This is a genomic window from Serratia sp. TSA_198.1, from assembly GCF_052686505.1.
The window spans coordinates 1317969-1372067 of record NZ_JBQZFP010000001.1 but is presented as its reverse complement, the minus strand read 5'-3'; the positions used below and the strand labels follow the sequence as shown (position 1 = coordinate 1372067).

At 54.1% G+C, this 54099-nt stretch carries 58 protein-coding genes, 2 tRNA genes, 1 other RNA gene and 5 pseudogenes (2 of these 66 running past the window's edge); 39 read left to right on the top strand and 27 right to left on the bottom strand.

Annotated features, from left to right (window positions below; genetic code table 11):
* The 12 genes from ACUTSW_RS06575 to ptsG all read left to right on the top strand — a co-directional run.
* Positions 1-744 carry the 3' portion of a beta-ketoacyl-ACP synthase III gene (locus ACUTSW_RS06575; RefSeq protein WP_004943045.1) on the top strand. 210 nt of this gene lie to the left of the window's left edge, so the window shows 744 of its 954 coding nt (coding positions 211-954); its start codon lies beyond the left edge, outside the window; the stop codon is at positions 742-744.
* 16 nt (positions 745-760) lie between these two features.
* Positions 761-1690: an ACP S-malonyltransferase gene (fabD, locus tag ACUTSW_RS06570; protein WP_073439742.1), complete on the top strand. Its 930-nt coding sequence runs from the start codon at positions 761-763 to the stop codon at positions 1688-1690.
* Positions 1691-1701: 11 nt separating this feature from the next.
* Entirely contained in the window at positions 1702-2436 is a 735-nt protein-coding gene (gene fabG, locus ACUTSW_RS06565) for a 3-oxoacyl-ACP reductase FabG (protein WP_004943047.1), read from the top strand.
* A 154-nt stretch (positions 2437-2590) separates the two neighbouring features.
* Positions 2591-2827, top strand: a complete 237-nt coding sequence (gene acpP / locus ACUTSW_RS06560; protein ID WP_004719003.1) for an acyl carrier protein — start codon at positions 2591-2593, stop codon at positions 2825-2827.
* 82 nt (positions 2828-2909) lie between these two features.
* Entirely contained in the window at positions 2910-4151 is a 1242-nt protein-coding gene (gene fabF / locus ACUTSW_RS06555) for a beta-ketoacyl-ACP synthase II (RefSeq protein WP_445583985.1), read from the top strand.
* Between the two features lie 181 nt (positions 4152-4332).
* Positions 4333-5049: an SDR family oxidoreductase gene (locus ACUTSW_RS06550; protein ID WP_445583984.1), complete on the top strand. Its 717-nt coding sequence runs from the start codon at positions 4333-4335 to the stop codon at positions 5047-5049.
* Between the two features lie 29 nt (positions 5050-5078).
* Positions 5079-5876, top strand: coding sequence for an aminodeoxychorismate lyase (gene pabC, locus ACUTSW_RS06545; protein ID WP_445583983.1), 798 nt, complete (start codon positions 5079-5081; stop codon positions 5874-5876).
* Between the two features lie 13 nt (positions 5877-5889).
* Entirely contained in the window at positions 5890-6915 is a 1026-nt protein-coding gene (gene mltG, locus ACUTSW_RS06540; protein WP_445583982.1) for an endolytic transglycosylase MltG, read from the top strand.
* Positions 6905-7540: a dTMP kinase gene (gene tmk / locus ACUTSW_RS06535; RefSeq protein WP_062870484.1), complete on the top strand. Its 636-nt coding sequence runs from the start codon at positions 6905-6907 to the stop codon at positions 7538-7540. The genes mltG and tmk overlap by 11 nt, the downstream gene beginning before the upstream one ends.
* The gene (gene holB / locus ACUTSW_RS06530; protein WP_006324673.1) at positions 7540-8547 is read left to right on the top strand and encodes a DNA polymerase III subunit delta'; all 1008 of its coding nucleotides are present in this window, start codon (positions 7540-7542) and stop codon (positions 8545-8547) included. Before tmk ends, holB begins: the two co-directional genes overlap by 1 nt.
* Before the next feature lie 14 nt (positions 8548-8561).
* Complete coding sequence (locus ACUTSW_RS06525) at positions 8562-9338, top strand: metal-dependent hydrolase (protein WP_004943056.1); 777 nt, start codon at positions 8562-8564, stop codon at positions 9336-9338.
* Between the two features lie 336 nt (positions 9339-9674).
* Positions 9675-11108 (top strand): PTS glucose transporter subunit IIBC, encoded by a 1434-nt coding sequence (gene ptsG, locus ACUTSW_RS06520; RefSeq protein WP_013812442.1) that lies wholly within the window; start codon positions 9675-9677, stop codon positions 11106-11108.
* A gap of 56 nt (positions 11109-11164) precedes the next feature.
* Here ptsG and mntR read toward each other — a convergent pair whose 3' ends face one another.
* Entirely contained in the window at positions 11165-11635 is a 471-nt protein-coding gene (gene mntR / locus ACUTSW_RS06515) for a manganese-binding transcriptional regulator MntR (protein WP_062870487.1), read from the bottom strand.
* A gap of 229 nt (positions 11636-11864) precedes the next feature.
* Here mntR and ACUTSW_RS06510 point away from each other — a divergent pair, with 229 nt between their 5' ends.
* Positions 11865-13169: an Nramp family divalent metal transporter gene (locus ACUTSW_RS06510; RefSeq protein WP_062870488.1), complete on the top strand. Its 1305-nt coding sequence runs from the start codon at positions 11865-11867 to the stop codon at positions 13167-13169.
* Positions 13170-13232: 63 nt separating this feature from the next.
* Here ACUTSW_RS06510 and ACUTSW_RS06505 read toward each other — a convergent pair whose 3' ends face one another.
* The 3 genes from ACUTSW_RS06505 to ACUTSW_RS06495 all read right to left on the bottom strand — a co-directional run bounded on the left by ACUTSW_RS06505 (position 13233) and on the right by ACUTSW_RS06495 (position 15453).
* Positions 13233-13508, bottom strand: a complete 276-nt coding sequence (locus tag ACUTSW_RS06505; protein ID WP_081372812.1) for a hypothetical protein — start codon at positions 13506-13508, stop codon at positions 13233-13235.
* A gap of 330 nt (positions 13509-13838) precedes the next feature.
* Complete coding sequence (locus ACUTSW_RS06500; RefSeq protein WP_445583981.1) at positions 13839-14411, bottom strand: SH3 domain-containing protein; 573 nt, start codon at positions 14409-14411, stop codon at positions 13839-13841.
* Between the two features lie 295 nt (positions 14412-14706).
* Positions 14707-15453: an SDR family oxidoreductase gene (locus ACUTSW_RS06495; protein ID WP_063203062.1), complete on the bottom strand. Its 747-nt coding sequence runs from the start codon at positions 15451-15453 to the stop codon at positions 14707-14709.
* A 100-nt stretch (positions 15454-15553) separates the two neighbouring features.
* Between ACUTSW_RS06495 and ACUTSW_RS06490 the strand changes: the two genes are divergently transcribed.
* Positions 15554-15931, top strand: coding sequence for a winged helix-turn-helix transcriptional regulator (locus ACUTSW_RS06490; RefSeq protein WP_445583980.1), 378 nt, complete (start codon positions 15554-15556; stop codon positions 15929-15931).
* Here ACUTSW_RS06490 and ACUTSW_RS06485 read toward each other — a convergent pair.
* Entirely contained in the window at positions 15928-16833 is a 906-nt protein-coding gene (locus ACUTSW_RS06485; protein ID WP_445583979.1) for a transporter substrate-binding domain-containing protein, read from the bottom strand. The two genes, ACUTSW_RS06490 and ACUTSW_RS06485, sit on opposite strands and share 4 nt — an antisense overlap.
* Positions 16834-17087: 254 nt before the next feature.
* Here ACUTSW_RS06485 and hinT point away from each other — a divergent pair, with 254 nt between their 5' ends.
* From hinT to ACUTSW_RS06440, 9 genes are all read left to right on the top strand, one after another.
* Positions 17088-17438, top strand: coding sequence for a purine nucleoside phosphoramidase (gene hinT, locus ACUTSW_RS06480; RefSeq protein ID WP_004943071.1), 351 nt, complete (start codon positions 17088-17090; stop codon positions 17436-17438).
* A gap of 12 nt (positions 17439-17450) precedes the next feature.
* Positions 17451-17840, top strand: coding sequence for a YcfL family protein (locus tag ACUTSW_RS06475; RefSeq protein WP_004943072.1), 390 nt, complete (start codon positions 17451-17453; stop codon positions 17838-17840).
* A 29-nt stretch (positions 17841-17869) separates the two neighbouring features.
* Positions 17870-18469, top strand: a complete 600-nt coding sequence (gene lpoB / locus ACUTSW_RS06470) for a penicillin-binding protein activator LpoB (protein ID WP_062870494.1) — start codon at positions 17870-17872, stop codon at positions 18467-18469.
* The gene (gene thiK / locus ACUTSW_RS06465; protein ID WP_445584452.1) at positions 18450-19319 is read left to right on the top strand and encodes a thiamine kinase; all 870 of its coding nucleotides are present in this window, start codon (positions 18450-18452) and stop codon (positions 19317-19319) included. Before lpoB ends, thiK begins: the two co-directional genes overlap by 20 nt.
* A gap of 31 nt (positions 19320-19350) precedes the next feature.
* Positions 19351-20370, top strand: a complete 1020-nt coding sequence (nagZ, locus tag ACUTSW_RS06460; RefSeq protein WP_445583978.1) for a beta-N-acetylhexosaminidase — start codon at positions 19351-19353, stop codon at positions 20368-20370.
* A 75-nt stretch (positions 20371-20445) separates the two neighbouring features.
* The gene (ycfP, locus tag ACUTSW_RS06455) at positions 20446-20988 is read left to right on the top strand and encodes an alpha/beta hydrolase YcfP (RefSeq protein ID WP_062870497.1); all 543 of its coding nucleotides are present in this window, start codon (positions 20446-20448) and stop codon (positions 20986-20988) included.
* 332 nt (positions 20989-21320) lie between these two features.
* Entirely contained in the window at positions 21321-22625 is a 1305-nt protein-coding gene (locus ACUTSW_RS06450) for an NAD(P)/FAD-dependent oxidoreductase (protein WP_062870498.1), read from the top strand.
* A gap of 361 nt (positions 22626-22986) precedes the next feature.
* Positions 22987-23523, top strand: a complete 537-nt coding sequence (locus ACUTSW_RS06445; protein ID WP_006324726.1) for a glycine zipper 2TM domain-containing protein — start codon at positions 22987-22989, stop codon at positions 23521-23523.
* A 289-nt stretch (positions 23524-23812) separates the two neighbouring features.
* Positions 23813-24298 (top strand): RrF2 family transcriptional regulator, encoded by a 486-nt coding sequence (locus ACUTSW_RS06440; RefSeq protein WP_062870499.1) that lies wholly within the window; start codon positions 23813-23815, stop codon positions 24296-24298.
* A 77-nt stretch (positions 24299-24375) separates the two neighbouring features.
* Here the strand turns inward: ACUTSW_RS06440 and sdeB are convergent, their stop codons facing one another.
* Both sdeB and ACUTSW_RS06430 read right to left on the bottom strand, forming a co-directional pair.
* Positions 24376-27519: a multidrug efflux RND transporter permease subunit SdeB gene (gene sdeB / locus ACUTSW_RS06435; protein WP_445583977.1), complete on the bottom strand. Its 3144-nt coding sequence runs from the start codon at positions 27517-27519 to the stop codon at positions 24376-24378.
* Between the two features lie 24 nt (positions 27520-27543).
* Positions 27544-28746 (bottom strand): efflux RND transporter periplasmic adaptor subunit, encoded by a 1203-nt coding sequence (locus tag ACUTSW_RS06430; RefSeq protein WP_445583976.1) that lies wholly within the window; start codon positions 28744-28746, stop codon positions 27544-27546.
* A 295-nt stretch (positions 28747-29041) separates the two neighbouring features.
* On the opposite strand from ACUTSW_RS06430, the gene ACUTSW_RS06425 reads away from it, so the two are divergent.
* A complete protein-coding gene (locus ACUTSW_RS06425; protein WP_006324729.1) occupies positions 29042-29398 on the top strand; it encodes a helix-turn-helix domain-containing protein in 357 nt (118 codons plus the stop codon).
* Between the two features lie 224 nt (positions 29399-29622).
* Here ACUTSW_RS06425 and ACUTSW_RS06420 read toward each other — a convergent pair.
* The 3 genes from ACUTSW_RS06420 to ACUTSW_RS06410 form a co-directional block, all read right to left on the bottom strand.
* A non-coding RNA gene (locus ACUTSW_RS06420) (RtT sRNA) lies at positions 29623-29743 on the bottom strand.
* A 46-nt stretch (positions 29744-29789) separates the two neighbouring features.
* Positions 29790-29879 (bottom strand) — tRNA-Ser (locus tag ACUTSW_RS06415).
* Positions 29880-30103: 224 nt separating this feature from the next.
* Positions 30104-30193, bottom strand: a tRNA-Ser gene (locus tag ACUTSW_RS06410).
* A gap of 509 nt (positions 30194-30702) precedes the next feature.
* On the opposite strand from ACUTSW_RS06410, the gene ACUTSW_RS06405 reads away from it, so the two are divergent.
* The 6 genes from ACUTSW_RS06405 to ACUTSW_RS06380 all read left to right on the top strand — a co-directional run bounded on the left by ACUTSW_RS06405 (position 30703) and on the right by ACUTSW_RS06380 (position 37604).
* Positions 30703-32169 (top strand): peptide MFS transporter, encoded by a 1467-nt coding sequence (locus tag ACUTSW_RS06405; RefSeq protein WP_445584451.1) that lies wholly within the window; start codon positions 30703-30705, stop codon positions 32167-32169.
* A 130-nt stretch (positions 32170-32299) separates the two neighbouring features.
* The gene (gene ghrA / locus ACUTSW_RS06400) at positions 32300-33241 is read left to right on the top strand and encodes a glyoxylate/hydroxypyruvate reductase GhrA (RefSeq protein ID WP_445583975.1); all 942 of its coding nucleotides are present in this window, start codon (positions 32300-32302) and stop codon (positions 33239-33241) included.
* A gap of 81 nt (positions 33242-33322) precedes the next feature.
* Complete coding sequence (locus ACUTSW_RS06395) at positions 33323-34060, top strand: phosphatase (protein WP_445583974.1); 738 nt, start codon at positions 33323-33325, stop codon at positions 34058-34060.
* Between the two features lie 41 nt (positions 34061-34101).
* Positions 34102-34680 (top strand): TorD/DmsD family molecular chaperone, encoded by a 579-nt coding sequence (locus ACUTSW_RS06390; protein WP_062792782.1) that lies wholly within the window; start codon positions 34102-34104, stop codon positions 34678-34680.
* A 168-nt stretch (positions 34681-34848) separates the two neighbouring features.
* Positions 34849-35502, top strand: coding sequence for a tellurite resistance TerB family protein (locus ACUTSW_RS06385; protein ID WP_445583973.1), 654 nt, complete (start codon positions 34849-34851; stop codon positions 35500-35502).
* A 68-nt stretch (positions 35503-35570) separates the two neighbouring features.
* On the top strand, positions 35571-37604 hold the full coding sequence (locus tag ACUTSW_RS06380; protein ID WP_062870505.1) for a S9 family peptidase: 2034 nt from the start codon (positions 35571-35573) through the stop codon (positions 37602-37604).
* A 33-nt stretch (positions 37605-37637) separates the two neighbouring features.
* Here ACUTSW_RS06380 and exoX read toward each other — a convergent pair whose 3' ends face one another.
* Positions 37638-38306 (bottom strand): exodeoxyribonuclease X, encoded by a 669-nt coding sequence (gene exoX, locus ACUTSW_RS06375; protein ID WP_445583972.1) that lies wholly within the window; start codon positions 38304-38306, stop codon positions 37638-37640.
* A 27-nt stretch (positions 38307-38333) separates the two neighbouring features.
* Positions 38334-39080 (bottom strand): carbon-nitrogen hydrolase family protein, encoded by a 747-nt coding sequence (locus ACUTSW_RS06370; RefSeq protein ID WP_445583971.1) that lies wholly within the window; start codon positions 39078-39080, stop codon positions 38334-38336.
* Between the two features lie 376 nt (positions 39081-39456).
* Between ACUTSW_RS06370 and ACUTSW_RS06365 the strand changes: the two genes are divergently transcribed.
* Positions 39457-39882: a TraR/DksA C4-type zinc finger protein gene (locus ACUTSW_RS06365; protein ID WP_004943113.1), complete on the top strand. Its 426-nt coding sequence runs from the start codon at positions 39457-39459 to the stop codon at positions 39880-39882.
* Positions 39883-40050: 168 nt separating this feature from the next.
* Complete coding sequence (gene pip / locus ACUTSW_RS06360; RefSeq protein ID WP_445583970.1) at positions 40051-41004, top strand: prolyl aminopeptidase; 954 nt, start codon at positions 40051-40053, stop codon at positions 41002-41004.
* A gap of 30 nt (positions 41005-41034) precedes the next feature.
* Here pip and ACUTSW_RS06355 read toward each other — a convergent pair whose 3' ends face one another.
* Entirely contained in the window at positions 41035-41265 is a 231-nt protein-coding gene (locus tag ACUTSW_RS06355) for a DNA polymerase III subunit theta (protein WP_004943118.1), read from the bottom strand.
* A gap of 374 nt (positions 41266-41639) precedes the next feature.
* Between ACUTSW_RS06355 and ftnA the strand changes: the two genes are divergently transcribed.
* The 4 genes from ftnA to ACUTSW_RS06335 all read left to right on the top strand — a co-directional run bounded on the left by ftnA (position 41640) and on the right by ACUTSW_RS06335 (position 44142).
* Entirely contained in the window at positions 41640-42158 is a 519-nt protein-coding gene (gene ftnA / locus ACUTSW_RS06350; protein WP_445583969.1) for a non-heme ferritin, read from the top strand.
* 304 nt (positions 42159-42462) lie between these two features.
* On the top strand, positions 42463-42846 hold the full coding sequence (yobA, locus tag ACUTSW_RS06345; protein ID WP_013812465.1) for a CopC domain-containing protein YobA: 384 nt from the start codon (positions 42463-42465) through the stop codon (positions 42844-42846).
* Between the two features lie 3 nt (positions 42847-42849).
* Positions 42850-43731, top strand: a complete 882-nt coding sequence (gene copD, locus ACUTSW_RS06340) for a copper homeostasis membrane protein CopD (RefSeq protein WP_445583968.1) — start codon at positions 42850-42852, stop codon at positions 43729-43731.
* A 69-nt stretch (positions 43732-43800) separates the two neighbouring features.
* Positions 43801-44142, top strand: a complete 342-nt coding sequence (locus ACUTSW_RS06335; RefSeq protein ID WP_445583967.1) for a YebY family protein — start codon at positions 43801-43803, stop codon at positions 44140-44142.
* A 283-nt stretch (positions 44143-44425) separates the two neighbouring features.
* On the opposite strand, the pseudogene ACUTSW_RS06330 reads toward ACUTSW_RS06335, so the two are convergent.
* The 3 pseudogenes from ACUTSW_RS06330 to ACUTSW_RS06320 form a co-directional block, all read right to left on the bottom strand.
* Positions 44426-44923 (bottom strand): annotated as a pseudogene (locus ACUTSW_RS06330) (tyrosine-type recombinase/integrase); the annotation flags it as partial.
* A pseudogene (locus ACUTSW_RS06325) lies at positions 44914-45255 on the bottom strand (phage late control D family protein); the annotation flags it as partial. The pseudogenes ACUTSW_RS06325 and ACUTSW_RS06330, both read right to left, overlap by 10 nt.
* A gap of 34 nt (positions 45256-45289) precedes the next feature.
* Positions 45290-45388 (bottom strand): annotated as a pseudogene (locus tag ACUTSW_RS06320) (phage baseplate assembly protein V); the annotation flags it as partial.
* 101 nt (positions 45389-45489) lie between these two features.
* Between ACUTSW_RS06320 and ACUTSW_RS06315 the strand changes: the two are divergent.
* The gene (locus ACUTSW_RS06315) at positions 45490-46104 is read left to right on the top strand and encodes a hypothetical protein (protein ID WP_445583966.1); all 615 of its coding nucleotides are present in this window, start codon (positions 45490-45492) and stop codon (positions 46102-46104) included.
* A 14-nt stretch (positions 46105-46118) separates the two neighbouring features.
* On the opposite strand, the gene ACUTSW_RS06310 is transcribed toward ACUTSW_RS06315, so the two are convergent.
* Positions 46119-46568, bottom strand: coding sequence for a phage virion morphogenesis protein (locus ACUTSW_RS06310; protein ID WP_445583965.1), 450 nt, complete (start codon positions 46566-46568; stop codon positions 46119-46121).
* A 98-nt stretch (positions 46569-46666) separates the two neighbouring features.
* On the opposite strand from ACUTSW_RS06310, the pseudogene ACUTSW_RS06305 reads away from it, so the two are divergent.
* Positions 46667-46810, top strand: a pseudogene (locus ACUTSW_RS06305) (phage portal protein); the annotation flags it as partial.
* A 52-nt stretch (positions 46811-46862) separates the two neighbouring features.
* On the opposite strand, the gene ACUTSW_RS06300 reads toward ACUTSW_RS06305, so the two are convergent.
* The 8 genes and pseudogenes from ACUTSW_RS06300 to ACUTSW_RS06265 all read right to left on the bottom strand — a co-directional run bounded on the left by ACUTSW_RS06300 (position 46863) and on the right by ACUTSW_RS06265 (position 51098).
* Entirely contained in the window at positions 46863-47714 is an 852-nt protein-coding gene (locus ACUTSW_RS06300; protein ID WP_445583964.1) for a hypothetical protein, read from the bottom strand.
* Between the two features lie 14 nt (positions 47715-47728).
* Complete coding sequence (locus tag ACUTSW_RS06295) at positions 47729-48358, bottom strand: XRE family transcriptional regulator (RefSeq protein WP_445583963.1); 630 nt, start codon at positions 48356-48358, stop codon at positions 47729-47731.
* An 18-nt stretch (positions 48359-48376) separates the two neighbouring features.
* A complete protein-coding gene (locus ACUTSW_RS06290; protein ID WP_445583962.1) occupies positions 48377-49210 on the bottom strand; it encodes a TIGR04255 family protein in 834 nt (277 codons plus the stop codon).
* A gap of 165 nt (positions 49211-49375) precedes the next feature.
* Positions 49376-49711: a hypothetical protein gene (locus tag ACUTSW_RS06285; RefSeq protein WP_445583961.1), complete on the bottom strand. Its 336-nt coding sequence runs from the start codon at positions 49709-49711 to the stop codon at positions 49376-49378.
* Complete coding sequence (locus ACUTSW_RS06280; protein ID WP_445583960.1) at positions 49708-49866, bottom strand: DNA cytosine methyltransferase; 159 nt, start codon at positions 49864-49866, stop codon at positions 49708-49710. The genes ACUTSW_RS06285 and ACUTSW_RS06280 overlap by 4 nt, the downstream gene beginning before the upstream one ends.
* Before the next feature lie 98 nt (positions 49867-49964).
* A complete protein-coding gene (locus ACUTSW_RS06275) occupies positions 49965-50312 on the bottom strand; it encodes a DNA cytosine methyltransferase (protein WP_445583959.1) in 348 nt (115 codons plus the stop codon).
* 56 nt (positions 50313-50368) lie between these two features.
* A pseudogene (locus ACUTSW_RS06270) lies at positions 50369-50674 on the bottom strand (phage regulatory CII family protein); the annotation flags it as partial.
* Positions 50675-50705: 31 nt separating this feature from the next.
* A complete protein-coding gene (locus ACUTSW_RS06265; RefSeq protein WP_445583958.1) occupies positions 50706-51098 on the bottom strand; it encodes a hypothetical protein in 393 nt (130 codons plus the stop codon).
* 113 nt (positions 51099-51211) lie between these two features.
* On the opposite strand from ACUTSW_RS06265, the gene ACUTSW_RS06260 reads away from it, so the two are divergent.
* Positions 51212-52057, top strand: coding sequence for a phage repressor protein CI (locus ACUTSW_RS06260; RefSeq protein WP_445583957.1), 846 nt, complete (start codon positions 51212-51214; stop codon positions 52055-52057).
* A gap of 574 nt (positions 52058-52631) precedes the next feature.
* On the opposite strand, the gene ACUTSW_RS06255 is transcribed toward ACUTSW_RS06260, so the two are convergent.
* Positions 52632-53873 carry a hypothetical protein gene (locus tag ACUTSW_RS06255; RefSeq protein WP_445583956.1) on the bottom strand — a complete coding sequence of 414 codons (1242 nt, stop codon included), beginning with the start codon at positions 53871-53873 and terminating at the stop codon, positions 52632-52634.
* Positions 53874-53914: 41 nt separating this feature from the next.
* On the bottom strand, positions 53915-54099 hold the final stretch of the coding sequence (locus ACUTSW_RS06250) for a hypothetical protein (RefSeq protein ID WP_445583955.1). The gene runs 556 nt beyond the window's last position; 185 of the gene's 741 nt are visible here — the last part of the coding sequence; its start codon lies off the right edge, out of view; its stop codon occupies positions 53915-53917.

The following is a 54099-nucleotide window of genomic DNA, read 5'->3' as shown; positions in this document are numbered from 1 at the left end:
GAAGACATCGGGTTGATCGTAGTTGCGACCACCACCTCAAGCCATGCATTCCCTAGCTCCGCTTGCCAAGTGCAGCAGATGTTGGGCATTAAAGACTGCGCGGCCTTCGATCTGGCCGCAGCCTGCGCCGGTTTTACCTATGCGCTGAGCGTGGCCGATCAGTACGTCAAGAATGGCGCGGTGAAACATGCGCTGGTGATCGGCGCGGACGTGCTGTCACGCACGCTGGATCCTGAAGATCGCGGCACCATCATTCTGTTCGGTGATGGCGCGGGTGCGGTGCTGTTGGGCGCGTCCGAAGAGCCGGGCATCCTGTCTACCCATCTGCATGCCGATGGTACCTACGGCGGCCTTCTGACGCTGCCGTTCAAGGATCGTCAGGATCCGGAGCAGCCGGCCTACGTTACCATGGCCGGCAATGAAGTATTCAAAGTTGCGGTTACCGAACTGGCTCACATCGTGGAAGAAACGCTGCAAGCCAACAATCTGGACCGCGACCAGCTGGATTGGCTGGTGCCACACCAGGCCAACCTGCGCATCATCAGCGCGACGGCGAAAAAACTGGGTATGGGGATGGAGAAAGTGGTAGTGACGCTTGATCGTCACGGCAACACTTCTGCCGCCTCGGTCCCTGCAGCGTTCGACGAAGCCGTGCGTGACGGGCGGATCCAGCGCGGCCAACTGGTGCTGCTGGAAGCCTTTGGCGGCGGCTTTACCTGGGGCTCGGCGCTGGTCCGTTTCTGATTAACAGGAAGAAAAAATGACGCAATTTGCTTTTGTTTTCCCAGGTCAGGGGTCTCAGGCTCTTGGCATGTTGGCCGATTTGGCTGCGCAATTTCCGATCGTTGAAGAGACTTTCAGCGAAGCCTCGTCCGCTTTGGGCTATGACCTGTGGCAGTTGGTGCAGCAAGGCCCGGCGGAAGAGCTGAACAAAACCTGGCAGACGCAGCCGGCATTGCTGGCCGCTTCCGTAGCGATTTTCCGCGTCTGGCAGCAACAGGGCGGTAAAGCGCCTGCGATGATGGCCGGCCATAGCCTGGGTGAATACTCGGCGTTGGTGTGTGCGGGCGTGCTGGATTTCCAGGCGGCGATCCGCTTGGTTGAACTGCGCGGCAAACTGATGCAGGAAGCGGTGCCGGAAGGCACTGGCGCGATGTTCGCCATTATCGGCCTGGATAACGAGGCTATCGCCAAAGCCTGTGAAGAATCCGCTCAGGGTCAGGTTGTTTCACCGGTGAACTTCAACTCGCCGGGGCAGGTTGTCATCGCCGGTAACAAAGAAGCGGTCGAACGTGCAGGTGCGGCCTGTAAAGCCGCGGGTGCCAAGCGCGCGTTGCCGTTACCGGTGAGCGTGCCTTCGCATTGTGCGTTGATGAAGCCGGCGGCAGACAAACTGGCCGTTGCGTTGCAGGAGATTACCTTCGGCGCGCCGCAGGTCGCGGTAGTGAATAACGTCGACGTGCGAACTGAAACCGATCCAGAAGCCATCCGCAGTGCGCTGGTACGCCAGCTGTACAGCCCGGTGCGCTGGACCGAGAGCGTAGAGTTTATGGCAGCACAGGGCGTTACGTCGCTGCTAGAGGTTGGTCCGGGTAAAGTTCTGACCGGTCTGACTAAACGTATTGTTGACACCCTGACGGCGGCGGCGGTTAATGACGCAGCGAGCCTGTCAGCGGCGCTTGAACAATAAAGAGGAAAATAATGAGCTTCGAAGGTAAAGTTGTTCTGGTCACCGGCGCTAGCCGGGGTATTGGCCGGGCTATTGCAGAATCGTTTGTGGCACGTGGCGCCAAAGTGATCGGCACCGCCACCAGTGAAAGCGGCGCTGAGGCTATCAGCAGCTATCTGGGTGCAAGCGGCAAAGGGTTTGCGCTGAACGTTGTTGATGCTCAATCTATCGACAGCGTTCTGGCATCTATTCGTGCTGAATTTGGCGAAATCGACATTTTAGTGAATAATGCCGGCATTACGCGTGATAACCTGCTGATGCGCATGAAGGATGATGAGTGGCAGGATATCCTGGACACCAATCTGACTTCCGTATTCCGTCTGTCAAAAGCGGTAATGCGAGCTATGATGAAAAAGCGGTTTGGCCGGATCATCACCATCGGTTCCGTAGTTGGCACCATGGGCAACGCAGGGCAGGCTAATTACGCGGCGGCTAAAGCCGGTTTGATTGGTTTTAGTAAGTCTTTGGCACGTGAAGTTGCTTCGCGTGGCATTACGGTCAACGTCGTGGCACCTGGTTTTATTGAGACGGACATGACACGGGCGTTGACAGATGATCAACGTGCAGGCATTTTGTCATCAGTTCCAGCCAATCGGCTGGGGGATGCTAAAGAAATCGCCAGCGCTGTTGCTTTTTTAGCCTCTGATGAGGCTGGCTACATCACCGGTGAAACGTTACATGTCAATGGCGGCATGTACATGATTTAAAAAATGCGAAAACTATTTGCGTTATTTGGGGTAAAAACCGCAAAATAGCGTAAAATCGTGGTTTGACCAGCCGGGATTTAGTTGCATCTTTTTCAACATTTTATACACTACGAAAACCATCGCGAAAGCGAGTTTTGATAGGAAATTTAAGAGTATGAGCACTATCGAAGAACGCGTTAAGAAAATCATTGTTGAGCAACTGGGTGTTAAACAGGAAGAAGTTTTAAATAACGCTTCTTTCGTTGAAGATCTGGGCGCTGATTCTCTTGACACCGTTGAACTGGTAATGGCACTGGAAGAAGAATTCGATACCGAGATTCCAGACGAAGAAGCTGAGAAAATCACTACTGTTCAGGCAGCTATTGATTTCATCAACGCTAGCCAGCAGTAAGAGAACATATCTAGGCGGTCACTCGACCGCCTAAGTTTTTTCTATCCCTAGTGTCATATTTTTCCCTCCTTGGAGGACAAACGTGTCTAAGCGTCGAGTAGTTGTGACCGGACTGGGCATGTTGTCTCCTGTCGGCAATACTGTAGAGTCCACGTGGAACGCTCTTCTTGCCGGTCAGAGTGGCATCAGCCTGATCGACCATTTCGATACCACTGCCTATGCGACCAAGTTTGCTGGCCTGGTAAAGAATTTTAATTCAGAGGATTTCATCTCGCGCAAAGATGCGCGCAAGATGGATGCCTTCATCCAGTACGGAATCGCTGCCGGCATGCAAGCCATGCAGGATGCGGGGCTGGATATCACCGAGGCTAACGCCAGCCGCATTGGCGCCGCTATTGGCTCCGGTATCGGCGGCCTGGGTTTGATTGAAGAAAACCACAGTTCACTGGTTAACGGTGGCCCACGGAAAATCAGTCCGTTCTTTGTGCCGTCAACCATCGTGAACATGATTGCAGGCCACCTGACTATTATGTTCGGCATGCGTGGTCCGAGTATTTCCATCGCTACCGCCTGTACGTCAGGTGTGCACAACATTGGCCATGCCGCGCGTATCATTGCTTACAATGATGCCGACGTTATGCTGGCCGGTGGCGCAGAGAAAGCCAGTACTCCTTTGGGCGTTGGCGGTTTCGGCGCAGCGCGCGCGCTGTCGACCCGCAACGAAAACCCACAAGCGGCCAGCCGCCCATGGGATAAAGACCGTGACGGTTTCGTCCTGGGTGACGGTGCCGGCATGATGGTGCTGGAAGAGTACGAACACGCCAAGAAACGCGGCGCCAAGATTTACGCTGAAATTGTCGGCTTTGGGATGAGCAGCGATGCCTATCACATGACGTCGCCGCCGGAAAACGGTGCGGGCGCTGCGCTGGCAATGGAAAATGCTTTGCTTGACGCAGGTGTGACTACGTCACAAATCGGGTATATCAATGCGCACGGCACTTCCACGCCGGCCGGTGATACCGCCGAAACCCAGGCAGTGAAGTCGGTATTTGGCGGCGATGCGAAGCGCGTGATGGTCAGCTCGACCAAATCGATGACCGGCCACCTGTTAGGTGCGGCAGGCGCGATTGAATCAATCTTCACCGTGCTGGCATTGCGTGATCAAACGGTTCCACCAACCATCAACCTGGATAACCCGGATGAAGGTTGCGATCTGGACTTCGTTCCGCACGAAGCGCGCCAGGTAAGCGATTTGCAGTATACGCTGTGTAACTCCTTCGGTTTCGGCGGTACTAACGGTTCGCTGATCTTCCGCAAGGTGTGATGTGTCTGCTGGCAGACTGTAAAAACCCGCTTTCGAGCGGGTTTTTTTATGGGTTGTTTGCAAGTGAAAAGATGAGTACCGCACTTTTTTGGCTGAAAAATTAATGGAATAGGCTTTACTGGTGGCAGGTTGCCGGCAAAAGTCGGAGTAAATCCATGGTTAGACAAGCAGGAGAAAGTGTATGTTGAGCGGAAAACGTGCGTTGGTTACGGGGGGCGGGCGCGATTTTGGGCAAGCCGTGTCGGTCTGGCTGGCGCGTGAGGGCGTCGACGTGGATATCTGTGCCCGACAACTCAGCAGCGCAAAGGAAACTCAAAACATCATACGAGCCGAAGGTGGACGGGCGCAGGCTTACCAGTGCGATATTGCCGATCCGGCTTCACTTACGGCGTTTGTCGATCAACTGTTGCAGGACGACAGGCCGATCGACATTCTGGTTTTGAGCGCCGCCCAATGGCTGGAGGGGGGGCTGGAGAGCAAAGACGATGCTGATGTCATCAGTACCATCAATTCCGGGCTGACGGGGAATATTTTACTGACCCGCGCACTCTTGCCCAGCCTGCGGCTTTCGGCCGGGGCTGATATTATGGTGATGGTATCTGTGTGCGGCATACCTCAGTTCATCCAGTCGAGTGCCCACCCGGCATTTTTTGCCGCCAAGCAGGGGATCGGGGGTTTTTGCCACAACATCGCGCACCACCTGGCAGCGGAAAACATTCGGGTGACGGGTTTCTATCCGCCGGATTTTGAAATGAGCGGCCTGGATGCCGAGCCAACAGAACAATCGGAGCAACCCGTGCTGAACGCACGTTCGATCTGGGAAACGATGCGTTTTGTGTTGCAGCAGCCGCGCAGTTGCCACATTAACGCCATCCACTTCCAGGGGCCTTGCCGCTAGCGCCGGCATAACGAGGAGAGTGTGGAAATATGTACTGGATTAACGGACAACGGCACGATGCGTTAGCGCCAAGCGATCGCGGTTTGCAGTTCGGTGATGGCTGTTTCACCACTGCCCGGGTTATCGACGGCAGAATCGAGCTGTTTCCCTGGCATATCGAACGCCTGCAACAGGCAGCGCAACGGCTGATGATGCCGCTCACTGATTGGGGCGCTCTTGAAAGTGAAATGGCGCGTGCGGCAGAATCTATCCCGCTCGGCGTGGTCAAAGCGATACTGACGCGCGGCAGCGGCGGACGAGGTTACAGCCCGCAGGGGTGTGAAAATCCTACGCGCATTGTCTCTCGCAGCGCTTATCCCACGCACTACCTGTCGTGGCGTGAACAGGGCATCAGCCTGGCGCTCAGCCCGGTGGCTCTGGCGCGTAATCCGTTGCTTGCGGGGCTTAAGCATCTGAACCGTCTGGAGCAAGTGTTGATCCGCGCGCATCTTGACCAGACGGCCGCCGACGAGGCCCTGGTGCTTGACACTGCCGGTATGCTGGTGGAATGCTGTGCGGCTAATTTATTCTGGCGTAAAGGAAAAGCGGTATTTACGCCCGATCTGAGCCAGTCCGGCGTGGCTGGGTTGATGCGTCGAAGGGTGATTGAGCTGCTGGCGGGCAGTGAATATTCGCTGCATTGCGTCAGCGAGCCGTTGGCCACTCTTGCCGACGCCGAAGAAGTGCTGGTGAGTAACGCGCTGATGCCGTTGCTGCCGGTAAATACAGCGCAATCATGGCGTTATCACTCACGCCAACTCTATGATTTTTTGCGTCCACACTGTTAACGATGGCTGATTGATGAAGAAAAGAAAGCTGAAGGTCGTTTCTATTATCGTTGTTCTGGCGTTGGCCCTGCTGTGCTGGGGTTACCAGAAAGTTGAACGCTTTGCTGATACGCCATTGGCGATCCAGCAGGAAGCCATTTTTAAACTGCCGGCGGGTACCGGGCGGGTAGCGCTGGAAAGCTTGCTGGTACGCGACAAGCTGATCCGCAACGGTGCCTGGTTCCCGTGGTTGCTGCGCCTGGAGCCGCAACTGGCAGAGTTCAAGGCCGGCACTTACCGCTTTACGCCGGGAATGACGGTGCGCCAGATGCTTAAACTGTTGGCCAGCGGTAAAGAGGCACAGTTCAGCGCGCGTTTTATCGAAGGTTCGCGCCTGCGTGACTGGCTGTTGGTGCTGCAGCAATCGAAATACCTCAAACATACGCTGGCGGGCAAAAGCGAAGCGGAAATCGCCGTGGCGCTGGGCCTGCCGGAGGACACTCATCCGGAAGGGCGCCTGTACCCGGATACCTATCTGTATACTGCCGGCATGAGCGATATCGCGTTGCTTAAGCGTGCTCATCTGCGCATGATCAAGACGCTGGAAGCCGCCTGGCAAAGCCGCGACACCAGTTTGCCCTACAAGACGCCGGAAGATTTGCTGACTATGGCTTCAATAGTCGAGAAGGAAACAGCCGTGCCGGAAGAACGCACCAAGGTGGCTTCGGTATTTATTAACCGCCTGCGTATTGGCATGCGCCTGCAAACTGACCCAACGGTGATCTACGGCATGGGCGACGCCTATAATGGCAATATTACCCGTAAAGATCTGGAAACGCCGACGCCGTACAACACTTATGTGATCAGCGGTCTGCCGCCGACACCGATCGCCATGCCGGGCCAGGCTTCTTTGGAAGCCGCCGCCAATCCGGCGAAGACGCCTTATTTGTACTTTGTCGCCGACGGCAAGGGCGGCCACCAGTTTACCACTAACCTGGCAAGCCATAATCAGGCGGTGCGCGCCTATCGCCAGGTGCTTAAGGAAAAGAATGAAAAGTAAATTCGTGGTTATCGAAGGGCTTGAGGGCGCGGGGAAAACCACCGCGCGCGATACCGTGGTCAACGTACTGCGCGAGCACGGCATTAATGACATTGTCTTTACTCGCGAACCCGGCGGCACTCCGCTGGCGGAAAAGCTGCGGGATCTGTTCAAACGCGGCATAGACGGCGAACTGCCGACTATCAAAGCCGAAGTGCTGATGCTGTATGCAGCCCGCGTGCAACTGGTAGAAACCGTCATCAAACCGGCGCTGGCGCGTGGTGCCTGGGTGGTCGGCGATCGTCACGATTTGTCATCGCAGGCCTATCAGGGCGGCGGTCGTGGTGTAGATCAACAACTGATGGCTTCACTGCGTGACACTGTTTTGGGGGATTTCCGCCCGGACCTGACGGTTTATCTGGATCTGCCGCCGCTGGTTGGCCTGCAACGCGCCCGTGCACGCGGCGAGCTGGATCGTATTGAGCAGGAAGCGCTGCCGTTCTTTGAACGCACCCGCTCGCGCTATCTGGAGTTGGCGGCGCAGGATGCTTCCATCGTCACCGTCGACGCTTCCCAATCGCTGGAACAAGTGACGGCGGCTATCCGCCGTTGCCTCAGCCAATGGCTACAGCAGGAAGGCGTGTAATGAACTGGTACCCGTGGCTGAACACGCCTTACCGTCAGTTGGTCGGACAATATGCCGCAGGCCGTGGTCACCATGCGTTGCTGCTGCATGCTGCCGCCGGCAATGGCGACGAGGCGCTGGCCTATGGCCTGAGCCGCTGGTTGATTTGTCAACGGCATAACGGCGAGAAAAGCTGCGGCGAGTGCCACAGCTGCCGGCTTATGCTGGCGGGCAACCATCCGGACTATCACGTATTGACGCCGGAGAAGGGCAAAAGCAGCCTGGGGATTGAACCTATCCGCCAGGTGATCGAAACCCTTTATTCCCACGCCCAGCAGGGTGGCGCCAAGGTTATCTGGTTGCCGCAGGCGGAATTGCTGACTGAAGCGGCCGCCAATGCCCTGTTGAAAACGCTGGAAGAGCCGCCGGAAAAAACCTATTTCCTGTTGAGCTGCCGCGAGCCTTCACGGCTGCTGGCGACATTGCGCAGTCGCTGTTTCTATTGGCATCTCGCCAGTCCGGATGAGCAACTCAGTTTGCAGTGGTTAAACCGGCAAATGCCGGGCAATCCGGTGGATCTCCTCACTGCGCTGCGGCTGCATGACGGTGCGCCGCTGGCTGCCGAACAACTGCTGCAACCCGAGCGTTGGCAGCAGCGCGGTGCTTTGTGCGCAGCACTGAATGCCGCCTTGCCGCAGCATGACATGCTGTCGCTGTTGCCGGTGTTGAATCACGAAGACGTGGCGGAGCGGCTGCACTGGCTATGCGCATTGCTGGTGGATGCCATGAAGTGGCAGCAGGGCGCGGCGAGTTTTGCGCTTAATCAGGATCAGCAACCGCTGGTACAGCAATTGGCCAGCCAACTGAGCGGCACCTCGCTGCAGCAAGTAGTACAGCAATGGCTTAACTGTCGCCATCAGTTGCTTAACGTAACCGGCGTCAATCGCGAGCTGCTGCTGACCGAACGATTACTCAGTTGGGAGCAGATGCTCGGCGCTACCGGCTATTTTCATCCTCATTCGTTGTAAAAGAGTTAACTATTATGTTGTTAGTAGATTCGCATTGTCATCTTGATGGCCTGGATTACCAGACGCTGCACCAAAACGTGGATGACGCCCTGGCAAAAGCCAAGGCGCGCGATGTCGGTTACGTACTGGCAGTCGCCACCACTTTGCCGGGTTATCAGGCCATGACGCAGTTGATCGGCCCGCGCGATGACGTGGCGTTTTCCTGCGGCGTCCACCCGCTCAATCTTGAGGGCGGTTACGATTACGCAGAGCTGCGTCGTTTGGCGGCGGCAGATCAGGTGGTGGCGCTGGGAGAAACCGGGCTGGATTACTTCTATCAGAAAGACAATCTCGAGCTGCAGCAAGCGTCATTCCGTGAGCATATCCGCATTGGTCGTGCGCTGAACAAACCGGTGATCGTGCATACCCGCGACGCGCGTGAAGATACGCTGGCGATCCTGCGTGAGGAGAACTCGCAGGACTGCGGCGGCGTGCTGCACTGTTTTACCGAAGATATCGCCACCGCAGAAGCGCTGCTGGATCTGGGGTTCTATATTTCCTTCTCCGGCATTTTGACCTTCCGCAATGCGGAGCAACTGCGCGAGGTGGCGCGCTACGTGCCGCTTGATCGCATTCTGGTGGAGACCGATTCGCCGTACCTTGCCCCGGTGCCGCATCGCGGCAAAGAAAACCAACCTGCCTACGTGCGTGATGTGGCTGAATACATGGCGGTATTGAAGGGCGTGAGCCTGGAAACGCTGGCCGAAACCACTACCGCCAACTTTTCACGCTTATTTCACATCGAACTATAATCCTTGGCCTAGGCTTAGCTGTAGTCATTGATGTTGGGATTTTTTTTAAGCTCGTAATTAATCGCTGAAACGGGTAATGTTCCCACCCGTTTTATGGCGGTGGCTGGGCGTTTTTTTGTCTTTTTTGATAAAAAATGGCCGATTTAAGAAAAATACCCGGCTTTGTTCATCGAAACGTGACTGCCATCAAACATTGCGCAGGCTATTTATTTTACTCTGCGTAAAAATTCAAGGGGTGCTCAGACACCCTGAATTGCAGGGGTTTTTCTCCCCCCCTTGCAGCGCGAAGAATCGCGAGAAGTAGCAAAGCACTATTACTCAGGAGCACACTCAACTATGTTCAAGAACGCATTTGCAAACCTGCAAAAAGTAGGTAAGTCGCTAATGCTGCCGGTTTCCGTATTGCCTATCGCAGGTATTCTGCTGGGCGTCGGTTCCGCCAACTTTAGCTGGCTACCTACGGTAGTTTCTCACGTGATGGCGGAAGCCGGCGGTTCAGTTTTCGCCAACATGCCGCTGATTTTCGCTATCGGTGTTGCCCTGGGCTTCACCAATAACGATGGTGTATCTGCGTTGGCTGCGGTCGTGGCTTACGGCATCATGGTGAAAACCATGGCGGTGGTTGCACCTTTGGTTCTGCACCTGCCGGCTGAAGAAATTGCGGCTAAACACCTGGCGGATACCGGTGTGCTCGGGGGGATCATCTCCGGCTCCATCGCGGCCTATATGTTTAACCGCTTCTTCCGTATTCAGTTGCCTGAATACCTGGGCTTCTTTGCCGGTAAGCGGTTTGTGCCGATTATCTCCGGCCTGGCGGCGATCGTTCTGGGCGTAGTTCTGTCCTTCATCTGGCCGCCAATCGGTACGGCTATCCAGACCTTCTCCCAGTGGGCTGCTTATCAGAACCCGGTAGTGGCGTTTGGTATCTACGGCGTGGTTGAACGTGCGCTGGTGCCGTTTGGTCTGCACCATATCTGGAACGTACCTTTCCAAATGCAGATCGGTGAGTTCACCAACGCGGCCGGCCAGGTATTCCACGGCGATATCCCGCGTTATATGGCGGGTGACCCGACTGCGGGTAAACTGTCCGGTGGCTTCCTGTTCAAAATGTACGGTCTGCCTGCTGCCGCTATTGCCATCTGGCATTCAGCCAAGCCGGAAAACCGCGCAAAAGTCGGCGGTATCATGATCTCCGCTGCGTTGACCTCGTTCCTGACCGGTATCACCGAGCCAATCGAGTTCTCCTTCATGTTCGTTGCGCCGATCCTGTACGCAATCCACGCCATTCTGGCTGGTCTGGCGTTCCCGATCTGTATCCTGTTGGGTATGCGTGATGGCACCAGCTTCTCGCACGGTCTGATCGACTTTATCGTGTTGAGCGGTAACAGCAGCAAGATCTGGTTGTTCCCAATCGTGGGTATCATCTACGGTCTGGTGTACTACACCATCTTCCGCGTGCTGATTGCCAAACTGGATCTGAAGACGCCTGGCCGTGAAGACACCGTTTCCGAGCAGGTCGCTCAGGGCGGTTCTGAAATGTCCGCGGCTCTGGTTCAGGCCTTTGGCGGTAAAGATAACATCACCAATCTGGATGCCTGCATCACCCGTCTGCGCGTTAGCGTGGCGGACGTGAGCAAGGTTGACCAGCCTGGTCTGAAAAAACTGGGTGCTGCCGGCGTTGTTGTTGCAGGCTCAGGCGTTCAGGCTATCTTTGGTACCAAATCTGACAACCTGAAAACTGATATGGACGAATACATCCGTAATCACTAATTCAGGCTGGGGAGCTTTGAGGGAGGCGAAAGCCTCCCTTTTTTATTGGCGAGGATTTATTTCTCGGCGTGGCTTTGCAGAAAACGTTCAAACACCGCCAGGGTGTCGCTAGAAATGTGATGCTCAATCCCTTCGCTGTCCAGCTCCGCCGTTTCAGTCGGCACCCCGAGGCACACCAGCAGGTCGACCACAATACGATGGCGGCGGCGCACTTGCTGCGCCAGTTGTTCACCTTCTTCAGTCAGAAAGACCCCGCGATACGGGCGTGACTCTACCAATCCGGCGCTCTTCAGCCGTGCAATGTTCTTGATCGCAGTAGGGTGGGAAACGCCAAAGCGACGGGCGATGTCGGTGGTTCTGGCTTCGCGAGTGGTCAGCAGCAGATCGGCAATCAGTTCGACATAATCTTCGATCAACGCATTCGACTGCGCTTCACGGGCGCGGGTAAAGCGCAGGGCGTGCTCAGCCTCATCCGGCATTTCAGCCAAGGTGGGGCGTTCGGCGTTATCTGACGCGCTTGTTACCATATTCTGAGACGTCCTTTATAGGTTAAGCCAGTGAGTTCCAGACTAATGGAATCCTGCCCTACGTTAGTCTAATGGCGACGCATTATCAATTCGGCCGCCGCATTCAATGACAATAAGAAATATTTGTACACAAAGGTAAAGTATCTTCCATTTTGCATAAAGTGTAGCCGATGCTACATTGTTCTGAGTGTTGGGTGAAAAATAACCAGAATAATATTGAGGGTAAAACATGCGTGAGGCGGCAACCACTACATCGTTAACCGAACGGACCAATACGGCGATTGGTAACGCTTTAGCCGGGCGCAAGCGCGGCGCGTTTACGCCGCTATTGTTCGCCGGGCCGGCGGTGATTGCCTCCATTGCCTACATGGACCCCGGTAATTTCGCCACCAATATTCAGGCCGGTTCAAAGTATGGTTACAGCCTGCTGTGGGTAGTGGTGATGGCCAACCTGATTGCCATGCTGTTCCAGGCGCTGTCGGCCAAGTTGGGCATCGTCACCAACCGTAACCTGGCGGAAATGTGCCGCGATCAATTCTCGCGCCCGGTGGTGATCGGCATGTGGCTGCTCAGCGAGGTGGCGGCAATGGCCACGGATCTGGCGGAGTTTTTGGGTGGGGCTATCGCGCTCGCCTTGCTGTTCCATATGCCGCTGTTGGCGGGGATGGGCGTAACGGCGGTGATCACCTATGCATTATTAATGGTAGAAAAGAAAGGTTTCCGCCCGGTTGAGCTGATGATTGGCGGGCTGGTGGCGATCATTGCCCTGTGCTATCTCGCCGAGATGTTTATCGTGCCGGTCGACTGGCTGGCAGCGGGCTCCGGCATGATAACGCCGCAGTTGCCGGATGCGCAGGCGCTGACCATTGCCGTCGGCATTATCGGTGCCACCGTAATGCCGCACGCCATTTTCCTGCATTCGGGCCTGACCCAGCACCGTACGCCGGCCAGCAACAGCGGCGAACGGCGCAAGCTGCTGCGTTTTTCCAATATCGAGGTGGTGATCGCGCTGGCGATTGCCGGGCTGGTGAATATCGCCATGGTGATTATGGCTTCCAGCGCTTTTCATGCCGGTAACAGCGACGTGGCGGAGATCGGCACGGCGTACCATACGTTGACCCCGCTGTTTGGCGCCGCCGCCGCCGGGATCTTCCTGATGTCACTGATAGCATCCGGTATTTCAAGCTCGGTGGTGGGCACCATGGCGGGCCAGATGATTATGCAGGGGTTTGTCGGTTTCCGCATCCCTGTATGGGTGCGTCGGCTGGTGACCATGATCCCGGCGTTTATCGTGGTGGCGTTAGGGGTTAATGCGACGGACGCGTTGGTCTACAGTCAGGTTGTGCTGAGCCTGGCGCTGCCGGCGCCGATGATTGCTCTGGTCATGTTTACCCGCCGCCGCGACATCATGGGCGAGTTCGTGAACAGCCGCCTCACCAGCCTGGTATCGATCATCGGCACGGTGATTATCATCCTGCTCAACATGGTGCTGCTGCTGCAGACGTTCGGCGTCACCATTCCAGGTCTGGGCTGATTGATAAGCCGTGCGTTTGTTACGGTCACGGCTTGTCTCCTTTCTACAACGCGATCACTCGCATTAAGGCATCGTTTTCGGTGCCGAGTTTTGGCCACCGGTCAGGGCCTTCTCATCGCTGGAAATGCTGCCGGTATTAGCCGCCCATACGCCTTCCTGTGTTTTGGTCACCTGCTGGTGGCCGGCATTCAGGTTCTGGCCGACGGCGGCGATATGGTTGGACTCGACGTCGCCGGTATTTTTTGCCCAAGGGATGGTTTGATCGCCGGCTTGGGCGATGCCGCTAAATGCCATCGGTATCACCAGCAGCGCGGTATGAATGAAGGTTTTGATTTTCATGATCTCAATGTCCGTTGATGCATAGGGTACGGTAAATCCGTGCCATAGCGATTCAGGGAAAAGCAATTGAGGGTGGGGGATTACCTAAGGTCAGTCTGATTGCGGCTGGCGGTCTGGGATCCGCACTACGCCCTGTCTATTCAGTCTAGAACGGGTTATCAGTGACCATCAGCAGGCTGATGTAAATGAAGCCCATGATTTATATCAGCGCATGTAAAAATGTTACATTGGAAATAATTACCACGCTTACTATGTAGGCATTTTCAGGATACCTAAACCGACAGCCATCCTTCACTTCCCTGGCCGGTATGACTCAATAATAGGCGGTTATTACACGCCGTAGCGTTTGTTTCCTCCCGAAGTGATGCAGTAACGCCCGCCTCGTGGGCCTATACATATTCTTCCTGACGAACAGGGGCATCCGGCATCACTTTCCACGTTGCGCTTTGGCGTTGGTCGATATACTGGCTGCTTTGGCGCAGGTGCCTGGCGGCTTTTTTGATAGCACTTATCACCATGGCACAAGGACTTTATAGAAACCCATTGGCTCGATTGATTATCCGGTGTGATTTTTGCCCAATTATCGCTCTCTTGGTAAATGGTGATACTTTGCCCACGTTTTAGGGACGTAATGACTTTACCGTTCGGTGCGTTTCGGACGTTGAGCCGTTCGGCCGCTACATATTTAGTGGGTAAAGCGGCATCATTTTGCGGTTGAGGGGGGTGTTCGCCGATATCTAATGCCTGATTGGCCTGCGGCGTATAAACATGGGCCGTTGAGGTGCCGGATTGCGGCATCGATGTGTTTTTTTCTGATTTATTGTCAGATTTGAATACAAACCAAAGAACGATAGCGGCGATTACCAGTATTCCTACGCCTTGATTGTTCTTTTTGCTTGCCATCAGTCTTCACCATCCAAACTGGATAAATACTAAGGCTAGACGCAGTTTAAAAACGTATCAATAAAAGGATATTTTATTATTATCATCTAATAATATTATTATTTAACTCACTGTTTGTTCTGCAATTTAATTTCACCGTCGGGTTCTCCCAACGGTGAATGATACCCTATAGCTTTCAAATTGCAGCCAGGCGCCCAACTGGCTCATCCTCAGGCGCTGACTTGCGTAAGTCACTGGGGTGAGCGCATGCAGGTAACGACGCTGCAGCTTGCAAGATGACGGGTATATAACGATATTACAAATTGCCCACTCCGCCATCAATCTGCAGCTCGGCCCCGACCATAAACGCGGATTCGTCAGATGCGAGGAACACGGCCGCTTTCGCCAGTTCCAGCGGCGTGCCCATGCGGCCGATTGGCACCAGGGCACGGATGTCATCGCGCAGCGCCTGCTCATCCTCTTCTTTCAAGCCCAGCTTGCCCAATGCCGGTGTTTCGGTCGGGCCAGGGCTCAGGCCATTGACCCGAATACCCCGCGGATGCAATTCACCGGAAAGCGTTCTGGCCAGCGACAGCAGGCCGGCCTTGCTGGCGGCGTAAACGCTGCTTAGTGGCAGGCCGATATGCGCGCTGACCGAGCCGCACAGAATAATCGAGGCTGGATTCGCCAAGAGTGGCAGCAGCGCCTGAATTAAGAAAAATGGCCCTTTGAGGTTGATGTCCATCAGCCGTTGATAGCTCAGCTCATCCCATTGCTGCAGCGGAAGGTGGGTGACGTCACCGGCGTTGATATACAGCACGTCAAGGCGCGGCCAGTGGCTGGTCAACTGTTGCGCTAAAGCTTGCTGTTGGCGGATATCCCCGGCATCACTGCGCAACAGCAACACGTCGCCCAGCGCTTTCCCCGCTGCGTCGAGGCCGCTTTGGCTGCGGCCGGTGATCGCCACGGTGGCGCCTTCGGCAATAAACTGGCGCGCGGTTTCCAGACCAATCCCGCTGGTGCCGCCGGTGATCAACGCGTATTTACCTTTAAGTCGTGACATAACCTGCCCTCTGTTTCCCGTTGGTAGCGCCATTATTTGCGCTATAGTATCTTTTGCATAGTAGGCACCTTTTGGATACTAAGGTACGGAGTGGGATGAAATGACGACGGTGGCGCTTTCGGCAGCGGAAAAAAATTTAACGGCGTTGCCGGCAACAGACGAGCCTTGCCCCATGGTGGGGTTTGTGAATCTGGTGGCGGGGAAATGGGCGATCCCGATCCTCTACAGGCTGATCATGATCGACGGCCCGGTACGCTTCAGTGAGTTGCAGCGCGCGGTGGTGCCGATCGCCCAGAAAGAGCTGACGCGTCAACTGCGGCAGTTCGAACAGCGCGGCCTGGTTACGCGGCAGGTATTTCCGGAAGTCCCGCCGCGTGTTGAATACCGGATTACGGCGCTGGGCATATCCCTGCGCCCGACGCTGGACTCGCTGGCCGAGTGGATGCGTGCGCATGCACCGCAATTGAACGCTGACTAATCGCCGATCCCCGGCGGGTTGATGGTGGAACGCTCGACCTTTTCATCATGTTCGCCCCAACGGTCCAGCACCTGCGCGTATTCGCCGCTGACGATCACGCCATTAATGGCAGCGTTAATGGCGGCGACCAGGCCATTATCTTTTTTGGTGGTCACTGCGACATAAGCGACGTTAGGGCCGATGCCGACCATTTTGGTTTTGCCGGTTAGCGCCGCTTTATAGGCGCCGGTAGAGTGGGGGCCAAAGAAAGCGTCGGCGCGCCCGGACTGAATGCTCAGGTTGGCGGCGGCGTCATCGGTGACATAAATCGGCTGCACCGGCGCCAGACCGTTGGCGCGGTTCTGTTTATCCCAACCGAGCAGGATGTTTTCCTGATTCGTACCGGAACCGACAATAATCCGCAGCCCGGCAACGTCCGCCGGCCGGTTGATGGAGGCGATCTTGCTGGTGGATTTCACATAGAAACCCAGCGTATCTACGCGGTATGTGGCGAAATCAAATTTGGTTTTCCGCAGCTTGGTGACGGCAATATTAAAAATGGCGGCATCGTACTTACCGGAAGTAATGCCAAGTGGCCAGTCCTCCCAGGAGGTGGGCACAAGATTCAGTTCCAGCCCCAGGCTGTCCGCCACCAGTTGCGCGATATCCGGGTCGCTGCCGATCAAGGTTTTATTGTCTTCGGCAAACAGCGCCAGCGGCGGGGAGTTTTCAGACGCCACCGCTACGGTTAACTTGCCCGGTACGGCAAAATGGTAATTCGCCGGGATCAAAGCGACGGCAGCCGGGTTTTTGAGCGCGCGTATATGTTGCTGATTGGCCTGCAGATCGATAATGTTTTTGCTTTCCGCCTGGGCCGCACCGCACAGCAGCAGCACGCCCAGCGCCAGGGTTTTGAGTGACATGGTGTTTTCTATCCTTTGCTAATCATAGAGTTACTATTGGCGGCGGCCGCGGGCAAGTAAAGCAACAATAGTGAATAACCAAAGTGAAAAAAATCAGATGATTGCCGCAGTGATCTAATGGCAGAGGCATAGTTAGCCTGGCAGGTTGCCTGATTCTGCATCACTCGACGCGATAAGTGCGCAATCAGGTTGAAAGCAGTAGAATTTGTCACTCATACTGCGTACAGATTATTTTCCTCAACAAGGAATGCCAGATGGCCGAAGAAACGATTTTCAGTAAAATTATCCGCCGCGAAATCCCTGCTGATGTGGTCTACCAGGACGAACTGGTCACCGCGTTCCGTGATATCTCACCTCAGGCTCCGACCCATATTCTGATCATCCCCAATGTCTTGATCCCAACGGTAAACGACGTAACCGCAGAGCACGAAGCGGCGCTGGGTCGCATGATCACCGCCGCGGCGAAAATTGCCGAACAGGAAGGCATCGCCGAAGACGGCTATCGCCTGATTGTTAATTGCAATCGCCATGCCGGCCAGGAGGTCTATCATATTCATATGCACCTGGTCGGTGGCCGTTCGTTGGGGCCGCTGCTGTCACGCTAACCGAGGTCAATCATGCGCTATAGCAAAACCCTGCGTTGTCTGATGGCGCTGGCGTTACCCGCCGCAATGCTGATGGGCTGCAGCAATCGGCCCGGCATTGCGGTTAACGAGCGGCAGGCGGTGGTGATGGATTCGCCGGTGCTTACCGCAGGTATCGTGGCCGATAACCCATCGATTAAGGATGCCTCCGGGCGCGTGATGGCCACTTCGGTGCTCAGCAACAACCAACCGACACCGGTAACGGTGCATTACCGCTTTTACTGGTATGACAATCAGGGGCTGGATATTCGGCCCTTTGAAGAGCCGCGCACCGTTACCGTTGCGCCAAATTCAGACGCTGAAATTTACTCGATTAACGGCAACCTTGATGCCAAGCGCGTGCGTCTGTATCTATTCTTGTAAGCTCTTGCTTTAGTTGTTGGAGAGGGATAATGAAAAAGTATCTAGTTGTCGCACTGGCCGCGTTGACGTTAAGCGGCTGTTTGTCACGTCCCCCAGAGTCTGAACAGCCACCGGCCACCGTTGAGCCGGCCAAACCGCCGGTGGTGGTAGAGCCGCCGCAGCAGCCGCAACCCCAGCCGCCCATTGGCGAGCCGGTACCGCAACCGCCAAAAATCCAGCAACTTGACTGGCTGAGCAGCGTGCAACCGCTGGTGAACCAGATGCTGAAAGCCGATGGCGTCAACCCGGGCAGCGTGCTGTTGCTGGACAGCGTGAAGAACAACACCAACGGCTCATTGCAAACCGCTAAAGCCACCTCCGCGTTGCACAAGGCGCTGGCATCGAACCAAACCTTCTCCGTCGTGCCGGAAGCGCAACTGGCGACCGCCAGGCAGACGCTGGGTCTGTCGGCGGATGACAGCCTGGGGTCGCGCAGCAAGGCCATTGGCCTGGCGCGTATCGTCAGCGCACAGTACGTGTTGTACAGCGATGTTAGCGGCGACGTGAAGTCTCCAACGCTGGATATGCAGTTGATGCTGGTACAAACCGGTGAAATCGTCTGGTCAGGCAATGGCGCCGTTACCCGCTGAGGCCGCACTGCGAAGGCTGATTGAGAGCGAACTGCCGGCGGTGAAAACCGCCGGTTGTCGTTTCAGCCCGGTGCAGGGGCTGACCGGCGAAAGTTGGCGCATTGACGGTGAGGGCGTGCAATTGTTGGCGCGCCAGCAAAGCGCAGAGAAAACGGCGCTCGGCGTGAGCCGGCGGCGAGAGGCGCGTGTGTTGCGCCGTGCAGGCGAAGGCCTGGGCCCGCAGGTTTTAGCGCAGAATAATCAATGGATTATCCTGGAGTGGTTGGCTGGTGACGTTGTCACTGAGGCATATTTTACGCGCCTGAATCAGCACGGCGAGCTGGCGCGATGGGTTACCCGTTTGCACCGGCGGCCGCTCAGCGGTTATCCGTTGAACCTGCATCGGCAGTTTGCCCGTTACTGGCAGCAGTTGGATCGTCGGCGTTTGACGCCTGCCTGGCTGCGGCTGCATCAGCGCTTCTTGCAAGCCCGCCTACCGTCTCCGCTGAAAATAGCCCCGCTGCATATGGATATCCATCCGGGCAATTTGATTGCACAGGGTGAAGGAGTACGGCTGATTGACTGGGAGTACGCCGCCGACGGTGACATCGCACTGGAGATTGCTGCGTTGTTTCGCAGCAACGCGTGGTCTGCGGCCAATCAGCAGCATTTTTTGCAGCACTATTCCCAACAGGGCTACAACGACTTGCCGCTGCTGAGCACTCAGGTGCAGCGCTGGTTGCCGTGGGTGGATTACCTGATGCTGTTATGGTTTGAAGTGCGCTGGCAACAAACCGGCGATAGCGAATTTTTACGCTGGGGCGCAGTGCAGCGCCGGCGTTTTTGTTTATCATCCCCATGTTCTGAATGAATAATGAAGTGAGGTGGCCGTGGGCCCAGTAATGTTAGATGTCGCCAGCTATGAGCTGGATGCCGAAGAACGTGAGATTTTAAAACACCCGCTGGTCGGCGGACTTATCCTGTTCACCCGCAACTTCCATGATGCGCAGCAGTTGCGTGAACTGGTGCGCCAAATCCGCGAGGCTTCCCACGATCGGCTGGTGGTGGCGGTGGATCAGGAAGGTGGGCGCGTCCAGCGTTTCCGCGAAGGGTTCACCCGCCTGCCGGCGGCGCAGTCGTTCGCCGCATTGAACGAAGCCCATGAGGCTGGGCGTCTGGCGCAGGAGGCCGGCTGGCTGATGGCGGCGGAAATGATCGCGCAGGATATCGACATCAGCTTCGCGCCGGTGCTGGATATCGGTCACGTCAGCGCGGCGATTGGCGAACGCTCGTTCCACAGCGATCCGCAACAGGCGTTGGCGATGGCCGAACGTTTTATCCTGGGTATGCACAGCGCCGGGATGAAAACCACCGGCAAGCATTTCCCCGGCCATGGCGCCGTCAGTGCAGATTCACATAAAGAAACCCCGCGCGATCCACGCCCACTGGCGCAGATCCGTGAGCATGATATGGCGATCTTCCGTGAATTGATCAACCGTCAGTTGCTGGACGCCGTGATGCCGGCGCACGTCATCTATACTGAAGCGGACCCGCGTCCGGCCAGCGGTTCGCCGTACTGGCTGCAACAAATCCTGCGCCAGGAGCTGGGCTTTGACGGCGTTATTTTCTCCGACGATCTGTCGATGGAAGGGGCTGCCATCATGGGCAGTTACGCTGAGCGCGGCCAGGCGTCGCTGGATGCCGGCTGTGACATGATCCTGGTGTGCAATAACCGCCAGGGTGCGGTCAGCGTGCTGGATAACCTGTCCCCGGTCAAAGCAGACCGGGTGAAGCAGTTATATCATCGCGGTCAGTTCACCCGTCAGGAATTGCGTGATTCTGTGCGCTGGCAGCAGGCGCACAAAGAGCTGAGTGCGCTCAGCGAACGCTGGGAAGAGCATAAGCAGCAGAGTGCCGGGTGAACCCAGGGCGTCGTAATGCGGCGTAGTAAATGATGAGGGCTGCGGCGCGGCCCTCGGCTTGTTGCGAGGATCCACATGATTATCTATTTGCATGGCTTCGATTCCACCAGTCCCGGCAATCATGAAAAGGTTTTACAACTGCAGTTCATTGATCCGGACGTGCGTTTTATCAGCTACAGCACCTTGCACCCACGCCATGATATGCAGCATCTGTTGAAAGAGGTGGACAAGGCGGTTCAGCAGGAAGGGGATAAGCATCCGCTGATCTGCGGGGTGGGACTGGGCGGTTTCTGGGCCGAACGCATCGGTTTCCTGTGCGGCATCCGGCAGGCGATCTTTAACCCTAATCTGTATCCTGAAGAACATATGCACGGCAAAATCGACCGGCCGGAAGAGTACCGCGATATCGCCACCAAGTGCGTCGAGGATTTCCGCGAGAAAAACCGCGATCGCTGCCTGGTCGTGCTTTCCCGTCAGGATGAGGTGCTGGACAGCAAGCGCAGTGCAGAACTGTTGCACAAGTACTACGAAATCGTCTGGGATGAGCAACAGACCCACAAGTTCAAAAATATCTCGCCGCACCTGCAACGCATCAAGGCGTTCAAGAGCCTGCTTTAACAGTTTCATAACGCCTGACGCCGCCGCAACGATTGCTTTTTACCGGCAAGAGTTGCGGCATTTTTTGTCAAAAAAGCCCCGTTTTGCCCGCCCGGCGGCAAAATTTAAAACTGTGACGCAACGCTAACTATTTGAATCACAATCCTCAAAAATTCCCCTCGTCCAGCCTTTAACCAAAAAAGTTTGATGCACATCAATTTTGGTATGACCAAATAACCTCACATGCTATTCTGGCTTTAGATAGCAGGTTTATTTTACGCGAACCCTATGTATTCTAAGGATATTATTTATTTACCCTTGGATAACAATTGGTTCACATTTAGGGGGTTATTTTGACAACGCCAAAGAAAAAAATCGTTATTGTCGGCGGTGGCGCCGGTGGCCTGGAACTGGCGACCAGTCTGGGCCATAAACTCGGCCGCAAGCACAAAGCCGAGATCACGCTGGTGGACCGTAACCACAGCCATCTGTGGAAACCGTTGCTGCATGAAGTAGCAACCGGTTCCCTTGATGACGGCGTGGACGCGCTGAGCTACCTGGCGCATGCACGTAATCACAATTTCAGCTTCCAACTGGGATCGCTGACCAACATTAACCGTGAAACGCAAACGCTGCAGCTGGCGCAAATCTGCGACGAGCAGGGTGAAGAACTGGTGCCAGAGCGCGAGTTGCCTTATGACATTCTGGTCATGGCGCTGGGCAGTACCTCGAACGATTTCGGCACCGCAGGCGTAAAAGATCACTGCATCTTCCTGGATAACCCGCATCAGGCACGCCGTTTCCACAATGAAATGCTGAACCTGTTCCTGAAATTCTCGGCGCAACCGGGGCAGAAAGAGCGGGTGAACATCGCCATCGTCGGCGGCGGCGCCACCGGCGTGGAACTGTCCGCCGAGCTGCACAATGCGGTGAAACAGCTGCACAGCTATGGTTTCGAAGGCCTGGACAACAGCGCGTTGAACGTGACTCTGGTCGAAGCGGGTGAGCGCATTCTGCCTGCGTTGCCGCCGCGCATTTCCGCCGCTGCGCACCAGGAATTGAACAAACTGGGCGTGCGCGTACTGACCAACACCATGGTCACCAGTGCGGATGCCAATGGCCTGAATACCAAGGGCGGCGAATTTATCGATGCCGATCTGATGGTATGGGCGGCCGGCATCAAGGCGCCGGACTTTATGAAGGACATCGCCGGGCTGGAAACCAACCGCATTAATCAGCTGGTGGTGGAGCCGACGCTGCAGACCACTCGCGATCCGAACATTTTCGCCATCGGCGACTGCGCCTCCTGCCCGAAAGAAGGCGGCGGTTTTGTGCCGCCACGCGCCCAATCGGCGCACCAGATGGCGTCACGCTGCTTCACCAACATTCTGGCGTTGATGAGCGGCCAAGCGCTGAAGCCGTATGTGTATAAGGACCACGGTTCTCTGGTCTCTCTGTCCCGCTTCAGCACCGTAGGTAGCCTGATGGGTAACCTGATGCGCGGTTCGATGATGGTTGAAGGGCGTATCGCGCGCTTCGTCTATATCTCGCTGTACCGCATGCATCAGGTCGCACTGCATGGCTACATCAAAACCGGCCTGATGATGCTGGTTGGCGGCATCAACCGGGTGATCCGCCCGCGTTTGAAAATGCACTGACAGCCGCAGTTATCGACTCGCCCACGCCGGTTCGCCCGCGTGGGTTTTTTTATGCCGGCGCGCAGGCAGCATCGGTGGTTGCGGGGTTAATGGCCAGCACGAAATTTCGTCGGCATGGGTAAAATTCTTAAGATTCCTCCTAAACACCGGTGAGAAGCGGGGTTTCCAGCATCTTTGGTCACATTGTCTTATTGCGGGGATCTGGAACATTGTGCAGACTTTACCTCGTTTACAGACGGCGCGTCGCGCACGCCGTAAACCGGGATACCACGTGCCGCCCATGCGCAAAATAATAAGCGCGGCGCAATGTCGGTAGCGTTCCCGGTACAAATGCGTGGTAACACTTTCAGGAGGATTTCCTGTGAACAAGTCAATGTTAGCCGGTGTTGGGATTGGCGTTGCAGCCGCTCTGGGTATTGCCGCGGTGGCAAGCATGGATGTGTTTTCTTCCGGTCCGCAATTTGCGCAGGTGCTCGCCGCAACGCCGATCAAAGAAACCATCAAAACCCCGCGTCAGGAATGTCGCAATGTGACCGTCACTCACCGTGCGCCCGTGCAGGATGAAAACCGCATTGCCGGTTCCGTGTTGGGTGCGGTAGCCGGTGGCGTGATTGGCCATCAGTTCGGCGGCGGTCGCGGTCGTGACGTTGCGACAGTGGTTGGCGCGCTGGGTGGCGGTTATGCCGGTAACCAGGTGCAGGGGGCAATGCAAAGTAACGATACCACCACCAGCACACAACAGCGTTGCAAAACGGTTTACGACAAATCACAGAAAATGCTGGGTTACGATGTGACCTACAAGATTGGCAATCAGCAGGGCAAGATCCGTATGGATCACGATCCCGGCACCCAGATCCCGCTGGATAAAAGCGGCCAACTGGTGCTGAACAAAGCCTGATCACAGTTTAAGAATTAAACCCGCGGACAGTGTTAGTTCTGATCGTTTAACGCAGTTAAGCGAGCGGCATTAATATTGACGCGGGTTTCTGCTTTATTCCGCCGCCGCTTTACGTCGAGCCGGCATCAACGGCATCTTTTACGCTAATGTATCCGTGCGATTTCCCAGGGCATAACTTCAATAATGCGGCAATATTTGTTATATTATTGTGCAATTGAGCGGGTGTTATGGCGCGATGCCGCACCGGCCAAGCCTGAGATTTTGGTCTCCTGGAGACAGAGATAAAGACATGCTAGATTTCCGCTTTCCGACAGCATTGCAAATGGTACTTAGCGTAGCCTTGGCTGAAAAGCAGGGCTTGCGTTCGACCAGCGCGATCCTTGCCGCCGGTTTGGAAGCCAACCCCAGTTTCATCCGCAAGCTGATGGTGCCCTTGACCAAAAATGGCATTATCGTTTCCACTTTGGGCCGTAACGGCTCGATTCACCTTGGCCGCCCTGTGGAAGAGATCACCCTGCGGGAGATCTATTTGTCCGTCATTGACGATAAACGCATCTGGGCTGCGCGGCCGGAAGGGCCTGCACGTTGTCTGGTCAGCGCCAATGCCTGCTGGTATTTCAAGTCGGTAGTGAATGAGGCGGAAGAGGCATCGCTGGCGGTGCTGGAGCGCCATACGGTTGCGGATGCGTTGGCCGAGCTGGAGCGTGGCGATAAGCGTAGCTGCGCGGAATACGTGGCGGAAACGGCGAAACTCGCGGAGGCTGCGGATAAATAATCTGCGGTGTTGATGCAAAGAAAAAGGTCGGGCTGAGCCCGACCTTTTTTATGCCTGCCGTTGCGGCAGGCGAACTTTTATGCTGCTTGCTGCTGTGTTTTACGCGTCACCATACGGCGCAGGGTAACGTAGAACACCGGCGTCAGGAATAACCCGAACAACGTCACGCCCAGCATGCCGGCAAACACCGTGATACCGGTCACTCCACGCACTTCGGCACCGGCGCCGTGGCCCAGAATCAACGGGATGGTACCGGCAATAAAGGCGATGGAGGTCATTACGATCGGTCGTAACCGCAGGCGGCAGGCTTCCAGCGCCGCTTCCATAATGCCTTTGCCCTGCAATTCAAGCTCGCGGGCGAACTCGACGATCAAAATGGCGTTCTTGCAGGCCAGCCCCATCAACACCACCAGCCCCACCTGCACGAACACATTGTTGTCACCGCCGGTCAGCCAGACGCCGAACAGCGCCGACAGCATGGTCATCGGCACAATAAGGATCACCGCCAGCGGCAGCGTCCAGCTTTCGTACAGCGCGGCCAACGCCAGGAACGCCAGCAGTACCGCCACCGGGAATACGATAATCGCCGCATTGCCTTGGGTCGACTGTTGGTAGCTCAGATCGGTCCACTGGATGTTCATGCCGTTCGGCAACAGTTTGGCGGCCATCGTCGTCAGTTCGCTCATGGCCTGCGTAGACGACAGGATGCGCGGATCGGCATCGCCAATCAGGTCCGCCGCCGGGAAGCCGTTATAACGGATCACCGGGTCTGGCCCGTAGGTGGTACTGATGTTGACCATGCTGCCAATCGGCACCATTTCACCCTTATCGTTGCGGGTGCGCAGGTTGGCGATATCCTCCACGCTGTCGCGGAATTGACCGTCGGCCTGCGCGATGACTTGCCAGGTGCGGCCATAGCGGTTGAAGTCATTGATGTAAGACGAACCCAAATAAGTCTGCAGCGTGCCGAATAGCGCGTTGAGCGGCACACCCTGCGCCTTGGCCTTGTCGCGGTCGATTTTCGCTTCCAACTGCGGCACGTTGGCCTGATAAGACGAGATCGGGAAACTCATGCCCGGCGTTTGCATGATGCTGCCCGACAGGGTATTGATCGCGGTTTGCAGCGCGCCATATCCGAGACCGGCGCGATCCTGGACATACAGCGAATAACCGGAACCCTGTCCGATACCGAGGATTGGCGGCGGCATGATCGAGAAGGCGAACCCTTCCTGAATCTGCGAGATGCGCGCATTGATCTCGGCGTTGATCTGCGCCGCGCTGCGAGTGCGGGTGCTTAAAGATTCAAGCGCGAAGAACACGGTGCCGGTATTGGGCGTATTGGTAAATTGCAATGCATTCAGCCCCGGGAAGGCTACCGCGTCCGTCACCCCGTCGACGCTCAGACCGATGGCGCTCATTTTACGGATCACCGCATCGGTACGCTCCAGTGACGCACCCTCCGGCATTTTCACCCCGCCAATCAGATAAAGCTTATCCTGCGTCGGGATAAATCCGCCAGGCACGGTTTTAAACATTACGCCCGCGGCGCACAACAACAGCACGTACACCACGAACACCGCGCCGCGTTTGCCGAGCGCACGGGAAACCCCGCGCTGATAGCGCTGTGAGCTGCTGGCAAAGAAGCGGTTGAACGGACGGAACAGCCAACCGAACAGCCGGTCGATCAGGCGCGATGGCATGTCCTTCGGTGCGCCGTGCGGTTTCAGCAGCAATGCCGCCAGCGCCGGCGACAGGGTCAGCGAGTTGATGGCCGAAATCACGGTCGAAATGGCGATGGTGACGGCGAACTGCTTATAAAACTGGCCGGTTACGCCGGACAAAAATGCCATCGGCACGAACACCGCGCACAGTACCACCGCGATGGCGATGATCGGCCCGGACACTTCGCGCATCGCCTGGTGCGCCGCCGCCAGCGGCGATAAACCTTCCTCGATATTACGTTCGACGTTTTCCACCACCACGATGGCGTCATCGACTACGATACCGATCGCCAGCACCAGCCCGAACAGGCTGAGCGTATTGAGCGAGAAGCCCAGCAGGTACAGCGCGGCGAAGGTACCGACGATGGAAATAGGCACCGCCAGCAGCGGGATGATCGAGGCGCGCCAGGTTTGCAGGAACAGGATCACCACCAGCACCACCAGCAGCACCGCTTCGAGCAGGGTATCTACCACCGCGCGGATCGAATCGCGGACGAACACCGTTGGGTCGTACGGCGATTTCCAGCTCATGCCATCCGGGAAGCGGGTCGACAGTTCGGCCATTTTGGCCCGTACCGCATCGGACAGCTCGATGGCGTTAGCGCCAGGCGCCTGGAAAATACCGATCCCGACGGCATCCTTATTATTGAGTTGGGCGCGCAACGCATAGCTGCCGGACCCCATTTCAATGCGCGCCACGTCGCGCAGGCGCACTATCTCGCCGTTGTCGCCGCTCTTGAGGATAATATTGCCGAACTCTTCCTCGGTTTGCAGGCGGCCCTGGGCGTTAATGGAAAGCAGATAATCGCTGCGGTTCGGCATCGGCTCTGCACCCAGTTGGCCGGCGGAAACCTGCACGTTCTGCTCCTGCATGGCGGTGACCACGTCAGAAGCGGTCAGCCCGCGCGAGGCGACCTTATTCGGATCCAGCCAGACGCGCATGGCGTATTCACCGGCGCCGAAAATCTGCACCTGGCCGACGCCCGGCAGACGGGCCAACTCATCTTTGACCTTCAGAGTGGCGTAGTTACGCAGATACAGTGAATCGTATTTACCGGAAGGGGAAACCAGATGCACCACCAGCGTCAGGGCCGGGGACTGCTTCTGCGTGGTTACCCCTTGGCGGCGCACGTCTTCAGGCAGGCGCGCCTCGGCTTGTGCCACGCGGTTTTGCACCTGCACCTGCGCCTGGTCGGGATCGGTTCCCGGGCGGAAGGTCACGGTGGTTACCAGCACGCCGTCAGAACCGGCCACCGATTTCATGTACATCATGTGTTCGACGCCGTTGATTGCCTCTTCCAGCGGCGTAGCCACCGTTTCGGCAATCTCTTTCGGGTTGGCGCCTGGGTATTGGGCGCGCACTTGCACGCTTGGGGGCACCACGTCGGGGTATTCGCTGATCGGCAATAGCGGGATCGCAATAACGCCACCGACGAAAATCAGGATCGACAGCACCGCGGCAAAAATCGGCCGGTCGATGAAAAAGCGGGAAAAATCCATGGGTCAGGGTTCTCTGCTGGTGGCTTAGTTGACTGCGGAAACGGGAGCGTTGGCTGCCATCACGACGGTTTTCGCATTGACCGGCATCCCTGACATAAACACTTTCTGCATGCCGTCGACGATCACCCGATCGCCCGCCGACAGGCCTTTCTGCACGATGCGCAATCCATCTGCCACGCGGCCCACTTCGATATCGCGCCGCTGCGCCTTGCCGTCCTTGTCGACGACATAAACGAATTTGCGGTCCTGATCGGTCATCACCGATTTATCGTCGATCAGCGTGGCGTTGAACTCGGCGCTGCCGGGCATCTGCACACGTGCAAACAGCCCAGGAGTGAAGCGGCGCTCGTGGTTTTCGAGCTGGGCGCGCATGCGAATGGTGCCGGTGCCGGCATTCAACTGGTTATCGGTGAAATCGACAACGCCCTGATGCGGGTAGCCGTCTTCACCCACCAGGCCGACCTTGACCGGTAACTTCGCCTGCGGATCCTGGCTGCGTTGGCCATCGCGTGCCATGTTCTGGTAACGCAGGAAAGTGGCTTCATCGACGTCGAAATAAACATAAACTTTATCGAGCGACACCAGCGTAGTGAGCACGCTGGCGCTGTCCCCGGTGGTGACCAGGTTACCTGCGGTGATCATGGCACGGCTGGCGCGCCCGTCGATCGGGGCGGTTACTCGGGTAAAATCGAGATTCAGCTGTGCGATATCGAGCTGGGCCTGAGCCGCCAGCACGTTGCTCTGCGCCTGTGCGGCGGAGGAGCGGCGCTGTTCCCATACCTCGGTCGAGATCGCCTGGGTGCCGATCAGTTTTTCGGTACGACTGGATTCACTGCGGGCCAATGCCGCCTGATTACGAGCCCGCACCAGCTCGGCTTGCGCCTGTTCGCGGGCGGCGCGGTAGGTGCGATCGTCGATGGTGAACAGCACCTGGCCTTTTTTCACCTCATCGCCTTCGGTGTAATTCACCTTATCGATATAGCCGGAAACCCGCGGGCGTAGCTGAACGCTTTGCACCGCTTCGATCCGGCCGTTAAAGGCATCCCACTGGCTGATGGGTTTTATCACCACGTTAGCAGCGCTGACGGCCGGTGGCGGGGGAGCCGCATTTTGAGCGACGCTGTTGTCGCACCCTGCCAGCAGGGCGACCAGCAGCGCTACCGCTGAAAGGCGCGCGCTGAAACCGATGCTGTGAGCGTTAAACAATGAGTTTGGCTGGCTTGGCATTATTTTTATTCCATGGGTGAGCGCGGTCAGGCCATACACCCGGCCCTGTTATCCGGGTAACGTCCCTGGCCTGTGACCGGCGGCAGAGCGGTTGCGTCGTTCATCGGCACAACGTTAGTTTTTTGAAACACATTGTTGTCACATTAATGTATTAATATCGGTTACATTAACCGGATGGATTATAGAAGCGCCTGTTGAATAAATGCAATAATAAAAATTGCATTTAATGCGAAACTGCTGCAACGTAGTGACATCGGGCAGCGGATTTACCTGCCAATGTCATGGGAGCGTCAGCATGAACAGCACGGGTTTTATTACCGATTTGATTGAGTGGATTGACAACAATCTGGAAGAGAAGCTGGATATCAACACCGTGGCGGACCGCGCGGGGTATTCCAAATGGCACCTGCAGCGCATGTTCAAACGCCAGACCGGCTACGCGTTGGGGGAGTATATCCGCATGCAGAAACTGAAAGTTTCCGCAGAGCGCCTGGCCAACAGCGGCGAGCCTATCGTCAGCGTGGCGATATCACTCGGCTTTGACTCGCAGCAATCCTTCAATCGCAGTTTTAAACGCCAATTCGGCCAGACTCCGGGCGACTGGCGCCGCGCCGTGATGCAGCCGCATATCGCCGCCAGTCGCGCACACTGAGGCGGATTGCAGACACAAAAAGCCTGAACTTGCGTTCAGGCTTTTTCTTTAAAAGATGGCGGTGAGGGAGGGCTTGATTCGCTGCGCTCACCCTGCGGGCCGCCTTTGTCGGTCCAAAACGCATGCGTTTTGTCAAACCCTGTCGAGGCTTTTCACCCCTCCTGGTGGGAGGATTTATAAAGCAAAAAAGCCTGGACGCAAATCCAGGCTTTCTCTTTAAAAGATGGCGGTGAGGGAGGGCTTGATTCGCTGCGCTCACCCTACGGGCCGCCTTTGGCGGTCCAAAACGCATGCGTTTTGTCAAACCCTGTCGAGGCTTTTCACCCCTCCCGGTGGGGGATTTATAAAGCAAAAAAGCCTGGACGCAAATCCAGGCTTTCTCTTTAAAATATGGCGGTGAGGGAGGGGTTCGAACCCTCGATACACTTACGCGTATACACACTTTCCAGGCGTGCTCCTTCAGCCACTCAGACACCTCACCGTATTTTTTCGTTGCGTACTCTCTGGTGCAACGGGGCGCTACTATAGGGAGTGGGGGCGAGCCGGTCAAGCAGAATTTCTGCGTTTCGGCGCGTCCGCTCACGTGCTGCTCAGTTTGTCGAAAACTGCGGCGAACCCTGTGGATCCTTAGGCCTGCTGGCGTTTTCCCTGTCTTGCAGACAACAAAAAAGCCTGGACGCGAATCCAGGCTTTCTCTTCAGAATATGGCGGTGAGAGAGGGGTTCGAACCCTCGATACACTTACGCGTATACACACTTTCCAGGCGTGCTCCTTCAGCCACTCAGACACCTCACCGTTTTGTAGCATCGCTAACGCATTGCGCTGTCGACGGGCGCTAATGTAGGAGAATCTGATCCCAGCGTCAACCCTCTTGTGACATAACAATGACTGTTTAGCTAAAGTTGCAGCAATTTGCTGATTTCCCGAGCGATAAACCGCTGCCCAATGCGTACCCGAGGGATAGTAACGATGCTAAATTATCTCACAGACTAATGTTTGAGTGTATTGGTATACAACAGCTCAATATACCAGCAGAGAAGTCTTTGGCTGTGCTGTTATATGCATTAATACTGGATTATTAGTCATATGTGTCGCTAAATAGATCGCTGCTGACGCGGAGGATTTGGCAAGGAATATCACACCGCCGCGCAGGTTGCCGGGCCGTACGCCGGCGATAACGCAGACAGGGACTGATCAATTAAAATAACGGACTCGACGAATTTCAACGGGCAGCCAGCGGCGCTGCGGCTTGAAATACGACGGGCATCATGCAGCAGAGGTTCATTTTGACTCCATCGGACTCCATGCCGGCGGCGCATCAGCGTCACGCCATCCCCCCGGGCGCCGGGGCACTGTTTTTTATCCAAATCTTCGCCACGTTGGGTTTTGCCGTGCTGTACTCCACGCTGGTGCTCTACGCCACCAAACGCCTGGGCTTCAGCGAAGGCAGCGCAAACGCCATGATGGGCGTGTTCGGCGCCTTCAACTATGGGCTGCATATGTTCGGCGGCTACCTGGGCGGGCGCTTTCTGAGTAACCGCAACCTGTTCGTACTGGGTATGGTGCTGCAGGTGATCGGCTGCGCGCTGATTGCCGTGGCGGGCGTTTGGGGCCTGTACTGGGGGCTGGCGATGTTCCTGACCGGCAGCGGGCTGAACGTCACCTGCATCAATATGATGCTTACCCAGCGTTTCAAGCCGGATGACGATCGGCGCGAATCGGCGTTTTTGTGGAACTACGCCGGGATGAACCTCGGCTTCTTCGTTGGTTTTACCGTGGCCGGCTATTTCCAGTTGAGCGAAAATTATCGTGCGCTGTTCCTGTTCGCCACGCTGGGCAATGCGGCGGCGATTATCGTTGCCGTCAGCCGTTGGCGCATTCTGGCCGATCTCAACACGCCGTTGCATGACGCCAGCCGCGCGCAATACCGCTGGCGTATGCTGGTCGGGCTGGCAGTATTGGTGGTGCTGGTGCCCATTATCCGGGTGATGCTGACCCATGCGGAATTCAGCGGCCACTTTGTGATTGGCCTCGGCGTACTGATTTTCCTGATGCTGTGCGTGGTCACACTGCGTCACCACCCGCGCACAGAGCGCCGTCGCATGGTGGCCTATCTGATTCTGGCGCTGGGCTCATTGGTATTCTGGGCGCTGTACCAGTTGGCGCCTATGGGGCTGATGCTGTTCTCCGAGCACAATATCAACCTGAACGTCTACGGTATTCAGGTCGCTCCGCAGTGGATCCAGAATATCAACACGTTGGTGATCGTCGTGGGTGGGCCGCTGATGGCCTGGTGGTTTAACCGCTTGCGAGCCCGTGGCTGCAATATCGATATCCCGTTGCAATTCTCCGGCTCGTTGTTTTGCATCGGGTTGGGTATGCTGGTGTTACCGTTGGGCATCAGCCTGGCCGGCGGCGACGGGCTGGTGGCGTTTAAATGGATCGCAATCAGCTACATACTGCAAAGCATTGGCGAACTGATGATCTCCCCGATCGGCTACGCGATGATCGGCAAGCTGGCGCCACCGCGTTATCAGGGCGTCATGATGGGCTGCTGGATGATGGTCACCGGTGTCGCTTCGGTGTTGGCGGGCTATGTCTCCGGCCTGATGCCGGAAAACAGCGGCAGCACTCCGGCGCTGACCAACCCCGGCTACAGCGAAATATTCAGTGCGCTTGGCTGGGGGGCGGCGGGCGTTGGCGTGGTGATGTTGATCCTGATCCCGCTGTTGCGCCGGTTGATAAGGCACGATGCCCCCGTAGCCGCCTGAGATCTCTGCAGGATAAAAAAACAGCCCCACTGGTCGGGGCTGTTTGCGTTTTTGGCTTTAACGCTTGCATCTGTCGGCGAATCGCGGAAATCTGGATGAAAATGCATAAAAAACAGACGGAGTCTGACCGATGAACATCATTTATTACCACCCCTTATTTAACGCCCAGGATTGGTTGGCAGGCATCAAACAGCGTCTGCCGCAGGCCAACGTTCGCGAATGGCAACCCGGCGACGATCGCCCGGCGGATTATGCGCTGGCGTGGCGTCCGCCGCATGAGATGCTGGCTAACCGCCGGCAACTGAAAGGGGTGTTCGCCCTGGGAGCGGGCGTCGATGCCATTCTCGAGCAAGAGCGCCAACATCCCGGCACGCTGCCGGCGGGTGTCCCGCTGCTGCGCCTGGAGGACACCGGCATGGCGCAGCAGATGCAGGAATATGCGTTGAGCTACGTGCTACGTTACTTTCGTCGTTTCGACGAGTATCACTTGCTGCAACAGCAGCAAAAATGGCAGCCGCTCGATCCCCACCAACAGGATAATTTCATCATTGGCATCCTCGGGGCAGGTGTTCTGGGGAAAAGCGTGGCGCAAAAGTTGGTGGAGTTAGGTTTTAACGTACGTTGCTGGAGTCGCAGCCCGAAGCAGATCGATGGCGTTGAGAGTTTTGCCGGCGCAGAGCAGCGCACTGCGTTTCTCGAGGGCACTCGATTGCTGATCAACTTGCTGCCCAACACGCCGGAAACCGCCGGTATCCTCAATCGCCACCTGTTCGCGCATTTGGTGCCGGGAGCTTATCTGATCAACATCGCCCGCGGCGCGCATCTGGTTGAGGACGATCTCTTGCAGGCGCTGGAGCAGGGGCAGATTGCCGCCGCCACCTTGGATGTGTTCGTCAACGAGCCGCTGCCGCAGGCACACCCGTTCTGGCGTCATCCGCGTGTCACCATTACCCCGCATATTGCTGCCATCACCTTGCCGGAACAGGCGATGGACCAGATAGCCGCCAACATCCGCATTTTAGAGGCCGGGCAAACGCCGGCAGGGGTGGTGGATGTGCAACTTGGTTACTGACCTTTCGGTGACTCACCTGCTAAGCTAATAAGAAACCCGGCCTGCCGCCGTCCCTTTGGCAGGCCGCCAGAAGGAGAAATAATGTACCCTGTTGATTTGCATATGCACACCGTTGCCAGTACCCACGCCTACAGTACGCTGCATGATTACATCGTCGAAGCCCAGCAAAAGGGCATCAAACTGTTCGCCATCACCGATCACGGCCCGGATATGGCCGATGCGCCGCATTACTGGCACTTTATGAACATGCACGTCTGGCCGCGCCTGGTAGACGGTGTGGGTATTCTGCGCGGCATCGAAGCCAACATCAAAAACCTGCAGGGCGATATCGACTGCACGGGGCCGATGTTGAACGCGATCGACGTGATTATCGCCGGCTTCCACGAGCCGGTGTTTGCGCCGCAGGACAAGGCGGCCAATACCGAAGCGATGATCGCCGCGATGGCGCAAGGGGATGTGCACATTATCAGCCATCCCGGCAACCCAAGGTATCCGATCGACATCGCGGCGGTCGCCGCAGCGGCCGCAAAGTATGAAGTGGCGCTGGAGCTGAATAACTCGTCATTCACCCATTCACGCAAGGGCAGCGAGGACAATTGCCGGGCGATTGCCGCTGCGGTGCGTGATGCAGGCGGTTGGCTGGCGCTGGGGTCGGATTCACATATCGCTTTCTCACTCGGCGGCTTCGAGCACTGTGAACGCATCATCGCTGAAGTGGAATTTCCGCAGGAACGGATCCTCAACGTCAGCCCACGGCGCCTGCTGGACTTTCTCGAGCGGCGCGGCAAGCCGGCGATTGCGGAATTGGCCGATTTGTGACATCGTCCCGGCAAATTTTCCGTATTGTATAAGGCATTATCATGAATGAATTTTCCGTTGTTTGCCGCGTGCTGGGTACGCTGTTTTACCGTCAGCCGCAAGATCCGTTGTTGGTGCCGCTGTTCACGCTGATTAAAGAGGGCAAGCTGCAGCAACACTGGCCGCTGGAGCAGGACGAACTGCTGACGCGCTTGCAGCAGGGATGCGATGTGAACCTGCTTTCCGCCGATTTCAACGCGATGTTTGTCGGCAGCGAATGCAGCGTGTCGCCGTTCCGTTCCGCTTATGTGGAAGGGGCAACGGAGGCGGAAGTTCGCACTTTCCTGCAGCAACGCGGCATGCCGCTTGGCGAAGCGCCGGCCGATCACTTCGGCTCTCTGCTGCTGGCCGCCTCCTGGCTGGAAGATCAATCGCAGGAAGACGAAGTGCAGGCGCAAATCACCCTGTTTGACGAGTATTTGCTGCCTTGGTGCGGCCGTTTTCTCGGTAAAGTGGAGGCACACGCCACCACCGGTTTTTACCGTACGCTGGCGCTGCTGGCCCGTGAGTCGATTCAGGCGATGCGTGACGAACTGGCGGAATATGAGCAGGACGAAGAACAGCCGGGCGAAGAAGGCTGAAGCACTAAAAATGACGGGCCTGCGTGGCCCGTTATCGTTTTCTCTGCGCTAAACACAGGTTTTCATCCCCCATACGTAAGTTGACAAAAAATCCCCTAATCTGACGGTTCATCGGCGGTTGGCTTTTCCGTGCCTGCGCGCCTCGTTTCCTCACGCAAAGGGTAGAGCATGAAAAATAACTGGATGCAGCAGATTCAATCGATGATTGGGCAAAAGGCCGGTTCCATCGGTGGGGCAGAAGGCATTGGCAAACTGCTGGCCCCGACCGCGTTGGGGGGCCTGGTGGGCGTTTTGCTGGCGAACAAATCTTCGCGCAAGCTGGTGGGCAAGTTCGGTAAAAATGCCTTGATTATCGGCGGCAGCGCGGCCGTTGGCGCGGTGTTGTGGAATAAATACAAGCAGCGGGTGAAAGAAACCCATCAGGACGAACCGCAGTTTGGCTTGCAAACTACACCGGTGGATCTGCGCGCCAAACGGTTGGTGCAGGCGCTGGTGTTTGCCGCCAAGAGCGACGGCCATATCGATGCGGAAGAAAAGCGCGCCATCGACCACAGCCTGGAACAGCTGCAGGTGGGTGAGGAAGCGCAAAAATGGGTACAGGAGGCGATCGACCAGCCGTTAAACCCGGATCTGATCGCCCAGAGCGTGAAAAACGAAGATGAGGCGCTTGAGGTGTATTACCTGAGCTGCATGGTGATCGACGTCGATCACTTTATGGAACGCGGTTATCTCGATGCGCTGGCGCAGTCGTTGAAGATCCCTGCGGACGTCAAGCAGGGCATTGAAAACGACGTCAACGAGAAAAAATGCGAGCTGGCGTAGCGCCGCTTGGCAAGCCGGGGGGAATCGTGTCACTCTTGCCTTAATCAAGGTAAGCGGATGATTTAGCAATGATGACACCCCCTAAGGCAGAAAAACGACCTTATCCCATCACCATCCACGGCGATACGCGCGTGGATGACTACTATTGGCTGCGCGACGACGAGCGGGCAGACCCTCAAGTGCTGGACTATCTGCAGGCGGAAAACGCCTTTACCGATGCGATGCTGAAACCGCAGCAGGCGTTACGTGAAACGCTGTATGAAGAGATGGTGGCGCGTATCCCCCAGCAGGAGCACTCGGTGCCTTATGTCAGGCACGGTTACCGTTATCAAACCCGTTTCGAGCCGGGCAACGAATACGCGATTTATGTTCGTCAGCCACAGGCGGAAAGTGAACGCTGGGATACGCTGATCGACGGCAATCAGCGCGCCGAAAAACGCGAGTTTTACACTCTGGGCGGTTTGGAAGTCAGCCCCGACAACCAGAAACTGGCGGTAGCGGAGGATTTCCTGTCACGCCGGCAGTATGACATTCGCTTTAAAAATCTGAACGACGACAGTTGGGCCGACGAAGTGCTGGAAAACACCTCCGGCAGTTTCGAATGGGCGAACGACTCCGCCACCGTTTATTACGTGCGTAAACATGCCAAAACGCTGCTGCCCTATCAGGTGTATCGCCACGTGGTGGGCACAGATCCGCAGCACGACCAACTGATCTACGAAGAGCTGGACGACACCTTCTACGTCGGGCTGGAAAAAACCACCTCCGAACGCTTTATCCTGATTCACCTGAGCAGCACCACCACTTCGGAGATTTTGCTGTTGGACGCCGATCGCGCCGACAGCACGCCGCAGATGTTTGTGCCGCGCCGCAAGGATCATGAATACGGCATCGATCACTACCACCAGCATTTCTATATCCGCTCCAACAAGGACGGCAAGAACTTCGGTCTGTATCAGAGCGAGCAGGCGGATGAAGCGCAGTGGCAGGAGCTTATCGCTCCGCGTATCGAGGTGATGCTTGAAGGCTTCAGCCTGTTCCGTGACTGGCTGGTGGTGGAGGAGCGCAGCGAAGGCCTGACCCAACTGCGGCAGATCCACTGGCAGAGCGGCGAAGTGAAACGCATCGCTTTTGACGATCCGACCTATACCACCTGGCTGGCCTACAATCCTGAGCCGGAAACCGAACTGCTGCGCTACGGCTACTCTTCGATGACCACCCCGACCACGCTGTATGAGCTTAATCTCGACAGCGGCGAGCGCGTGATGCTCAAGCAGCAGGAAGTGAAAAACTTCACGCCGGAAAATTACCGCAGCGAACGGGTATGGGTGAAAGCGCGGGATGGCGTCGAGGTGCCGGTCTCGCTGGTTTATCGTCAGGATAGCTTTATCCGGGGCAGCAATCCGTTGATGGTTTATGGCTACGGCTCTTACGGCAGCAGCATGGATCCGGCCTTCAGTGCCAGCCGCTTGAGCCTGCTGGATCGCGGTTTTGTCTTCGTCCTGGCGCACATTCGCGGTGGCGGCGAGCTGGGGCAGCTGTGGTATGAGGACGGCAAGCTGTTCAAGAAGCAAAATACCTTCAACGATTTTATCGACGTGACAGAAACGCTGATCGCGCAGGGTTATGGCGACGCCAAACGCGTCTTCGCCATGGGCGGCAGCGCCGGCGGCCTGTTGATGGGGGCGGTGATCAATCAGGCGCCGCAGTTGTTTAACGGCATCGTGGCGCAGGTGCCTTTTGTCGACGTGGTCACCACCATGCTGGATGAGTCTATTCCGCTGACCACCGGCGAATACGACGAATGGGGCAACCCGAACGAGCCGGCGTATTACGACTACATCAAGCAATACAGCCCGTACGATCAGGTGAAAGCGCAAGATTACCCGCACATGCTGGTGACCACCGGGCTGCACGATTCGCAGGTACAGTACTGGGAACCGGCCAAGTGGGTGGCGAAGCTGCGCGAGTTGAAAACCGACGATCGTCAGTTGCTGCTGTATACCGATATGGATTCCGGCCACGGTGGCAAGTCCGGGCGTTTCAAAGCCTATGAGGACATTGCGCTGGAGTACGCCTTTATTCTGGCGCTGGCGGAGTAATTTGCAGGCGGGCGGCGATTGCTGCCCGCTTTTTTAGCCGATCAGATAGTATTTCAATGTATGCTTCATGTCCGGGCTGAGATCCTCGATGGACTTCAACATCCAGCGCAGATAGCCGGGATCTTCCTGCGCAATGCGATCAATTTCCTGCCCGCGATACTTGCCGAATTTGAATTTCTTCAGCAGCACCGGCTGTTCGGTGATTTGCGTCATTTGTTCCGGCGTCCACCCTGAATCCTTGACGATGCGTTGCAGCAGCGCAGCGGTGACGTAGCAATCGTACAGCGCCCGATGCGGGTACAGCGTGGTGTCTTGCGGCAGTTGCACCTCCAGATTCAGCGCATAGCGCAGATACTGGTTGCCGTATTTGATGTCCGGGTAAAGGGTGCGCGCCAGCTTCATGGTGCATATCCAGGCACCGCGCATTTCCGGCAGTACGCCGCGATCAAACGCTGCGTTGTGCGCCACATAGTAAGGGCTGCCAAGATAGCGGCCGATCGCCACCGCGATGCGCGGCTTACCCTCGACCATCTGTTCGGTGATGTGATGGATAGCCATCGCATCAATGCTGATGGGCCGATCGGGGCTGACCAAGTCGCTCATCGGATTGGCGATGTGGCCGTCGATCAGGTCGACGGAGGCGACTTCCACCACACCGCCGTCCAGCCCGCAGGTTTCAGTGTCTATTACGCGTAAAATCATGGTTTCCTCAGGGGCAACAACACAGCGTTAGCTTAACCGGCAGTAGCGCCCGTGCCAACCGTTGGGACGGTTTTCTGCAATCAGCAACCCCTGGCTGCTATCTGGTACGCTGGCTACCTGTTGGCCTGTTTCATCCCATATTGCGCTTCTCCCGGCAGGGATCCAGCCACCGGTAGGGCCGGCATGGTTAGCCATCAAGGTGAGAATGCCATGTTGTTGCGCATAACTTGCCAAGTTAGAGCTGTCGGTGGAGTAACCGGCTTGAGAAACCAACACGCCGGCGGCGTAGATCTCGGCACCGGCTATTGCGGCATCGGTTGCATGCTCTGGGTGCGCGGTGTCAGCGCAAATCGCCAGGGCGATCCGTCGTTGGCTTACCGTCAACAGAGGGCCGCCATTGCCGGGACAAAATATCTCTTTTTCCGCACCGTGCAGATGTTGCTTGGTGTAAGCATTTCGGCTGCCGTCGGGGCTGAACGTGAATGCGCCTATAAACAACTCAGTGCCATCGTTGAGCGGAGCGCCGACAACAAGCGTCATCTGTTGTTGTTTAGCCGCATTGGCTAGTGGCTGCAAACGTGGATCGTCAAGCGTAAGGGATAAACGACTGGCAGCATTGAGCTCGTAACCGGTCAGCGAAAGTTCAGGAAAAATCAGCAACTGCACATGTTGTTCAGCGGCCTGACGGATAAATGTCAGATGGTGGTCCAAATTACGGTCAATATCAGCTGCCACGGCGTGGTACTGAGCGGCGGCGATAGTCAAGCGGGGCATCGGCATTCACTCCGGCAATTTCAGACAACAAAAAACCCGCCTCGGCGGGTTTAATTACGGTTAGAAGTTCGCTTACTCGCCGGACGTTTGCCCTTTTTTGGCGCGTTTGCCTGCGCGTTTCTCAGCAGGGGTTTTCAACGGCTTCTTCTTCGCATTTTTCTTGCTATCCATTCCCTTACTCATGTTGGCCTCTCAGTTACCTATGGGTGGGTGGTTTGCTAAGCCATTAACCACCTTACACCGGTTGGTTGCAAGCATGAAAACGTATGTTTTAGTCAATCGCTTGTTAAGCGTGAGTATTTTGTTTTTTGTGAAAGGCGGTTTAATTGGTGTGATATGTTATAATGTAACAAATAAATAATCACCGGAGAGCGCAATGACCGTCGTTTCCTTGTTAAACCCACAACAGCTCTTGGCCATGCCGGAGTCTGATTATATGAACCCGGCACAGCAGGCGTTTTTTCGCCAACGCCTGCTGGAGGAGCAGCAAAAATTGCTGCTGCACATCGATGCGTTGAAACGTGACATCGACGGCGGTGAAGTCTCCGGCGACGAAGCGGATAAAGCCGCGCGTGAAGAAGACCTGCGATTGCTGTTCCGCCAGTTGGACCGCGAAAGCCGCTTGTTGCCGAAAATCGCTGCGGCGTTGTCGCGGCTTCATAACGGAGAGTTCGGCTATTGCCTTGAAACCGGAGAGCCCATTGGCCTGCCGCGCCTGCTGCTGCGACCTACGGCGGAACTGGGCATCGAGGCGAAAACCGCTCAGGAAATGCGTGAGCCGCACTTGCGCAAAAGAGGCTGACCCGTGCGCTGGGTATGTCCGTTTGGGCTGACCCGGCCGGTATTTTGCGGTCATTTTAAGCAAACGCACGCTAACTTGCCGGGGAGTGTGGGAGTTTTCAGGTTTTACCGTTGACCTGATGGGCCGCTTCGGCTTTTATGAGGGTATGACCACAGAGACGGAAGCGCCATGGAACAATTACGAGGTTTGTACCCGCCGTTAGCAGCGTATGACAGCGGTTGGCTGGACACAGGGGATGGCCACCGGATCTACTGGGAACTGAGCGGTAACCCGAAGGGTAAGCCGGCAGTCTTTATTCATGGCGGACCGGGTGGGGGGATCTCCTCCTATCACCGCCAACTGTTCGATCCGCAGCGCTACAAGGTGTTGCTGTTCGATCAGCGCGGCTGCGGGCGCTCCAAACCGCACGCCAGCCTGGACAACAACACCACCTGGCATCTGGTGCAGGACATTGAACGCCTGCGCGAAATGGCTGGCGTGGAGCAATGGCTGGTGTTCGGCGGCTCATGGGGATCGACGCTGGCGTTGGCCTATGCGCAAACCCATCCGCAGCGCGTTAGCGAAATGGTGTTGCGCGGCATCTTCACGTTGCGTAAGCAGGAATTGAGCTGGTATTACCAGGACGGCGCTTCGCGCTTCTTCCCGGAGAAATGGGAGCGCGTGTTGTCGATTCTTTCAGAGGAAGAGCGTAAGGACGTGATCGCGGCCTACCGCCAGCGCCTGACCTCAAAGGATCTGCAAGTGCAGCTTGAAGCGGCGAAGTTGTGGAGCGTGTGGGAAGGGGAGACGGTAACGCTGTTGCCAAGCACCGAGTCCGCCTCCTTTGGTGAGGATGACTTTGCGCTGGCGTTCGCCCGCATCGAAAACCACTACTTTACCCATCTGGGCTTTCTGGATAGCGACGATCAGCTGCTGAGCAACGTTCCGTTGATTCGCCATATCCCGGCGGTGATCATCCACGGCCGCTACGATATGGCTTGCCAGGTGAAAAACGCCTGGGATCTGGCGAAGGTCTGGCCGGAGGCGGAGCTGCATATCGTCGAGGGTGCAGGGCACTCCTTCGATGAACCGGGTATCCTGCATCAGTTGATGCTGGCCACCGACAGGTTTGCGGCAAAATGACGCAAAACCCGCCATGACGGCGGGTTTTTTTTATCTGGATTTCGGCTCGTACGGCAGGCGCGAATACTTGTGTGATTCGACGCGATAGAACGCCACGCGTTCGCGGAAATAGTCGCGCAGGTGCGCCGGCTGTTCGCGTTCAACCATTTCCGGGATCACCGGCATGTTATAGCGTTCTTTAAACGCCACGCCGGAAGCCGCGAGATCAACGTTCACCTTGTCCATCTCTTCTTTGGAAAGCTCTGCCAGATTGTAACCCACCGTATTCTCCTTACTGTCACCGCATTGGATCAGCGCAGAAGGTAATGCACCCGGCGGCGCTTGGCAAGCCTGAAGCGCAAGGGGAGCAGGGCTGCGGGAATAACGCCAGCCATCAGCGTTTATTTATTATGCCGAAGGTAATGCAATCTATTTGTTTTATTAAATAAGAACGATTCGTTTTTGGGATAAATGTACAGATGGAAATAGTTATCATAATAATTTAGATGAATGATTAACATTTAATTTAACATATTGATTTTTAATTGATTAAAAATTAAATGACTCGTGATGTAAATCAGGTGTTTTTATTTTGTTCTTACCAAGGCATAATGCGGAAAAATTAAATCGATACCTGCAAAATAAAAGGGATAATTATGCTGACGCAAGAAATGACCAAAAAGCTGAATGAGCAACTGAATCTGGAGTTTTATTCCGCCAACATGTACCTGCAAATGAGCGCATGGTGCAGCGATAAAGGCTTTGAAGGCGCGGCCGCATTTCTTAAAGAGCATTCTCAGGAAGAGATGCAGCACATGCAACGTCTGTTCGATTATCTGAGCGATACCGGCTCTCTGCCGCTGCTGGGCACCATTGCCGCGCCGCCGGTTGAGTTCGAATCCCTTGCGGACGTGTTTCAACAGACTTACGAACATGAGCAACTGATTACCCGCCAGATCAACGAACTGGCGCACGCGGCAATGGTCGCTCATGACTACTCTACCTTCAACTTCCTGCAGTGGTATGTCGCTGAGCAGCACGAAGAAGAGAAACTGTTCAAATCCGTGCTGGATAAACTGGCGCTGGTGGGCAACAGCGGCAAGGCTCTGTTCTTCATCGATAAAGATCTGAAGAAAATGGGTGCGGCCGGTGAAAACGGCAACGGCCAGGGTTAAATCTGCGCTGAATAACCGCGCGTCGGGCTTTGCCTGGTGCGCGGTTTTTTTATGCCCTGCATTTAGCATGGTTTAGCAGCGATACGTGCTGCCAGATCGCAGAATGCCAGCGTTCTGCTCGACTTACGGATCGAGTCTCGTTATCATTTAATACGATACGCTACAGGGAGGGTAGAGAGTCAAAACAGCGGGTTAGCCGTTATTCCCGCTCTTCTGTTTACCCGTGGCGCAATCATCTGCGGTGGGTTATGGCCGCCGGCCTTGGCCCTTATCACCCTCGATTATTGCTTTAAGGGATATCACTGTGATCGGTAAAATTCGTTCTTCGTATCGCCTGCTTTCTACTATTTTTGTGTTGTTTGTCGGGTTATCCTCGCAGCAGGCGCTGGCGCATGCCCATTTGAAAGTGCAGACGCCGGCGGAAGATGCCATCGTCAGCCCGGCACCGAAGGTGCTGACGCTCAATTTCTCCGAAGGCATTGAGCCTAACTTCAGCGGCGTGAAAATTACCGGCCCGAACGATGCCAAAGTGAAAACCGGTAAATTGCAGCTCGATGCGAACAACAACACCCAGATCAATTTGCCTATCGAAGACGATCTGGCTGCCGGCAAATATAACGTTAGCTGGCATGTGGTTTCGGTCGACGGCCATAAAACCAAAGGCCAGTACAGCTTCACCGTCAACTAAGCCATGAGTCTGGCGGCCCTGTTTGTTCTGTGTCGCTTTGTGCACTTTGCGGCGGTGATGCTGATGTTTGGCAGCAGCCTGTTCACCGCCTTATTGTCGCCGCAGCGCCTTTCCCCGTATCTCTCCCGTGACGTGCGTCCTCTGCTGGTTTCCAGCACCTGGCTTGCCGGGCTTTCTGCCGTGGCGTTGCTGGCGACTCAGGCCGGGCAGATGGGGGATGGCTGGGCCGATACCTGGCAACCCGATGTTTGGTGGGCGGTGCTGGGCACCACCTTCGGCGAGGTCTGGCGCTGGCATTTGGGGATGTCGCTGCTGGCGTTGTTAAGCCTGTGGCTGCCGGAGCAACGCCGTACACCGCTGTTGGCGCTGCTCTCCACGTTGCTGCTGGTCAGCATGGCGTTTATCGGTCATGCGGCAATGCATGGGGGCGCACTCGGCGCGCTGCACCGTTTTAACCATGCGCTGCACCTGGTGGCCGCCGGTTACTGGTTTGGCAGCCTGCTGCCGCTGTTGATCTGCCTGCGCTATCTTGCTCAACCGCAGTGGCGCAGCGACGCGGTGATCACCTTGATACGTTTCTCGCGCTGGGGGCACCTGGCGGTGGCGTTGGTTATCTTGACCGGCATAATTAACAGTTTGATTATTCTCGGCAACTGGCCGCTGGATGTGGCTTCGCCATATCAGCGCCTGTTGTTGTTCAAAACCGCGCTGGTGGCGCTGATGGTCATGGTGGCGCTGGCCAACCGTTACGCCATCGTACCGGCGATGAGCAGCGTACCCAGGCTGGCACAGCGCGGGTTGGTGCTGGCCTGCTGGATTGAGGTTGTGCTGGGCGCATGTGTACTGTTGCTGGTCAGTTTATTTGCAACCTATGCGCCGGTGTAATATTGCGGCTTGCCGGATGCCTATAAACTGCGGGAAAATTGAATCAAATAGCAACCTTAAGGCCATAACATGAAATCGGTATTACTTGGCATCACGCTGCTGGCCACCGCGACCGGCGCGCTGGCGGCAGACCAACTGGTTAACATCACCAAGCTGGAATACGGCAAGCAGTGGGCATTCACCAAAGAAGAAGTGACGTTGCAATGCCGCAGCGGCGGCGCGCTATTTGTACTTAACAACAGCACGCTGATGCAATACCCGCTTAACGCCGCAGCAGAAGCGCAGGTGAAAGCAGGGCAGCAGCGCGCTCAGCCGCTGGATGTGATCCTGCTGGATGACGCTACCAATCCCGGCAAAAAAATGAGCATAGAGCCATATCGTGAGCGCGCCGAGAAGCTGTGCGCGAACTAATGGCTTGCTCCACAATGGCTTAGCCAGAGGTTAATCGGTGCTGAAAAATTGCGCGGAATTAATTTCAAAACGTAACTGTCACCACCCGTGTGCGAGGCTGGCAAAACTAGCGCGGTAAGCTACTCTTAAAGTGCATGGCTGAACAAGCCCTGCACAAAATGCCAACTTTTAGCGCACGGCTCTCTCCCAAGAGCCATTTCCCTAGACCGAATATAGGAATCGTATTCGGTCTTTTTTTGTTTATCATTTTAAAACAGTCAATTACAATCAAAATAATCACTTATCACACCTCCTGTTCTACCGTATTACACCCTTTTTCTTCCTCTGTCGCCACTTTGCCGCCACTGTCCTTGAACGTCTGTGTCAGCGGATTGAGCGCTATTGCCTCTTCTAAATGGTCTGGTGCGAAATGGGCGTAGCGCATCGTTACCCTGATATCTGAGTGCCCAAGGATGCGCTGCAAGACTATGATGTTCCCCCCACCCATCATGAAGTGGCTAGCAAAGGTATGGCGGAGCACATGCGTCATTTGTCCTTCTGGCAAGGTTATATTCGCCAGTCTCAGAACTCGATAAAATTGCTTGTAGCAAGGATCAAACTCCTTTTCATCCAGTATTGTGAGCTCGTCATATAATTCTTTCGAGATGGGTACAGTTCTGTTTTTCTTCCCTTTGGTGTTGGTATACGTGATTTTATATTTTGATATCTGCGATGGCCTTAGTTTTGCGGCCTCATTCCATCTGGCGCCAGTTGATAGGCATATCTTTACGATATCGTCCAGTCTGCAGCGTCGATCTGGCGCTTGAAACCCTTTACTGATACCGGCACTTCCGGGTAGAGCTCTGCCCGGCCCTTGGCCAGCGTAATTGAGAATTGCGCCGCGCCGCGCTGTATTCGCTCCCAGTTTGCCTTGGCTGCCCGGCGAGTGTTGGACGCATTTGCGTATGTCCGACTCAGTACATAAACGTTATCGTCGGTGCCTACCAGGTATTCCCCCTGTTTATCCTGAGCTGGCGCCTTAGCGGTGTTCGTCTTTCGCTTGCGCTTCCTCTTTACCTTTACCGTTTGCGGTTTTGCCGCTTTTGTATCGAGCCAACTGGCTGAAACTCCGGTATCTTCGACGGCGCGGCCGCTGTTGGTATTCATGCACACGGCATAGGCCGTTCTCTGTATCGACCTCGGAAATGGTTCCGATTCGGATCAGATTTGTCAGTAGGCGCAAGAGTTCAGAAAGTTGTGTATTCATTGGCACAGCCTGCCATGTGCGCAGCGCGAGCTGCATGTTGCAGGCATTGTGTGGTGTCTGGCACAATAGCTTAGGATTATTATAAAAACATGGGTTCTTCGATGGAAAATAAACGGTTAACTCGGGTATCTGCATCTATAAAAACAAAAACTATAAACATGATGATTTTTTTAAAGACTATCTTTGTGATATTCCCTGTTTTACTTTTAAGAAAAATATTTAAATTGAATTTTGTTTTAGATGTTAAATTTCTATTTAAGTATAATGGTGATGCAAATGAATTAGATGCTGCGGCCAAGCGATTACAAATGCTTGTCCAGAAGTTGATATTTGCTTCTTTGACAATTGTTCTTGCTCTTAAGGGTGGTTTTGAGTTTCTTCAAACAATACATTGGGTTGATGTTCGCATGAATTATCAATATCTAATGGGGCCACGTACTTTTATTGAGCATATTTTGGCTATAAACACCCTGCAGTATGTTGCCAAGGCTCTAGCAGTGTCATGTGGGGTACAACTAGCATATATGCTTGTTACGGATGGACCTGATGAAGCAGTTGAGCCCCTGATGCTAGGGATAGCTTCGGCAATATTGTTAATCCTCTCGTCGACAAGTGAATGGGATTTCAACCATGCGGTTGCAATTTTCTTACTCGTTTTGACAATTCCAATGTTGTATTTGATAGCCAAGAAAATCAAAAGTGACCAAAAGAAATGAAAATAATAGATGTCTTATCTACTCAAGTGAGTAAGCAAGATATCGCCGACGGCGGTGATGGCTGGATCATTCAGTCCAAATAATTGGCGTGCGTCGTATTTCACGGTTGGACCCCGCTTACTCACTTTGTCGCGCAGCCCGTAATGGTGCACGCGTGCAATGCGCATAACGCTGCCGGCAAAGTAAACGGCGGCCTCGTCTGCAGTGGTTGCTGTTTTCATAAAGCGAGTGTTCTGCAGTTTGCTGAACATTTTCTTCCGGCGTATGCGCCCCTTTTTGTTGCGGCCTTGCGGTTTTCGCTCTGCATATGGGGTTCCGTCTGGGTTGCGTTGCTGGCTGATCTGCAGGCGTTGGCGACGGCGCAATTCATTAGCCCACTGGCGAGTTAGTTTTTTCCTCTCTGCTGGAGATAGCTGTGAGGCGAGGGCGGCCAGCCAGTCTTCAATCTGAATAAAGTCACTCATTGGGCGCCCACGGATCTGCGTAAGGTGGTTCTGGCTCTGGGACAGCCTCAACAACCATTTGGCCGCCTGCCTCTTTCACGATCACGCGCTCTGTTAGCTTCGGCAACGTGAAAGAGGCGAGCGAGGTGTTTGTTCGCAATGAGTTGATACCGTTGCAGCGGCGGATGCAGGAGTTAAACGACTGGATAGGGGAAGAGGTGGTTAGATTTGAACCCTATATTCTAGATGGGCAGAATCATTAAGGTCAGCCTGGCTACAGTAAAAAACCGCCTAAGGCGGTTTTTTACTGTAAAATTATAACGGCGCTGCTGGAGCAAGGAAATCGCCAGCTGAATCATCCTGCAGACTAATATATTCCACTCTCCATTGGTCGAGCCGTCGGATATCTGCCAACGTTAAAGATGTGTCAGACATTGCATCGCAATATTGAAGGTCGATATCCATGGCAGCTTGGCCTTCCCCAAATAGGCTGCATATTAAGGCCTTCATTTCTTCCGCAATCTGCTCTGCAGCCTCTCTTGCTGCACCCGCACCAATTTCTGAGTCGTAAATAACATGTATAGACAATTCGTAGGGATCACCTTCTGGGAGGTCTTCACTTCGGCTATTATGAAGATCAAAGAAAATCCCGACTACATGCTCACCTTTAGGACGGACAATCTTATATACCTCTTTTTCGAATGAAAATTTTTTGGTGTTGTGTTTTCTTATTCTTTTTTCAAATTCATCCGGAAACGCGGGGCGGCCATATCTTGCTGCAAGCCATTGTTTTAGTGCGCTTTTCTGTTCTTTTGGGAGATTGTAATCTTTGTCGATAACCGCTAGTTTGCTAAAGTCTTGATATGCGACAATCGTTTTTTGATTGTGCTCAAAGCAAAACGGTTCATCTAAACCAGAGGTGTTATTGGAAAACGTTATATGGAGCTTTCTCGGGTTTTTTGCATTGCAGAAGTTCCCGTCAAGTTTCTCCACTATATTTCCAATTATAACTTCAATATAGGGTTCTTTATCATTAGGTATATCACAGTCATGAGTTATGACGATGACTTTAGTGATGGTCCCCAACACGGGGACCAGTTTTAATGCTAAAGCCGACTCATCAGTTAGTAAATGACCTTGTCTCCACTCAGTAGACCTTCCAAGCATGCCCTAACTCTCTTTCATTTTTCTGTTGAACCAGGTATTGACTCGGAAGACAGCCAGTCGTCATTTTTTGCAGTTTTAGACTCTGCAATTTTAGACTTTGCATAAGCTTCACTCATTGCCTGATCTTCAGAAATAAGAACTTCAACAGCGGTTTCCCAGTTACCTTTCTGTCGAATGATGTCAATCAACGAGTTGCCCTCAAATGCTCTCATCTTGATCAACGAGCCCGGTTTAGCAACCCCTGAATCACTTAATTTGTCAGCAACCAAACTTAAATTTCTGATTAATGACATTTTATCCTGATCATCAGGTGTAGACTCCTCAGACAGCCATTTGTAGACAGCTTGTCTTGAGACACCAAAAATCACAGCTAACTCTGACATGGTTGGAGAAAGCACATTTCTGATGTTGGTCAGATGTACTGCAACTGAACGAACATCTGCTTTTGGTCCTGTTTGAGTTGGCTCATCAATAATCAAGGAAATCTTTGGTTTTACATACCCGAGCCAGTGAGCCATGTTTCCAGTATTAAAGTTACCACCCGTACTGGATAAAAAAAGAGTTGCCCCTAAGACAGCAACAGTTTTGAACTCTGAAGCGTATGAGCTTGGTTTTCGGGTTGGTGCGAATGCTGTGTCATACATAAGCAGCCTCCATAAAATTTATTGCCACGTTTTTTCTGCGTGGTCTGTAACCATAGCATGGAATGTCTTTTTTATTTCTCCATGCAAGCTTTCCAATTGTTGAGAAATAGCTTCCATGTTGATATTTATATGACCATCCACATAATGATCTGTATCAATAATTGCATGTTGAACAGGTTTTTCCGTTCTAAAACACTCTTTCATAACAAGACCCGATGCTGATAAATCTGGAGGAAAACCAAGCTCAGCAAAGATCTTATGTATTCTAGTTACTAATACTCCCTGCGTGATGACTGGGATCACAGCAGTCTCATACACTGATTCGTTCACTGTTTGTAGATGTTTCTTACCCAAGCTTACACCATGCAACTGATCAACAAGGTAATCGTTTGGTGTCTCATCTTCGACAGGTAAGACAGCATCTAAGTATCTTAAACCTAGTCGACTCAAATGCTCAAGCGTAACTACTTCGTGTACGACCTCAATGCCCTCGAGCAACCCTTTAAGAAACTCATGGTGTGTTAGGTAATGAGTTGTATGGAATGCTATCGACGTGTCATTCAGTATATACCCACATGTTCTATCTGACTTTATTATTTGCCAGTTAACAATATTAGCTATCCTAGGCTTTGGATTCTCCTCTCCTGGCAGCAAGTCAAAATATAATTGAGTCCCTTCATGCATTTCGAAAATCGTGAAGCCTTTTTTTCTAAAAACATCTTGTATATCATTTATATACTTTGCAATGGCTGCAATGGGATTGAATTTGGCCTGAGCCAACGCATAATAAACGGGTGCATTGGACATCACTGCATTGCTCACTTCACCCTCCTTCTCGTATTGATAGTTCACGATAAACTCCTCATGTCTAAGTCTAGTTTACATCTTAGTTGACACTCTTAACAATAGGTAGTTCACCTCGTAGTGCCTAGCATGGCACTACATGGCACAAAAGGATGGCCCACGCTGGCGCGCAATCGTAGCCCCGCCACGCCTGCCCGCTTTTTGTATGGGTTTTCATGCAGGTGCCCGAATAGCAGAAGGGCGCTTAACAAAATTCAGCGTCAAGTACGCATGTGCTCGTTGGATCCCCTGAGATTGCTCAAGTTTGAAGAAGCGGGAGTTAACCTGGCGCTTTACCAGGCCAGGTTGGCTGTTCAGGTGTTCAAAGGCAGCGGCGAGATCGGCATTGATGCGATCCCGTTTTTTCTGTTCTTCCGCGCTGACGAATGGCGAGCCGACACCTTTTCGCGGTGCGTTCCATGAATAAGCCCATTCAAAAGCAGGCTCGCCGCTGCCCGAAAAGGGCGGCGGCGGAGTAGGGGCGTGACGGCCGCGATGGCTGTTGTTCATGCCTGCGCCTTGAGGGCGCTGATTATTTGATACATCGCCTCCGGCGGCACGGCATTGCCAGCCATATGCACAACCAACTTGTGCGATGGCGGCTTGATGTAATAGCTAGGGAAAGACATGGCCAGCATGTTTTCGTCTTTTGTCAGGATACGCATGTAGTCACCATCAACCAAAGCCCAGCGGTCCCGGGTCGTGATAGTTCCTATTGGTCGTTGCAGAGAACGGCCTGATTTTGTATTGCCGTAGTAGGAAATCAGGAACCGGTCACCAAATTGAGCGCGTCCATTTGCAACCCTGTGAGTGTTGCTGCTGCACGACCTGGCTTGTTGACCAGTGACCAGCGGCCAGAATCGAAATCAATGAATGATTCGGCAGAGACATGAGGCAGTTTGGGCAACTTCAGCACCAGCGGATTCTTGCTGCGGGTGCAGACGATGAACATGCGCTTCCGGTTCTGAGGTACGCCAAGGTCGGCGCAGTCAACGATGTGAGATGCCATTGAATAGCCCAGTCCCTGCATTGCATGCGCCCAGGCAGGGAACAGCAACCACTGCAGGAATTCCGGTACGTTCTCAACGATGATTTGCTCAGGCTTGAGCACTTCAGCCGCCGCCGTAACCGCCCAAGCCGTTGAACGGCTGGCATCGTGTTGCGGGTTTCGGAGGTGGCATTCAGCACATACGCCGCGACTTTGCCGCTGGAGAGCTCATTGATCGGCACGCACGGCTGGCAGTGCAGCTGCGCTAGCATCCCATCAACCAGCGTCGGATCTTCGGTGAGGTCGGTCAGCGACAGCAATTCCTCAACCGTCAGGCGGTGAGGCTGGTCTGGATTCAACTTGTTACGCAGCACCTGCGCCGACATGCCAGCATCAGCGCTCAGCTGCTTGATGTTGTGCTTTGTCGCGAATCGGCGGCAGGCTTCTTCGTAGTGCGCCTGTTTAGAGACTTGATAATCAAACATGGTTTAGCCCTTCAAAATTCGAATAATCGAATTAACCGCGGATGTAGCGGCATTTGATCGCAACCTGGCGGTTTTTCTCGCGCCACGCTTCGAGGTTGATCAGGGCGTTACCGTGCTTGGTCATCGTGACCTTTTCGATCTCGCCGGTCTTCCGGTTCTTTCGGTTTTGCTTCACGGTAGTTGTAGGGGTTGGCGCCAGCAGCACAACACCGTTAGCGATCCACTTCTCCAGCACGGATGCGCTGATGCCGTTAACGGCAATGAAGTCCTCTTTGGACATGGTCGGAGAGGTGTGCATAGCAACTGCGCGCTGCACTGCTTCCAGAATGGCGCCGCTCAGACCGGGCAGAAGCATGTTTGCAATCTGCGCAGGTGAAAAAGGCGTGATGGGTGCGGCCTGGGGGTTTGCAATATCATGAGACATAAAGCAATATCTCCGGTTAGTGGTTTGTGTTCTACGGTGTTACATGTGGCGTGTATTCACTATTGATCGCAATTGTATTCGGTGTAAATGCACTTGCGTAGGCTATTTTACATATGACTGATAAATCAGAAGATTCAGCCGCCATTATTGAGCGCCTTACTTCATCTTATGGCGTCACTTCACAACGAGCGTTGGCCAGCAGCCTTGGTGTTCCACCAAATAATGTGAGCTCATGGGCCCAGCGTAACAGCGTTCCCGGAAGCGCTGTGATTAAGTGCGCTCTGGATACTGGTACTGATTTGCGTTGGCTAATGACTGGGAAGTTTGAGAATTCGAATTTTGAAGTTGGCAAATCAAAAATGTCTGGGCGAGCCCTTTATGAGCAAATACAAGCCTCAGGTGGCAAGCCTGTTTTGCGGCGCATGCTGGATGCATATGGGTTCCGCACGCAGAAGGAACTTGGAGATTTACTAGACATATCAACGGCAACGATCAGCACATGGGTTAGACGTGAGTATTTCCCAGGCGATGCGGTTGTTGCGTGCACGTTAGATACTGGTGTTTCGCTTTTGTGGCTGGCTACCGGGCAAGGCTCCCCAGGTAATCCAGATGCGGCCTCTCACGAACCGACTTTTACAACCATTCCGCGGATGTCTATTTCTTCCGGTGCGCTGATAGATGCCGGCTCTTGGATATGTGATCCATCATTCATACCTGCGGGCGCCAAATCTATCCGATTGGTTGAGCGGGGCAATGACTCATGGCTGATAGACTTTGATAAAAAGCTTATCGGTAATGGGTCTTGGCTTTTGAATATTGATGGAGTACATGACATTTATTCGGTGACACGTATTCCCGGAAACAAAATAAAAGTCTCAACTTTAACCACAAACTTCGAGTGTTCAGTTGATGATGTAGAATGTGTCGGTGAGATTAGAAAAACCATAATTAACAGCTGAGGCCTTAACGTGATAAGAGCATTAACCGTAGTTTCTTTACTGTTAACCACATTGCCCACCTTGGCCAGCGAGAGGAAAGTTCCTGCGTCCATAGACAAGGCAATGCGTGGCCTTAACATTAAGGAATACCGCTATGAATACCCTAATCTAAGAGTCATTTTTAATTTTGATAGAGTAACGGAGCCACTTGCCCGTAGCACCATGTGGAGTGTATGCGCGACGCGCTGGAATGATGGCGAAAAGTGGCCATCTGATGCCATTCAAAAAGTGGATGTCATGAACCAGTTGGGTTGCATGGAATAGCTTAAGTGTCGGCCGTAAGTTGACGCAGGCTAAAAAGCTAATAGAACGGCATTATATTACACCCGATGTTGAACATTAATAATGTTTAGTTATTTATATAAGTGATGGCGGATAAACTATTTCGCCATCACCTATAATATATTAGACCAGTTGAAATATTGATGGTTAAAAATAAAGTGGATAATTACATGTGTTATTTTCTGTTCGTGTTTTTTAATTAAAAAAAAGGATCAGTACATATTAGCTGTAAATTAAAATTACGCGAAGAAAATTAATAAGATCTTAATTTTTTCTCAAAAGAGCTGAGTGTCCTTATATATATCGGTAATCCGTTAGAATCTAATTTGCCGCTCAAGCTCACGCCATCAAAATATAAAGGGTTATAAACCCCTTGCTCACCAATCCACATTTTTTTTAGAAACTGTAACCATTCCGGTTCACTAGTATCAATTATTGCAAGTCTTGCCTTGGAGTTCAAGTATGTTGAGATAACTCTTTGTGGGATCCATTCTGTTAGAAAGTCAATAAAATAAATTTCTTCATTTATTTTCTTTTTTTTGATGATACTTGGGATGTTAGCGTGGAAGAAATTTGCTTCTCTTAGATATAAATCAGAGGCTCCACAACAAGAGGCGCCATCTGCATGTAAAAGTAAGTCGTTGTCAGCGAAGCCGAATGTCATTCCTTTGGCTTTTGTATATTGATACATTTCAATTAAGTATGTAGTACGGTATTCCAGTGGGAGTGTATATTCTCTACCAACTTTGTGAGCACCCATTGAAATATATTTACTCACTGGGGTGTTATCGAATATTTTAAGTAGATTTGACCCAAATTTCTTATTTGCATCCATTGGTACCTTTAAATATTCAGCGGAAAGGTGTTTGACTCCAGACTCCGCTGCAATGTTAATTATTTCCTCCGCAAAAGATTCAAACCCAGGGATTATTGGTTGTAATCTAAATGAGGTAGGGATGTTTATTGTGGATAATATTTGAGCAGCTTCTGCTAAGTTATCTATGCCAACGCATCCTTTGTCAATTAACTTTCTTTTTTTTGCATCGATTACGGTAGTAGAGAACCTGACGTAAGAATTTGAGTTTAAAAGTGCATCTTTATATTTAGATGTGGAAATTAGAGCGCTTTTTGTACTTATTATATAAGGATAATCATATTCGCGCAAAATTTTCATATACTCTAAAGTTATCTCTGCTCTTTGTTCATATCTGGAGAAGGGGTCGGACATACCTCCTAATTGAAAAGGTATTTTTCTTTGTATAAACTCATCTAATGAAGATTTTATAATGCCATCTGAGACTCTTTTTAACCTGTCATGTAAACTTTGAGGGTTAGATATTTGAAGCTGTTGCTCCCTTCCATGTCCCTGTCGGGTTCGAGCATAACAATAAGTGCATCCAAAGCTACAATTGTTATATGAATCTAAACGTAATGGAGTAGCACAAAAAGAAATTTGGCTAGTTATGCCGCTATAATATTTGTATGGTTTTTTCATTATTAAATTAATCCCAATTCCTTGGAGTAAGGTAATTAAATCTAAGAAAATAAATTATGGATAAATGGAAAGCTATTCAACCATAAACTAACAAATTTCATTCCTGAATATATGTGTTCTAAAAAAGTTGCCAAGAAAAAAACTAAGCTTAAGAACAGTAATGTTTTTATCAGCCATCGTGCAATACAATTAGACTCAGAGTAACGACCATAGATTTCATAAAAAA

What these genes read in the sequence shown, in the direction of transcription:
- fabD (WP_073439742.1), top strand. Translation starts at nt 761, where the DNA reads ATGACGCAATTTGCTTTTGTTTTCCCAGGTCAGGGGTCTCAGGCTCTT.
- fabG (WP_004943047.1), top strand. Translation starts at nt 1,702, where the DNA reads ATGAGCTTCGAAGGTAAAGTTGTTCTGGTCACCGGCGCTAGCCGGGGT.
- acpP (WP_004719003.1), top strand. Translation starts at nt 2,591, where the DNA reads ATGAGCACTATCGAAGAACGCGTTAAGAAAATCATTGTTGAGCAACTG.
- ACUTSW_RS06550 (WP_445583984.1), top strand. Translation starts at nt 4,333, where the DNA reads ATGTTGAGCGGAAAACGTGCGTTGGTTACGGGGGGCGGGCGCGATTTT.
- pabC (WP_445583983.1), top strand. Translation starts at nt 5,079, where the DNA reads ATGTACTGGATTAACGGACAACGGCACGATGCGTTAGCGCCAAGCGAT.
- mltG (WP_445583982.1), top strand. Translation starts at nt 5,890, where the DNA reads ATGAAGAAAAGAAAGCTGAAGGTCGTTTCTATTATCGTTGTTCTGGCG.
- tmk (WP_062870484.1), top strand. Translation starts at nt 6,905, where the DNA reads ATGAAAAGTAAATTCGTGGTTATCGAAGGGCTTGAGGGCGCGGGGAAA.
- holB (WP_006324673.1), top strand. Translation starts at nt 7,540, where the DNA reads ATGAACTGGTACCCGTGGCTGAACACGCCTTACCGTCAGTTGGTCGGA.
- ACUTSW_RS06525 (WP_004943056.1), top strand. Translation starts at nt 8,562, where the DNA reads ATGTTGTTAGTAGATTCGCATTGTCATCTTGATGGCCTGGATTACCAG.
- ptsG (WP_013812442.1), top strand. Translation starts at nt 9,675, where the DNA reads ATGTTCAAGAACGCATTTGCAAACCTGCAAAAAGTAGGTAAGTCGCTA.
- mntR (WP_062870487.1), bottom strand. Translation starts at nt 11,635, where the DNA reads ATGGTAACAAGCGCGTCAGATAACGCCGAACGCCCCACCTTGGCTGAA.
- ACUTSW_RS06510 (WP_062870488.1), top strand. Translation starts at nt 11,865, where the DNA reads ATGCGTGAGGCGGCAACCACTACATCGTTAACCGAACGGACCAATACG.
- ACUTSW_RS06505 (WP_081372812.1), bottom strand. Translation starts at nt 13,508, where the DNA reads ATGAAAATCAAAACCTTCATTCATACCGCGCTGCTGGTGATACCGATG.
- ACUTSW_RS06500 (WP_445583981.1), bottom strand. Translation starts at nt 14,411, where the DNA reads ATGGCAAGCAAAAAGAACAATCAAGGCGTAGGAATACTGGTAATCGCC.
- ACUTSW_RS06495 (WP_063203062.1), bottom strand. Translation starts at nt 15,453, where the DNA reads ATGTCACGACTTAAAGGTAAATACGCGTTGATCACCGGCGGCACCAGC.
- ACUTSW_RS06490 (WP_445583980.1), top strand. Translation starts at nt 15,554, where the DNA reads ATGACGACGGTGGCGCTTTCGGCAGCGGAAAAAAATTTAACGGCGTTG.
- ACUTSW_RS06485 (WP_445583979.1), bottom strand. Translation starts at nt 16,833, where the DNA reads ATGTCACTCAAAACCCTGGCGCTGGGCGTGCTGCTGCTGTGCGGTGCG.
- hinT (WP_004943071.1), top strand. Translation starts at nt 17,088, where the DNA reads ATGGCCGAAGAAACGATTTTCAGTAAAATTATCCGCCGCGAAATCCCT.
- ACUTSW_RS06475 (WP_004943072.1), top strand. Translation starts at nt 17,451, where the DNA reads ATGCGCTATAGCAAAACCCTGCGTTGTCTGATGGCGCTGGCGTTACCC.
- lpoB (WP_062870494.1), top strand. Translation starts at nt 17,870, where the DNA reads ATGAAAAAGTATCTAGTTGTCGCACTGGCCGCGTTGACGTTAAGCGGC.
- thiK (WP_445584452.1), top strand. Translation starts at nt 18,450, where the DNA reads ATGGCGCCGTTACCCGCTGAGGCCGCACTGCGAAGGCTGATTGAGAGC.
- nagZ (WP_445583978.1), top strand. Translation starts at nt 19,351, where the DNA reads ATGTTAGATGTCGCCAGCTATGAGCTGGATGCCGAAGAACGTGAGATT.
- ycfP (WP_062870497.1), top strand. Translation starts at nt 20,446, where the DNA reads ATGATTATCTATTTGCATGGCTTCGATTCCACCAGTCCCGGCAATCAT.
- ACUTSW_RS06440 (WP_062870499.1), top strand. Translation starts at nt 23,813, where the DNA reads ATGCTAGATTTCCGCTTTCCGACAGCATTGCAAATGGTACTTAGCGTA.
- sdeB (WP_445583977.1), bottom strand. Translation starts at nt 27,519, where the DNA reads ATGGATTTTTCCCGCTTTTTCATCGACCGGCCGATTTTTGCCGCGGTG.
- ACUTSW_RS06430 (WP_445583976.1), bottom strand. Translation starts at nt 28,746, where the DNA reads ATGCCAAGCCAGCCAAACTCATTGTTTAACGCTCACAGCATCGGTTTC.
- ACUTSW_RS06425 (WP_006324729.1), top strand. Translation starts at nt 29,042, where the DNA reads ATGAACAGCACGGGTTTTATTACCGATTTGATTGAGTGGATTGACAAC.
- ACUTSW_RS06405 (WP_445584451.1), top strand. Translation starts at nt 30,703, where the DNA reads ATGCCGGCGGCGCATCAGCGTCACGCCATCCCCCCGGGCGCCGGGGCA.
- ghrA (WP_445583975.1), top strand. Translation starts at nt 32,300, where the DNA reads ATGAACATCATTTATTACCACCCCTTATTTAACGCCCAGGATTGGTTG.
- ACUTSW_RS06395 (WP_445583974.1), top strand. Translation starts at nt 33,323, where the DNA reads ATGTACCCTGTTGATTTGCATATGCACACCGTTGCCAGTACCCACGCC.
- ACUTSW_RS06390 (WP_062792782.1), top strand. Translation starts at nt 34,102, where the DNA reads ATGAATGAATTTTCCGTTGTTTGCCGCGTGCTGGGTACGCTGTTTTAC.
- ACUTSW_RS06385 (WP_445583973.1), top strand. Translation starts at nt 34,849, where the DNA reads ATGAAAAATAACTGGATGCAGCAGATTCAATCGATGATTGGGCAAAAG.
- ACUTSW_RS06380 (WP_062870505.1), top strand. Translation starts at nt 35,571, where the DNA reads ATGATGACACCCCCTAAGGCAGAAAAACGACCTTATCCCATCACCATC.
- exoX (WP_445583972.1), bottom strand. Translation starts at nt 38,306, where the DNA reads ATGATTTTACGCGTAATAGACACTGAAACCTGCGGGCTGGACGGCGGT.
- ACUTSW_RS06370 (WP_445583971.1), bottom strand. Translation starts at nt 39,080, where the DNA reads ATGCCCCGCTTGACTATCGCCGCCGCTCAGTACCACGCCGTGGCAGCT.
- ACUTSW_RS06365 (WP_004943113.1), top strand. Translation starts at nt 39,457, where the DNA reads ATGACCGTCGTTTCCTTGTTAAACCCACAACAGCTCTTGGCCATGCCG.
- pip (WP_445583970.1), top strand. Translation starts at nt 40,051, where the DNA reads ATGGAACAATTACGAGGTTTGTACCCGCCGTTAGCAGCGTATGACAGC.
- ftnA (WP_445583969.1), top strand. Translation starts at nt 41,640, where the DNA reads ATGCTGACGCAAGAAATGACCAAAAAGCTGAATGAGCAACTGAATCTG.
- copD (WP_445583968.1), top strand. Translation starts at nt 42,850, where the DNA reads ATGAGTCTGGCGGCCCTGTTTGTTCTGTGTCGCTTTGTGCACTTTGCG.
- ACUTSW_RS06335 (WP_445583967.1), top strand. Translation starts at nt 43,801, where the DNA reads ATGAAATCGGTATTACTTGGCATCACGCTGCTGGCCACCGCGACCGGC.
- ACUTSW_RS06315 (WP_445583966.1), top strand. Translation starts at nt 45,490, where the DNA reads ATGGAAAATAAACGGTTAACTCGGGTATCTGCATCTATAAAAACAAAA.
- ACUTSW_RS06310 (WP_445583965.1), bottom strand. Translation starts at nt 46,568, where the DNA reads ATGAGTGACTTTATTCAGATTGAAGACTGGCTGGCCGCCCTCGCCTCA.
- ACUTSW_RS06300 (WP_445583964.1), bottom strand. Translation starts at nt 47,714, where the DNA reads ATGCTTGGAAGGTCTACTGAGTGGAGACAAGGTCATTTACTAACTGAT.
- ACUTSW_RS06295 (WP_445583963.1), bottom strand. Translation starts at nt 48,358, where the DNA reads ATGTATGACACAGCATTCGCACCAACCCGAAAACCAAGCTCATACGCT.
- ACUTSW_RS06285 (WP_445583961.1), bottom strand. Translation starts at nt 49,711, where the DNA reads ATGAACAACAGCCATCGCGGCCGTCACGCCCCTACTCCGCCGCCGCCC.
- ACUTSW_RS06280 (WP_445583960.1), bottom strand. Translation starts at nt 49,866, where the DNA reads ATGCGTATCCTGACAAAAGACGAAAACATGCTGGCCATGTCTTTCCCT.
- ACUTSW_RS06265 (WP_445583958.1), bottom strand. Translation starts at nt 51,098, where the DNA reads ATGTCTCATGATATTGCAAACCCCCAGGCCGCACCCATCACGCCTTTT.
- ACUTSW_RS06260 (WP_445583957.1), top strand. Translation starts at nt 51,212, where the DNA reads ATGACTGATAAATCAGAAGATTCAGCCGCCATTATTGAGCGCCTTACT.
- ACUTSW_RS06255 (WP_445583956.1), bottom strand. Translation starts at nt 53,873, where the DNA reads ATGAAAAAACCATACAAATATTATAGCGGCATAACTAGCCAAATTTCT.